General features: G+C 61.9%; 57 protein-coding genes and 3 pseudogenes (1 of these 60 only partly in view). 30 read left to right on the top strand and 30 right to left on the bottom strand.

The genetic code is table 11. From position 1 onward, the window contains the following. The first annotated feature begins 126 nt into the window (after positions 1 to 126). Complete coding sequence (locus tag AC13QO_RS15805; RefSeq protein WP_488541178.1) at positions 127 to 684, top strand: DUF2087 domain-containing protein; 558 nt, start codon at positions 127 to 129, stop codon at positions 682 to 684. A 51-nt stretch (positions 685 to 735) separates the two neighbouring features. On the opposite strand, the gene AC13QO_RS15800 is transcribed toward AC13QO_RS15805, so the two are convergent. Next, positions 736 to 930: a hypothetical protein gene (locus AC13QO_RS15800; protein ID WP_488541177.1), complete on the bottom strand. Its 195-nt coding sequence runs from the start codon at positions 928 to 930 to the stop codon at positions 736 to 738. Positions 931 to 1,063: 133 nt separating this feature from the next. Here AC13QO_RS15800 and AC13QO_RS15795 point away from each other — a divergent pair, with 133 nt between their 5' ends. The 5 genes from AC13QO_RS15795 (at position 1,064) to AC13QO_RS15775 (ending at position 4,460) form a co-directional block, all read left to right on the top strand. Beyond that, positions 1,064 to 2,065, top strand: coding sequence for an ABC transporter ATP-binding protein (locus tag AC13QO_RS15795; RefSeq protein ID WP_488541176.1), 1,002 nt, complete (start codon positions 1,064 to 1,066; stop codon positions 2,063 to 2,065). A 43-nt stretch (positions 2,066 to 2,108) separates the two neighbouring features. Continuing rightward, positions 2,109 to 2,909, top strand: a complete 801-nt coding sequence (locus AC13QO_RS15790) for an ABC transporter permease (protein ID WP_488541175.1) — start codon at positions 2,109 to 2,111, stop codon at positions 2,907 to 2,909. Positions 2,910 to 2,911: 2 nt separating this feature from the next. After that, positions 2,912 to 3,715, top strand: coding sequence for an ABC transporter permease (locus tag AC13QO_RS15785; protein ID WP_488541174.1), 804 nt, complete (start codon positions 2,912 to 2,914; stop codon positions 3,713 to 3,715). A gap of 83 nt (positions 3,716 to 3,798) precedes the next feature. Next, on the top strand, positions 3,799 to 4,053 hold the full coding sequence (locus tag AC13QO_RS15780; RefSeq protein ID WP_488541173.1) for a type II toxin-antitoxin system Phd/YefM family antitoxin: 255 nt from the start codon (positions 3,799 to 3,801) through the stop codon (positions 4,051 to 4,053). After that, the gene (locus AC13QO_RS15775) at positions 4,053 to 4,460 is read left to right on the top strand and encodes a PIN domain-containing protein (protein WP_488541172.1); all 408 of its coding nucleotides are present in this window, start codon (positions 4,053 to 4,055) and stop codon (positions 4,458 to 4,460) included. Before AC13QO_RS15780 ends, AC13QO_RS15775 begins: the two co-directional genes overlap by 1 nt. A gap of 60 nt (positions 4,461 to 4,520) precedes the next feature. Here AC13QO_RS15775 and AC13QO_RS15770 read toward each other — a convergent pair whose 3' ends face one another. Further along, complete coding sequence (locus AC13QO_RS15770) at positions 4,521 to 5,141, bottom strand: glutathione S-transferase family protein (RefSeq protein WP_285192988.1); 621 nt, start codon at positions 5,139 to 5,141, stop codon at positions 4,521 to 4,523. 275 nt (positions 5,142 to 5,416) lie between these two features. Continuing rightward, complete coding sequence (locus tag AC13QO_RS15765; protein ID WP_488541171.1) at positions 5,417 to 5,773, bottom strand: DUF4406 domain-containing protein; 357 nt, start codon at positions 5,771 to 5,773, stop codon at positions 5,417 to 5,419. A gap of 140 nt (positions 5,774 to 5,913) precedes the next feature. Here AC13QO_RS15765 and AC13QO_RS15760 point away from each other — a divergent pair, with 140 nt between their 5' ends. Further along, complete coding sequence (locus AC13QO_RS15760) at positions 5,914 to 6,669, top strand: DeoR/GlpR family DNA-binding transcription regulator (RefSeq protein WP_488541170.1); 756 nt, start codon at positions 5,914 to 5,916, stop codon at positions 6,667 to 6,669. Between the two features lie 59 nt (positions 6,670 to 6,728). Here the strand turns inward: AC13QO_RS15760 and AC13QO_RS15755 are convergent, their stop codons facing one another. After that, positions 6,729 to 7,736 carry an asparaginase gene (locus tag AC13QO_RS15755; protein WP_488541169.1) on the bottom strand — a complete coding sequence of 336 codons (1,008 nt, stop codon included), beginning with the start codon at positions 7,734 to 7,736 and terminating at the stop codon, positions 6,729 to 6,731. Between the two features lie 186 nt (positions 7,737 to 7,922). On the opposite strand from AC13QO_RS15755, the pseudogene AC13QO_RS15750 reads away from it, so the two are divergent. Continuing rightward, positions 7,923 to 8,393, top strand: a pseudogene (locus AC13QO_RS15750) (MFS transporter); the annotation flags it as partial. A gap of 2 nt (positions 8,394 to 8,395) precedes the next feature. On the opposite strand, the pseudogene AC13QO_RS15745 reads toward AC13QO_RS15750, so the two are convergent. The 6 genes and pseudogenes from AC13QO_RS15745 to AC13QO_RS15720 all read right to left on the bottom strand — a co-directional run. Then, positions 8,396 to 8,557: pseudogene (locus AC13QO_RS15745) on the bottom strand (MarR family transcriptional regulator); the annotation flags it as partial. A gap of 67 nt (positions 8,558 to 8,624) precedes the next feature. Further along, positions 8,625 to 9,404, bottom strand: a complete 780-nt coding sequence (locus AC13QO_RS15740) for a methyltransferase domain-containing protein (RefSeq protein WP_488541168.1) — start codon at positions 9,402 to 9,404, stop codon at positions 8,625 to 8,627. A gap of 161 nt (positions 9,405 to 9,565) precedes the next feature. Next, the gene (locus tag AC13QO_RS15735; protein WP_488541167.1) at positions 9,566 to 10,561 is read right to left on the bottom strand and encodes an NAD(P)H-quinone oxidoreductase; all 996 of its coding nucleotides are present in this window, start codon (positions 10,559 to 10,561) and stop codon (positions 9,566 to 9,568) included. A 77-nt stretch (positions 10,562 to 10,638) separates the two neighbouring features. Then, positions 10,639 to 12,495: pseudogene (locus AC13QO_RS15730) on the bottom strand (GGDEF domain-containing protein). 118 nt (positions 12,496 to 12,613) lie between these two features. Next, complete coding sequence (locus AC13QO_RS15725; RefSeq protein ID WP_488541166.1) at positions 12,614 to 12,856, bottom strand: ribbon-helix-helix domain-containing protein; 243 nt, start codon at positions 12,854 to 12,856, stop codon at positions 12,614 to 12,616. Between the two features lie 192 nt (positions 12,857 to 13,048). Next, complete coding sequence (locus AC13QO_RS15720) at positions 13,049 to 13,597, bottom strand: HdeD family acid-resistance protein (RefSeq protein ID WP_085777365.1); 549 nt, start codon at positions 13,595 to 13,597, stop codon at positions 13,049 to 13,051. A gap of 138 nt (positions 13,598 to 13,735) precedes the next feature. Between AC13QO_RS15720 and betI the strand changes: the two genes are divergently transcribed. The 3 genes from betI to betA all read left to right on the top strand — a co-directional run bounded on the left by betI (position 13,736) and on the right by betA (position 17,665). Beyond that, entirely contained in the window at positions 13,736 to 14,332 is a 597-nt protein-coding gene (gene betI, locus AC13QO_RS15715; protein ID WP_097601533.1) for a transcriptional regulator BetI, read from the top strand. A gap of 1 nt (position 14,333) precedes the next feature. Continuing rightward, positions 14,334 to 15,797, top strand: a complete 1,464-nt coding sequence (betB, locus tag AC13QO_RS15710; protein ID WP_488541165.1) for a betaine-aldehyde dehydrogenase — start codon at positions 14,334 to 14,336, stop codon at positions 15,795 to 15,797. A 218-nt stretch (positions 15,798 to 16,015) separates the two neighbouring features. Next, positions 16,016 to 17,665 (top strand): choline dehydrogenase, encoded by a 1,650-nt coding sequence (betA, locus tag AC13QO_RS15705; protein WP_488541164.1) that lies wholly within the window; start codon positions 16,016 to 16,018, stop codon positions 17,663 to 17,665. Between the two features lie 31 nt (positions 17,666 to 17,696). Here the strand turns inward: betA and AC13QO_RS15700 are convergent, their stop codons facing one another. The 3 genes from AC13QO_RS15700 to AC13QO_RS15690 form a co-directional block, all read right to left on the bottom strand. Next, entirely contained in the window at positions 17,697 to 18,167 is a 471-nt protein-coding gene (locus AC13QO_RS15700) for a DUF6644 family protein (protein WP_085777361.1), read from the bottom strand. Positions 18,168 to 18,176: 9 nt separating this feature from the next. Further along, positions 18,177 to 18,563 carry a DUF6152 family protein gene (locus AC13QO_RS15695; protein WP_488541163.1) on the bottom strand — a complete coding sequence of 129 codons (387 nt, stop codon included), beginning with the start codon at positions 18,561 to 18,563 and terminating at the stop codon, positions 18,177 to 18,179. Between the two features lie 115 nt (positions 18,564 to 18,678). Next, a complete protein-coding gene (locus tag AC13QO_RS15690) occupies positions 18,679 to 19,125 on the bottom strand; it encodes an RrF2 family transcriptional regulator (RefSeq protein WP_085777359.1) in 447 nt (148 codons plus the stop codon). A gap of 421 nt (positions 19,126 to 19,546) precedes the next feature. On the opposite strand from AC13QO_RS15690, the gene AC13QO_RS15685 reads away from it, so the two are divergent. The 3 genes from AC13QO_RS15685 (at position 19,547) to cysN (ending at position 22,870) form a co-directional block, all read left to right on the top strand. Continuing rightward, positions 19,547 to 20,287 carry a phosphoadenylyl-sulfate reductase gene (locus AC13QO_RS15685; protein WP_488541162.1) on the top strand — a complete coding sequence of 247 codons (741 nt, stop codon included), beginning with the start codon at positions 19,547 to 19,549 and terminating at the stop codon, positions 20,285 to 20,287. A 131-nt stretch (positions 20,288 to 20,418) separates the two neighbouring features. After that, entirely contained in the window at positions 20,419 to 21,372 is a 954-nt protein-coding gene (gene cysD / locus AC13QO_RS15680; RefSeq protein ID WP_064692172.1) for a sulfate adenylyltransferase subunit CysD, read from the top strand. 1 nt (position 21,373) lies between these two features. Next, positions 21,374 to 22,870 carry a sulfate adenylyltransferase subunit CysN gene (gene cysN, locus AC13QO_RS15675; RefSeq protein WP_097601520.1) on the top strand — a complete coding sequence of 499 codons (1,497 nt, stop codon included), beginning with the start codon at positions 21,374 to 21,376 and terminating at the stop codon, positions 22,868 to 22,870. A 93-nt stretch (positions 22,871 to 22,963) separates the two neighbouring features. Here the strand turns inward: cysN and AC13QO_RS15670 are convergent, their stop codons facing one another. Then, complete coding sequence (locus AC13QO_RS15670) at positions 22,964 to 23,344, bottom strand: response regulator (protein WP_097601519.1); 381 nt, start codon at positions 23,342 to 23,344, stop codon at positions 22,964 to 22,966. A 6-nt stretch (positions 23,345 to 23,350) separates the two neighbouring features. Beyond that, positions 23,351 to 24,328, bottom strand: coding sequence for a sensor histidine kinase (locus AC13QO_RS15665; protein ID WP_488541161.1), 978 nt, complete (start codon positions 24,326 to 24,328; stop codon positions 23,351 to 23,353). Between the two features lie 326 nt (positions 24,329 to 24,654). Here AC13QO_RS15665 and AC13QO_RS15660 point away from each other — a divergent pair, with 326 nt between their 5' ends. From AC13QO_RS15660 to AC13QO_RS15650, 3 genes are all read left to right on the top strand, one after another. Beyond that, on the top strand, positions 24,655 to 25,095 hold the full coding sequence (locus AC13QO_RS15660) for a hypothetical protein (protein ID WP_183703467.1): 441 nt from the start codon (positions 24,655 to 24,657) through the stop codon (positions 25,093 to 25,095). Between the two features lie 290 nt (positions 25,096 to 25,385). Beyond that, entirely contained in the window at positions 25,386 to 26,027 is a 642-nt protein-coding gene (locus AC13QO_RS15655; RefSeq protein ID WP_488541160.1) for a peroxiredoxin-like family protein, read from the top strand. A gap of 587 nt (positions 26,028 to 26,614) precedes the next feature. Next, a complete protein-coding gene (locus AC13QO_RS15650) occupies positions 26,615 to 28,450 on the top strand; it encodes a PBP1A family penicillin-binding protein (protein WP_488541159.1) in 1,836 nt (611 codons plus the stop codon). A 30-nt stretch (positions 28,451 to 28,480) separates the two neighbouring features. Here AC13QO_RS15650 and AC13QO_RS15645 read toward each other — a convergent pair whose 3' ends face one another. Then, entirely contained in the window at positions 28,481 to 29,347 is an 867-nt protein-coding gene (locus AC13QO_RS15645) for a LysR family transcriptional regulator (RefSeq protein ID WP_198175526.1), read from the bottom strand. 71 nt (positions 29,348 to 29,418) lie between these two features. On the opposite strand from AC13QO_RS15645, the gene AC13QO_RS15640 reads away from it, so the two are divergent. Together AC13QO_RS15640 and AC13QO_RS15635 are read left to right on the top strand one after the other, a co-directional pair. Next, the gene (locus AC13QO_RS15640; RefSeq protein ID WP_488541158.1) at positions 29,419 to 30,390 is read left to right on the top strand and encodes a quinone oxidoreductase family protein; all 972 of its coding nucleotides are present in this window, start codon (positions 29,419 to 29,421) and stop codon (positions 30,388 to 30,390) included. A 283-nt stretch (positions 30,391 to 30,673) separates the two neighbouring features. Continuing rightward, the gene (locus AC13QO_RS15635; protein WP_488541157.1) at positions 30,674 to 31,627 is read left to right on the top strand and encodes an NmrA/HSCARG family protein; all 954 of its coding nucleotides are present in this window, start codon (positions 30,674 to 30,676) and stop codon (positions 31,625 to 31,627) included. Between the two features lie 9 nt (positions 31,628 to 31,636). On the opposite strand, the gene AC13QO_RS15630 is transcribed toward AC13QO_RS15635, so the two are convergent. After that, positions 31,637 to 32,557, bottom strand: a complete 921-nt coding sequence (locus AC13QO_RS15630) for a LysR family transcriptional regulator (protein ID WP_221114593.1) — start codon at positions 32,555 to 32,557, stop codon at positions 31,637 to 31,639. Between the two features lie 101 nt (positions 32,558 to 32,658). After that, complete coding sequence (locus tag AC13QO_RS15625; protein ID WP_085777348.1) at positions 32,659 to 33,696, bottom strand: LacI family DNA-binding transcriptional regulator; 1,038 nt, start codon at positions 33,694 to 33,696, stop codon at positions 32,659 to 32,661. 454 nt (positions 33,697 to 34,150) lie between these two features. Here AC13QO_RS15625 and AC13QO_RS15620 point away from each other — a divergent pair, with 454 nt between their 5' ends. Further along, positions 34,151 to 35,653, top strand: coding sequence for a DegQ family serine endoprotease (locus AC13QO_RS15620; protein ID WP_488541156.1), 1,503 nt, complete (start codon positions 34,151 to 34,153; stop codon positions 35,651 to 35,653). Positions 35,654 to 36,169: 516 nt separating this feature from the next. After that, complete coding sequence (locus AC13QO_RS15615) at positions 36,170 to 36,370, top strand: hypothetical protein (RefSeq protein WP_488541155.1); 201 nt, start codon at positions 36,170 to 36,172, stop codon at positions 36,368 to 36,370. Positions 36,371 to 36,528: 158 nt separating this feature from the next. Here the strand turns inward: AC13QO_RS15615 and AC13QO_RS15610 are convergent, their stop codons facing one another. The 3 genes from AC13QO_RS15610 to AC13QO_RS15600 all read right to left on the bottom strand — a co-directional run bounded on the left by AC13QO_RS15610 (position 36,529) and on the right by AC13QO_RS15600 (position 38,231). After that, positions 36,529 to 36,714, bottom strand: a complete 186-nt coding sequence (locus AC13QO_RS15610) for a hypothetical protein (protein ID WP_082240273.1) — start codon at positions 36,712 to 36,714, stop codon at positions 36,529 to 36,531. 173 nt (positions 36,715 to 36,887) lie between these two features. Then, on the bottom strand, positions 36,888 to 37,316 hold the full coding sequence (locus tag AC13QO_RS15605; RefSeq protein ID WP_488541154.1) for a DUF1515 domain-containing protein: 429 nt from the start codon (positions 37,314 to 37,316) through the stop codon (positions 36,888 to 36,890). 12 nt (positions 37,317 to 37,328) lie between these two features. Further along, positions 37,329 to 38,231, bottom strand: coding sequence for a hypothetical protein (locus AC13QO_RS15600; protein WP_488541153.1), 903 nt, complete (start codon positions 38,229 to 38,231; stop codon positions 37,329 to 37,331). Positions 38,232 to 38,797: 566 nt separating this feature from the next. On the opposite strand from AC13QO_RS15600, the gene AC13QO_RS15595 reads away from it, so the two are divergent. Next, positions 38,798 to 39,649, top strand: a complete 852-nt coding sequence (locus tag AC13QO_RS15595; protein WP_488541152.1) for a dienelactone hydrolase family protein — start codon at positions 38,798 to 38,800, stop codon at positions 39,647 to 39,649. A 258-nt stretch (positions 39,650 to 39,907) separates the two neighbouring features. On the opposite strand, the gene AC13QO_RS15590 is transcribed toward AC13QO_RS15595, so the two are convergent. The 8 genes from AC13QO_RS15590 to AC13QO_RS15555 all read right to left on the bottom strand — a co-directional run bounded on the left by AC13QO_RS15590 (position 39,908) and on the right by AC13QO_RS15555 (position 45,618). Next, positions 39,908 to 40,450 (bottom strand): YidB family protein, encoded by a 543-nt coding sequence (locus AC13QO_RS15590; RefSeq protein ID WP_285192965.1) that lies wholly within the window; start codon positions 40,448 to 40,450, stop codon positions 39,908 to 39,910. Between the two features lie 142 nt (positions 40,451 to 40,592). Beyond that, on the bottom strand, positions 40,593 to 40,931 hold the full coding sequence (locus AC13QO_RS15585; protein ID WP_488541151.1) for a hypothetical protein: 339 nt from the start codon (positions 40,929 to 40,931) through the stop codon (positions 40,593 to 40,595). A 122-nt stretch (positions 40,932 to 41,053) separates the two neighbouring features. Then, complete coding sequence (gene aac(3), locus AC13QO_RS15580) at positions 41,054 to 41,866, bottom strand: aminoglycoside 3-N-acetyltransferase (RefSeq protein WP_285192964.1); 813 nt, start codon at positions 41,864 to 41,866, stop codon at positions 41,054 to 41,056. Positions 41,867 to 42,078: 212 nt separating this feature from the next. Then, positions 42,079 to 43,089: a DUF3618 domain-containing protein gene (locus tag AC13QO_RS15575; protein WP_285193136.1), complete on the bottom strand. Its 1,011-nt coding sequence runs from the start codon at positions 43,087 to 43,089 to the stop codon at positions 42,079 to 42,081. Next, positions 43,089 to 43,505 (bottom strand): phage holin family protein, encoded by a 417-nt coding sequence (locus AC13QO_RS15570; protein WP_285192963.1) that lies wholly within the window; start codon positions 43,503 to 43,505, stop codon positions 43,089 to 43,091. The genes AC13QO_RS15575 and AC13QO_RS15570 overlap by 1 nt, the downstream gene beginning before the upstream one ends. Further along, a complete protein-coding gene (locus AC13QO_RS15565; RefSeq protein ID WP_488541150.1) occupies positions 43,498 to 44,064 on the bottom strand; it encodes a nutrient deprivation-induced protein in 567 nt (188 codons plus the stop codon). Before AC13QO_RS15565 ends, AC13QO_RS15570 begins: the two co-directional genes overlap by 8 nt. 97 nt (positions 44,065 to 44,161) lie before the next feature. Further along, on the bottom strand, positions 44,162 to 45,301 hold the full coding sequence (locus AC13QO_RS15560) for a sialidase family protein (RefSeq protein WP_488541149.1): 1,140 nt from the start codon (positions 45,299 to 45,301) through the stop codon (positions 44,162 to 44,164). 14 nt (positions 45,302 to 45,315) lie between these two features. Continuing rightward, positions 45,316 to 45,618, bottom strand: a complete 303-nt coding sequence (locus AC13QO_RS15555; protein ID WP_085777335.1) for a hypothetical protein — start codon at positions 45,616 to 45,618, stop codon at positions 45,316 to 45,318. Between the two features lie 293 nt (positions 45,619 to 45,911). Here AC13QO_RS15555 and AC13QO_RS15550 point away from each other — a divergent pair, with 293 nt between their 5' ends. The 7 genes from AC13QO_RS15550 to AC13QO_RS15520 all read left to right on the top strand — a co-directional run bounded on the left by AC13QO_RS15550 (position 45,912) and on the right by AC13QO_RS15520 (position 49,825). After that, complete coding sequence (locus AC13QO_RS15550) at positions 45,912 to 46,241, top strand: ArsR/SmtB family transcription factor (protein WP_097601500.1); 330 nt, start codon at positions 45,912 to 45,914, stop codon at positions 46,239 to 46,241. Then, positions 46,238 to 46,702, top strand: coding sequence for an SRPBCC family protein (locus tag AC13QO_RS15545; protein WP_488541148.1), 465 nt, complete (start codon positions 46,238 to 46,240; stop codon positions 46,700 to 46,702). The genes AC13QO_RS15550 and AC13QO_RS15545 overlap by 4 nt, the downstream gene beginning before the upstream one ends. A gap of 41 nt (positions 46,703 to 46,743) precedes the next feature. Then, positions 46,744 to 47,160: a GFA family protein gene (locus AC13QO_RS15540; protein WP_210628765.1), complete on the top strand. Its 417-nt coding sequence runs from the start codon at positions 46,744 to 46,746 to the stop codon at positions 47,158 to 47,160. Between the two features lie 188 nt (positions 47,161 to 47,348). Then, positions 47,349 to 47,705, top strand: a complete 357-nt coding sequence (locus tag AC13QO_RS15535) for an ArsR/SmtB family transcription factor (RefSeq protein ID WP_488541147.1) — start codon at positions 47,349 to 47,351, stop codon at positions 47,703 to 47,705. Beyond that, complete coding sequence (locus AC13QO_RS15530; protein WP_285192957.1) at positions 47,674 to 48,156, top strand: SRPBCC family protein; 483 nt, start codon at positions 47,674 to 47,676, stop codon at positions 48,154 to 48,156. Before AC13QO_RS15535 ends, AC13QO_RS15530 begins: the two co-directional genes overlap by 32 nt. Continuing rightward, positions 48,149 to 48,769, top strand: coding sequence for a glutathione S-transferase family protein (locus AC13QO_RS15525; RefSeq protein ID WP_488541146.1), 621 nt, complete (start codon positions 48,149 to 48,151; stop codon positions 48,767 to 48,769). The genes AC13QO_RS15530 and AC13QO_RS15525 overlap by 8 nt, the downstream gene beginning before the upstream one ends. A gap of 198 nt (positions 48,770 to 48,967) precedes the next feature. After that, a complete protein-coding gene (locus AC13QO_RS15520) occupies positions 48,968 to 49,825 on the top strand; it encodes an alpha/beta hydrolase (RefSeq protein ID WP_488541145.1) in 858 nt (285 codons plus the stop codon). 104 nt (positions 49,826 to 49,929) lie between these two features. Here the strand turns inward: AC13QO_RS15520 and AC13QO_RS15515 are convergent, their stop codons facing one another. Beyond that, positions 49,930 to 50,280 (bottom strand): ethanolamine utilization protein, encoded by a 351-nt coding sequence (locus AC13QO_RS15515; RefSeq protein ID WP_488541144.1) that lies wholly within the window; start codon positions 50,278 to 50,280, stop codon positions 49,930 to 49,932. Between the two features lie 345 nt (positions 50,281 to 50,625). Between AC13QO_RS15515 and AC13QO_RS15510 the strand changes: the two genes are divergently transcribed. Further along, on the top strand, positions 50,626 to 54,224 hold the 5' portion of the coding sequence (locus AC13QO_RS15510; protein WP_488541143.1) for a Calx-beta domain-containing protein. 682 nt of this gene lie beyond the right edge of the window; 3,599 of the gene's 4,281 nt are visible here — the first part of the coding sequence; its start codon is at positions 50,626 to 50,628; its stop codon lies off the right edge, out of view.

Genomic DNA, 54,224 nt, shown 5'->3' with positions numbered 1-54,224 from the left:
AGGCATCGCCGTTCTTCGGAACACGCTAAACCTGACAATAACCGAGATATGGACATCGATCCCGTGCCATGTCGGAAGGGCGATCACCGGTAATCCATCCGGAACGGCACGACCAAAGGATAGGTCATGTCCAGAAAACTCATTCCTCTCCAGGTGAGCGATGCGTCCTCATTTGCCAAGTCGCTGCGCCTCCAGCTCTCCGCCCACGAAGGGCTTCCATCTCACCTCCAATTCTTGAACATGCTGGCACGGGCTGCCGGCTACGGCAATTTCCAGAGCCTGCGTGCAAAAGCCGGTCCCGCAGAGAGCGAGGGGCAGCTACCGGCATCGGCGCCTGCCGCCAATGTCGAGATCGACCGGAAGCATATCGATCGCGTTCAGCGCAGCTTCGACGAAGAGCTCCGCCTGGTGCGCTGGCCCTCGCGGCGCATGGATCAGATCACGGCGCTTTGGCTTCTGTGGTCGCAGATTCCCTCGACCACGGAGATGTCCGAGAAGGAGGTCAATGCTCTTCTTCGCGGCAGGCACCTGTTTGGAGATCACGCATTGCTGCGTCGGGAACTCTGCGAGCTCGGACTGATGAGCCGAACGCGCGACGGCAGCGTCTACCGGCGCGTCGAACGGCCGATGCCGATACACGCATCGGCAATCCTCAGTCAGCGTTCCGAACGCCAAGCGAGCTGATGCCAACCTCTGCGGAAGCGCCTGATCGAAGAGAGCCTTTGATCAGGCGCCTCATTCTTCTTGTGTATCATCATCGCCGCCCTGCCTCTTGCGGCGCGGACGGAGATTGCCGAAGCCCATATAGTGATCGGCATCCGAGGTGTTCCATCGGCCTGCGAGGAAGATGATCGCAATGGCCGCGGCAACGATGAGCAAGGCGTGAATCTTGTCCATGCCTTCAATGTAGCGCAGGCGGAGATCGGTCAAGGTCGTGGCGACACCACGCCGAAGTGATCGACGAAACGCAACTTCAGCTTGAACGAATCCCACTTCGCGCTAGCCTGCGTTCTCAAGCCCATCGCCGCCCGAGTCGGCTCGCTTCATATCCAAGGGAATAGACATGCCGGCTTTGATCGAAGCACGGGGCGTCAGCAAGCGCTTCCGGCAGCACAAGAGATTTCCGGGTCTCGTCGGCGCCTTCAAGACGCTGGTGACCAGCGAATATACCGAGGTTCAGGCCGTTTCCGATATCAGCTTCGATATTACGGCCGGCGAGGCCGTCGGCTATCTCGGCCCGAACGGCGCCGGCAAATCGACGATGATCAAGATGATGACCGGCATTCTGGTGCCGAGTTCAGGAACGCTTTCGGTGCTCGGCCGCACGCCGCATCTCTCCCGCATGGATAATGCGCGCGAGATCGGCGTCGTCTTCGGCCAGCGCAGTCAGCTGTGGTGGGATCTGCCGCTGATTGACAGCTTTACCCTGCACCAGCGCATCTATGATATCCCGGCCGCCCGCTATACGAACAATCTGCGCCAGTTCAGCGAACTGCTCGACCTCTCGCCCTTCCTCGACCGGGCGGTGCGCCAGCTCAGCCTCGGCCAGCGCATGCGCGCCGAAATCGTCATGTCGCTGCTGCACGATCCGAAGATTCTGTTTCTCGACGAACCGACGATCGGGCTCGATGTGGTTGCCAAGGATGCGGTGCGGCGCTTTCTCGCCGAGATCAACCGGGAATGCGGCGTCACGATCATCCTCACCACTCATGATCTGCAGGACATCGAGACGATCTGCCCGCGACTGATCATGGTCGATCACTCCAGGCTGATCTTCGACGGCGAATTGCGCAGCCTGCGCGCCTCCCTCGGCTCGGCCCGGCGGCTGACGCTGGAATTTGCCAGCGACCCGGGGTCATTGCGGCTCAGCACGGCGTCGCTCGTCAGCGATGAGGGCCTGCGCAAGGAATATCTGATCAAGCGCGAGGACGTGTCGCTGGTGAGTATCCTTTCGGAGGTCGGCAGCGACCGCGACCTCAAGGATGTAGCGCTGCACGAGCCCGACATCGAAGAGGTCATCCGCACCTTCTACCAGGGTCGCAACACCAGGGCCCGGGCCTCATGAGCACCTATCTCGCCTTCACCCGCAATGCCCAGGCGCCCACACCATGAGCGCTTATCTGGCCTTCACACGCAGCGCCTTCCACGCGCAGCTCGCCTACCGCAACGAGGTCTGGGCCAATATATTCGGCAAGCTGGCGCAGGTCGTCGCCCGCGTGGCCATCTGGCTCGCCGTTTATGCCGGCGTCGGCGCGACCGTGGTCGACGGCGTCTCGCTGCAGCAAATGGTGACCTATGCCCTGCTCGGCGGCGCTGTCATGGGCGCCACCCGCCCGGAAAGGGTCATCGGCGAGATCGGCCGGTCGCTCAAGACAGGCGATATCGCCGTCTGGCTACTGAAGCCGCTCTCCTATCCGCTCTACCTCTTCGCCAATGAATGCGGCAGCTTTTCCTACCGCCTGGCGACGCAGGTGATCCCGACCGTCGCCTTCACCGCCTCGTTTTACGGCATGCTGGCGCCGGCGAGCCTGTTTCACGGTCTGATGTTTATCGCCTTCTGGGCGCTATCTTTCGTGCTGATCTTCCTGATGTCGGCGCTGTTCGGGCTGATCGCCTTCTGGCTGATGACGAGCTTCTCGCTTGACTGGATTCTCGGCGCCCTGCTGCATCTGTTCTCCGGCCTGCTGGTGCCCTTCTGGTTCTTCCCCGAGCCCTTAGCGACGATCGCCCGCCACTTGCCCTTCGCCTGGGTCGTCTATTATCCCAATGCGGTCTATCTCGGCAGGCTTTCCGTCGCCGATACCTGGCTGCATCTCGGCCTCGGTCTCGGCTGGGCCGGACTGTTCCTTATGGGCGTGCTCTGGCTATGGCGCCTGGCCTCGCGCCGCATAACCGTGCAGGGAGGCTGATCGTGCTCTTCCATCACCTCCGCGTCATTCCGCTTCTGGTGCGCATGCATGTGCGCTCACAAATGGAATATCGCGGCGCCTTCTGGCTCGACCGGCTTGCGCAGATCCTTTCCTATGGCAGCGTCTTTGCCACCATCGGCATCCTGCTTGCCCGCTTCCAGACGCTCGGCGGCTGGACCTGGCCGGAGCTGGCGCTGCTCTTCAGCTTCCAGCTGCTCGCCTATTCGCTCGGTGCGGCGATGAGCTTCGTGCAGTTGCGCGATCTCGAAGAACTGGTACGGCTCGGCACCTATGACACGCTGCTCGTCAAGCCGTTCAGCCCCTGGGCCTATCTCGTCTTTTCGGGCCTCAATATCGGCTATGCCGGCCACATCATCCTGGCAGTGCCGCTGCTCTGCTGGGCCGTCCTGTCGGTCGACTTCATCTGCACGGCCCCGTCCCTGGCGTTCCTGCTTGCCGCGATCGCCAGTGCGACGCTGCTCACCGGTGCGATGATCACCATGATCGGCGCGACGGCACTGATGTGGGTACGCTCGAACCACCTGTTCTCGATCTTCTTCGGCTTCTGGGAACTGACGCGTTATCCGCTCAACATCTTTCCCGGCAGCATCCAGCTGACCCTGATCACCGCTGTCCCGCTGGCGCTGACCAGCTCAGTCCCGGTCGGCACGCTGCTCGGCAAACCGATCCCGATCCTCGGCGACTGGGCCGAGCCGGTGGCGCTCGCCGCCGGCCCGGTATGGGTGCTCATCGCCATCGCCCACTGGCGCTACGCCACCGGCAAATACCCGGGCGCCGGCGGCTGATGATCGGCCAGCCGAGAACACCCTCATTGACCTGCCGCCCTTCCGCTCTTATATAGCTAGACAGTCTAGCCAGGAGCAGTTTTATGGAATGGCAATTGCAGGACGCGAAGAACCAGTTCTCGAAAGTGGTGCAGAAGGCGCGAGACGAAGGACCGCAAGTGGTCACCTTGCGCGGTGAGCGCGCGGCTGTCGTATTGTCCGTCGGCGATTACGACGCCCTTCGCGCCGGCAGACCGACCCTGGTTGATGACCTATTGGGCGGTCCTGCCTGGGATGACGAGTTCGCCGATGCAGTCGAAGCGAGGGCCAAGAGCCCTAGCCGCGGCGTGACCTTCTGATGTATCTCGTGGATACAAATATCGTCTCTGAGGCGCGACGCGGCACGCCGCAGGCGGTTTCCTGGCTGCGCTCCGTCGATCCGCTGAGCATCCATCTGAGCGCGTTGACGCTCGGCGAGATCATGCGCGGCATTGCCCTCAAACAGAGGTCGGATCCGAAGGCCGCGACCCACTTAGCCGAGTGGCTGCGCAAGCTGCGCCACGACCATGGCAGCCGTATCCTTCCGGTGACCGATCAGATTGCCGTGGAATGGGGCCGCATCGCAGCAATCCGGCCGCGCGGCGACATTGATGGACTGATCGCTGCGACGGCGATCGTCCACGATCTCATCGTCGTCACCCGCAATGTCGGCGATTTCCGCGACACCGGTGTATCCGTAATCGACCCCTGGCAGACGTCAGCGTGAATGCAGGGGCGGCTACGACCGGCCCCGCATCACAGACGGGTTTTAACATCTCAGGGCGGATCAGCCCCGGTCATAGACCAGCGCCCGCTGGACGGCGGGGCGCTGCAGCATGCGGGCGTGATGGTCGCTGACCTTTGCGAAACGGGCGGGATCGACGCCGTCGGACGGCAGCCAGTCGGTCATGACGAAGAGATAGGGATCGGCAAGCGAATAGGTCTCGCCCATCACCCACGGGCCTTCGAACATCTTCTCTTCGATCAGCGTGAAGCAATCGGCCATATTCTGCGGCACCTTCGCCTTCATCGCCTCGAGCGCCGTCGGCTCGTCGGCCCAGCGGGAGCCGCGCGGGCGGTGGGCATGATTCACATGCACGGTCGAGCAGAGATAGCTGTTGAAGGATTGCAGCCGCGCCATTTCGAAGGCATCGCCGAGCGGCGCGAGCTTGGCGGCCGGGGCGCTTTCAGCGATGAAGCCGAGAATCGCCGGCGTTTCCGTCAGCACGCCGCGCTCGGTAACGAGCGCCGGCACCCGGCCCTTCGGATTGATCTTCAGATAGTCCGGCGAACGCTGCTCGCCGTCGCGGAAGTTGAGCTTTTTTGTTTCAAATGCAAGGCCGGATTCTTCGAGAGCAATCAGGCTTGCGAGCGCGCAGGTTCCGGACGCGTAATATAATGTCAGCATGGTTATCGACTCCCTTTCGGCACGTCTTATAGCGCGGGGATTGGTGCGCCGGAACCGGGGGAGATGGCGGTTGCCTAGGCTTTCGGGAACGGGACAATGAACGGCGTGCCGGGAGGCTGCCCCTCATCCGGCTGCCGCCACCTTCTCCCCGTTCTGACGGGGAGAAGGGGTATGCCGCACCCGCTTCCTCTATCTCAAGGTTGCGTTTGGCACGTCCCCTCCCCGTCAGAACGGGGAGAGGGCTAAGGTGAGGGCGCCCCACGGGACACCCTTACTCACCCGCAGCCCGGCACATCCTCCAGCCGATGCCAGACCGGGATGCCGCGTTCCCTGGCGATGCGAACGTCGTTGTCCGCGCCCTTCGATTCACCCGGCAAGCGCAGCACGCCCTCGCAGAGCTGCAGCAGCCGTCCGGCGACCGGGTGGAAGATCTGCTCGTAGAGCGCATCGCCGACCGATCTGCCGCCGGCAGCGTGCCAGATCGGCAGGGCCACCCATTCGCCGATCATCGGCACATGGCCGGCCTCGAACAAGGCATAAGAGGGTTCTTCCAGCCGCTTCAGGTTGGCGGTCATCTTTTCCGGGTCGTCGCCCGTCCCGGACCGATAAGGCCCGGCAATCAAAATCAACATGATCCACTCCATCGCTCCGCTTCTGTGCGAGCACTCCCGGCCTCATGCACGGGATTTCCTGAAAATGCACGATATTCCTTGAATGTCGAGTCATTTCGTGCAATATCATGCCATCTCGTGAATTTTCGTGCGGAGACACAATGCTGACGACGCAGCGCAAGACCCTGATTCTCGACATATTGCGCCGCGACGGCCAGGTGATCGCCAGGCGTGTCGCCGAGGATTTTTCGCTTTCGGAAGACACGATCCGGCGGGACCTCAGGGAAATGGCGGCGGAGGGACTCTTGAAACGCGTGCATGGCGGTGCGATGCCGCTGGCACCGGAGCTGCCGGATTTCACGGCGCGGCGCAGCGTCTCGTCCGAAATCAAAGCGCGGCTCGGAGCCGCGGCGGCGGCGATGGTCAAGCCGGGGCAGATGATCTTCCTCGACGGCGGCACGACGACCGCGGAAATTGCCAGGCACCTGCCACGCGACATGGCGCTGACGGTCGCCACCCACAGTCCGACGATCGCTGCCGAGCTCGAGCACCATCCCACGGTCGAGGTGATCCTTGCCGGCGGTCGGCTCTACAAACATTCGATGGTGGCGGTGGGGGCCGCGGCGATGGCGGCGATTTCGCAGCTGCGCCCCGATCTCTTCTTCATCGGCGTCACCGCCGCCCACCCCGTGCACGGGCTTTCCACCGGCGATTTCGAGGAAGCGGCGATCAAGCGGCATATCGCCCGCTGCTCGGCCGAAACGCATGTGCTGCTGACGGAGGAGAAGTTCGATCTCGTCTCGCCCTGCCCGGTGCTCGGCATCGCCGAGGTGGCGGGGCTGATCGTGCCGGCCGAGATTCCGGCCGAGCGGCTGAAGCCCTATCGCGATCTCAATGGCACGATCGCTGCAGCGTAATCCTGCGCAGAAAAGTCAGGGGCTCGATGGCATGCGAAAACCGTACGCAGTTTTCCGCATCATGCGGAGAAGACGGTGGTCGCGCTGATATCGCCGACATGGATGCCGTTCCAATTGCGCATCGCGGTTGCGGCAAAGCCCATCAGAGCGGCATGCACCGTCTCTTCCGTCTCGAAGAAGCGGGCGAGTGTGGCCGCCACCATGGCCTCGGCGGCGCGGGTGGCGCCATCCTCGCATTTGAGCGCGATGGCGATGCCCTTTTCCGGGACGGCGGCGCAGAAGACACCCTCGGCGCCCGTCTTGACGAAGATGCGGCCGGGAGCGATCTGCATCAGTTTGGTGCAGGCGCGGCCGGAGCCGGCGACATAGAAGGGCTCGGCCATGCAGGCCTCGATCAGGCGCCGGGATGCTTTTGCGCGCAAGGGCTCCAGACTGGTGCCGGTCGCCATCTTCGCAAAGCCGTGGGCCAAGGCGCGCAAAGGCACGGCATAGGTCGGGATGGAGCAGCCGTCGGTGCCGCAGCTCTCGGCGCCGAGCGCGGCTCCAGTCAGGCTTTCCATCACTGCTCGGATCTCGACCTGCAGCGGGTGCTCGTAGCCGACATAACCCTTTGGGTCGATATCGCGGTGGCAGCAGGCGCAGATGAAACCGGCGTGCTTCCCCGAGCAATTGTTGTGCAGCGCCGTCGGTGCGGCGAGCGTGCGGGCCTGATGGATCAGGACTTTCTGGTTCATCGACCAGTGGGCGCCGCATTCCAGCGCTTCGGCACTGCGGCCGGCACGCGACAGCATCGAGGCGGCAAGCGCCACATGTTCGTCCTCGCCATTATGCGAGGCGCAGGCGAGCGCCAGCTCCTTATCACTGAAGCCATAGGCATCGGCCGCACCGCTCTCGACGAGCGGCAGCGCCTGCATCGCCTTGCAGGCCGAGCGTGGGAAGACGGCGGCGTCGATGTCGCCGAGCGAGAAGACAAGCTTGCCGTCGCCATCGACGACCGCCACCGCGCCACGATGACGGCTTTCGACGAGCAGGCCGCGGGTAACTTCGACGGTGACGGGATTGGTCATGGGCTCTCATCCGAATGCTGGCGGGATGCGGCAGGCATAACGCGTCGGGGCGCGAAAGCCAACGGGGTGGCCTGTTTTGTGGCTGCGCGGGCTCCTGCTGACGGCGGCGCCGACGATGTTTGGCAGAGACTTTCCCTCACATTCCGTCATCCCAGGCCTCGACCAAGCCTCGACCCTGGGATCCATTGCACCTGCTTCTGCCTGTATTTCTTCTTAGCCCCCGGCAACGGCAGCGCCGGCCCTGCTGCCGATCCGGTGGGTTTCCTCGCTTCGCTGAAACGGATCTTCATGCCGAACGTGCTGATCCATGTCGTCATCATGTCGCTGCTCTTCGCGCTGCAGCGGCTCAACGGCATGCTTCTGCCGCTGATCATCACACGTGCGGCGGGCGGAAACGTCGCCGATGTCGGATTCATCGCCGGGCTGACGGCGCTTCTCGAAATGCCGTTCATGATGATGTGGGGCATGGCGCAGCGGCGCTTCCGCACCGCGCATGTGCTCGCCTTCGGCGCGCTCATCTACTGCGCCTATCTGCTGCTGCTCGGATTTGCTTCCGCGCCCTGGCACATCTATGCGCTGCTGCTCGTCAATGCCTGCGGGGCGGCGGCAATCCTCAGCGTCCCGATCACCTATCTGCAGGACCTGATCGCCGACCGGCTGTCGGCCATATAACCTTCGCGGGTGCGGATCGCAGCCAGGCCCTCGGCACGCGCGGCCAGGTCGCCGGCGTTTTCGAGCTCGTGGCGATAGCGCTTCAGCGTCTCGGTCTCGCGGGCGGAGATGACGGTGTCGAGCGCTCCTGCCCCAAGCTGATCGACGAGACAGGTGAAATTGAAAAGGCGCCTCGGCTTCGGGACGCCTTTTCACCACTGAATGATTTCCGGGTTCTCAGGCTACGTTGCGCTCTGGTTCCGGCTCCTGCTGGATGGCCTCCTGCTTGACGCCAAGATAGAGAACGGAGCCGCGGCCGATGCCATAGGTATCGCAGACGTCTGGCGTCAGGAAGTCGGTGACCGGAATCTGCTGGACCGCCAAACCGGCGCGCCGGATCACTTCGATGAAGCCGGACCTTGAGAAGATGCGCACATGGTCGTCCTGGCCGAAATGCGCCCAGCGGCCTTCCGGTGTCGTCACCTCGGGATTTTCATAGGTGTCTTCGATCGACAGGCAGATCGGCGCCATCAGGATAGCCACGCTGTCCTGCTTGAGAACACGCCTGATTTCTGCGGTGGCTCGCACCGGATCGTCGACATGTTCAAGCACATGAGAGCAAAGCACGAAGTCGAAGCTCTCATCGGCATATGGCAGGTTATGGATATCAGCCTTGTCGTCTGCCTCCGGCATGTGCATGTCGCAGCTGCGGTAGAAGACATGCGGGTGGCTCTTGAGCCAGAAGCTCAAGGCCCGGCCCGGCGCAATGTCCAGGAAGCGCACCGCCTTTGCCTGGTCGAGCTGCTGGAACACCGGCGTCAGAAACAGCGCGTAGAGCCTGTCGCGATCGGTCGAATGACAATTGGGGCAGCTATAGGCCTGATGATTGATCGTCTCGAATTCATCGATGCGATAGGGAAAGCCGTGCTCAACCGCCTTGTCGATGTAATAGCGCGGAAGCGGTACGAAATGCGGGATTCTGCTGCGGCAGATGGGGCAGGCGTGGAATAGAGCCATTGTATTCCTCGTAGGGACCGTACAATGCGCAAGCAACGCCACATCATGATGCGCAGTTTCGGGGCCGGGTTTCGATCAGACAACTGTTCAACGACCCCAGAGACTCACAGACAGCCAAGGTCAGCTTCACCTTGCCCACGAATGCTGGCCCGAAGCTGACCTCAAACGGTGAGCGTGACCTTGCCGACATGGCTGCCCTCTTCCAGCAGCCGGTGCGCCTCGACGACATCCTCGAAGGCGAACACCTTGTGAATGACTGGGGCGATCGTGCCCGCTTCGAGCAGCGGCCAGACCTCCGAGAGCAGATCGTCGCGGATGGCTCGTTTTTCCTCGGCCGTGCGCGGGCGCATCGTGGAGCCGGTGACCGTCAAACGCTTGACCATGATCGGCGAGAGATTGACCTTTTCGGCGACGGCCCCGCCCAGGAAGGCGATGATCGACAGGCAGCCGTCCTTTGCCAGCGAGGCGATGTTGCGCTCGAAATAGGCGGCGCCGATCATATCGAGGATGACATCGACGCCGTGACCAGTCTCGGCCTTGATCACCGCGGCGAAATCCTCGTCCCTATAGTTGATGGCGCGTTTGGCGCCGAGCCTTTCGCAGGCCTCGCATTTTTCCTTTGAGCCTGCCGTGGCGTAGACCTCGGCGCCGAAGGCGCGGGCAAGCTGGATCGCCGTCGTGCCGATACCGCTCGTGCCGCCATGGATCAGCACGCTTTCGCCTTCGGTCAGCCCGGCCATCTGGAAGAGATTGGCCCAGACCGTGAAGAAGGTTTCGGGAAGCGCCGCAGCCTTCACGGCGTCGTATCCCCTGGGAAAGGGCAGGATCTGACCTGCCGGCAGCAGGCAATATTCGGCATAGGCGCCGCCATTGGCGAGGCCGCAGACCTTGTCGCCGACGGCATGGCCCCTGACGCCGGGCCCGACGGCGACGATTTCACCGGATAGTTCCAGGCCGAGGATCGGGCTCGCATCCTTGGGCGGGGGATAGCTGCCCTGACGCTGGGCAATATCGGGACGGTTGACGCCGATCGCCTCGGCGCGCACGAGGACCTCGCCTTCGCCGGCCTTCGGCAGCGGACGCTTGCCGATCACCATCACATCAGGCCCGCCGAAGGACTTGAGATCGACGAAACGCATTTCCTGAGGCAGTGACATGGCGCGGCCCTCCTGATCCCGGAGGTTCGGAATAGATCAGCCCGGCCGGCTTGGGAAGGCTAGAAGCGGCAAGGGCGTCAATTCGCCTCGCCCAGGAAATGGAAGGCGAGGCCCTCCTCGCTCTCCTTGGCGGCCGACTTGATGACGGCAATTTCGGCGCTGACGCGATTGATATCGTCGATGACGAGGCCTTCCGGCAGCTCGAGAACGCCGATCGAGCAGCGCATCAGCGGGAACAGGGCCTCGGCGCCGGTGCGGTCGTGGCCGAGGATGCGCCCGGCGGCGCGGTGCTCGTGGGAATAAAGATCGAGCACATCGTCGTGGAAATCGCTGATCAGCCGGTCGAGGATCTCGGTCAGCTCCTCCTTGGTCCAGCCGACGACGCCGATGAAGAAATCGTCGCCGCCGACATGACCGAGGAATGGCGTTCGGCGAAGAAATAGCGGCGCATCAGCGCGGCAAACAGCGAGATCGCGTGGTCACCGAGATGGAAGCCGTAAGCGTCGTTGAAAGGCTTGAAATTGTCGAAGTCGCAATAGCAGAAATGCCGGACCTCATCGCCGTCGCGGCCGGACTGGCGCATGAAATCACGGATGGCGTGGTTGCCCGGCAGGCCAGTCAGAGGGTTCTGGTCCTGGGCAGTCTTCAGCTGTTTCTCATTGATGACCTTGATCAACGATGCGGCGGAAACGACCCCGGCATAACGCATATTGTCGGTCAGGATCAGACAGTTGCTGCCTTCCATATTGGCGAAGATCGCCATCAGCTGCTCGGCATCGGTGTCGAGGCCGACGATCGGCGCCATCTCGACGAAATGCGAAATCGAGCGCTCGTACATCTTGTTCTTCAGGAGATCGCGGCCGAAGGGCTGATAAATATATTCCTTGAGGTGATGCTCATGGATAATGCCGCGCGGCTCGTCATTAGCGTTGAGGACGGGAAAGAAGGCCTGGCGCGGATTGCGGCGGAAAAGTTCGAAGACGCTGTCGATGCTGTCGTTTTCGTAGACCGTCGGCAAGAGCTCGATCTGCTTGCGGATGAGGATTTCGTCGAGCGACTGGCTGCCGCGCTTGCTCTTCCCGAGCTCCTGCAGATGCGGAAAGGATGGGGCCAGCTCCGACATATGCGTCGTCGGCCGGGAAATGAACCAGCCCTGGACGAGATCGACACCATATTCGCGGCAGGCGATGAATTCGGCTTCGGTCTCGATGCCTTCGGCGATGACGCGCGTTCCGAGCACGTGGGCGATGTTGACGATGCTCTTCAGCAGATGGCGCTTGCGCGGGCTGCGGTCGATCTCAGCTACGAAATGGCGGTCAATCTTCAGATAATCCACGGCATGATCGCAAAGCAGTTTCATCTCGCCGTGACCGACGCCGAAATCGTCGATCGCCAGCTTAAAGCCGGCCTTGCGCAGCGTGGAAACCAGGGCGGCGAATTCCGGCACGCTGGTATTATCGAAACGTTCGGAGAATTCGAAACAGATGGAGGACGGCGGAATATTCGCGGTTCGCAAATGTTGCAGGAGGCTCTCGACCAGGCGCTCGCCATCGCGGATCAGCCGGACGTCGAGATTGAGGAACAGGGTCGAGGTGGAGAAATTCGACAACGTCGCGAATTTGGCGAGCGCACGACTGGCGACCATCTGTTCGAGCTGCAGCAGCTGGCCGGTCCGATGCGCCTCGTCGAGAATGTCGGCCGGGGTGTCGTAGCCGATGCGTTCCTGGCCGCGCATAAGGGACTCGTAACCGAAAACCGTACCGGTGCCGGCTTCGACGATCGGCTGGAAGGCGTTCTCGATCACGAGCTTGGCAAGGGTTACCATCTGATCGCTCGCATAACGGCGGAGCATGCCCGGCTCGACGGTGCCAGCCAAAGATATTGCAGTGTTCATTGTGGGCCGATCTCCACTGCGACTTGTTCTTCTTGCTCAGAACCTGCCGCAGAAGGATCAACGAACCCTTTCGCCGTTATGAAAGTTTTGTGAAAGACGCGGATCCCCGCCACGCGTCTCGCGTGAATTCGAATTCCCGAGCGCAATCAGGCGCTTGTTCAGGCGGAGCGACGGCGCTGCGCCTCGTGATCGGCGAACATGTCGGCGACGCATCTGCCGCCGGAGGCGACGCTCTCGTCGTCGAGGAGATCTGCCTTTATTTCGCCGAGCTTGCGGGCGGCATCCCAGAGGCGAAGCGCCTCACGGACGACCTCACTGCTCGAGGCGTAGCCACCCGTATCGACGGCGGCACGGATGCCCGCTGCCTGTTGCGGAGAGAGGGAAACGGTGACCATCGGCATGAACTTCCTCCCTTTTTCTTCAGGCAGAACCCTGCCGTTGGGGGACGCATGACCATTTTCAGCATTCCCGGCGGTTCAAGCCGGCGCCTTGGTGCGTTCGCACATAAACCATCCGGCATACCGGACGGTCCTAATCCCTAAAGTCTAATCCCCCGCCATTCCCTTGTCAAAAAAGAAAAGGTCCATCGCGGTTCAACTGCGCAAGCCAAGGCCAACGGCGATCATCGTCCACCCCTGGACCATCAGGTCGAAGGCTAGAAAAAGGCCAAGGATCCAGAGGCTGTTGACCGGCCAGCCCAGTGCGATGACAAAGCCGGCCAGCGCCGTCATGACGCCGCTTGCAGCGATCCAGCGCCAGCCCTTGAGCGGTCGCATGCGCATCCCGACCCAGAGACGGAATATGCCGGCCACCAACAGCGCAATGGCAAGAAACAGCGTCAAGGCGGCCGAGGTGAAGATGGGATTGACGAAGGCGCAGATACCGGCAAGCACGTAAAGCACGCCGCTCAAAGCCCAGAAGAGCACCTGATCCCAGCGGCGCAACTGAAAAGCGTGGACGAGATAGATGACGCCGCCCGCCAGCATGAGCATGCCGACGTAAAAGACCGAAGCGACGGTCGCCATCAACAGATTGCTAAGGGCGATGAGGCCGCAGATAAGAAGCAGAACCCCGAGGCCGAGGAACCATACCCATTTCGACCGCAGCGAGGATTCCGGCATTTCATTGAAGACGCTGGTCATAGCACACCTCCTGATCATTTGAATATGTTGCCTCAGCTCTTCCGGAAAAGATGTGAGCCAAATCAATTCGCCGAAGATTTTTGTTGATTGATCAGTCAATCAAAAATATCATGGCGGGGTTTTCAGAGGGTTGTCGTTTTGCCGAAAGTCGGAATGGAGCCGGTGCGCCGCAAGGCGCTTGTCGATGCGGCGCTGCGGGTGATCGGCGATCACGGCTCGCTTGCCGTCACCATGTCCGACATCGCCCGCCAGGCCGGCGTCTCGCCTGCCCTCGCCCATCATTATTTCGGCAGCAAGGAGCAATTGCTGATCGAGACGATCCGCTCGCTCCTGAGACAGTTGCGCAGCGATACGGTGGCAGCACTCAAGGCAGCGAAGACGCCGCGCGAACGGCTTTCGGCGGTGATCCGTGTCAGCTTCCACGCCGACCAGTTCGCGCCGGAGACGATTGCCGCCTGGCTTGCCTTTTACGCCGAAGCGCAGCGTTCCGAGGAGACGCGGCGCTTTCTGGTGATCTATGCCAGGCGGCTGCGCTCCAACCTGCTTGCCGATCTAAGGGCGCTGCTGCCGGCCGACGCCGCAGAACGCATCGCCGAGGGCGCAGCGGCGATGATCGACGGGCTCTATATCAGGCAGAGTCTGAAATCGGCACCGATCGGCATCGAAGCCTCGATCGCGCTGACGGAGGATTATCTGAACGCGCTTCTATCCACCACTTCCGCCAAGGACAAATGACATGAAAGCCCAGCCGAAAGCCTCGCACTTCATCGACGGCGAATATGTCGAGGATACCGACGGCACTGTCATCGAGAGCCTCTACCCTGCCACCGGCGAGGTGATCGCCCGGCTGCATGCAGCAACGCCTGCGATCGTCGAGAAGGCGATTGCGGCGGCCAAGCGCGCCCAGCCGGAATGGGCGGCGATGAGCCCGATGGCACGCGGCCGCATCTTGAAGCGCGCGGCTGAGATCATGCGCCAACGCAACCGCGAGCTTTCCGAGCTGGAAACGCTCGATACCGGCAAGCCAATCCAGGAAACGATCGTTGCCGACCCGACCTCGGGCGCTGATGCCTTCGAATTCTTCGGCGGCGTCGCGCCGGCCGGCCTCAACGGCGCCCACATTCCGCTGGGGCAGGATTTTGCCTATACCAAGCGCGTTCCCCTCGGCGTCTGCGTCGGCATCGGCGCCTGGAACTATCCACAGCAAATCGCCTGCTGGAAAGCTGCCCCGGCGCTTGTTTGCGGTAATGCCATGGTGTTCAAGCCCTCCGAAAACACGCCGCTCGGCGCCTTGAAGATTGCCGAAATCCTGCATGAGGCGGGGCTGCCGAAGGGCCTCTTCAACGTCATCCAGGGTGACCGCGACACCGGGCCGCTGCTCGTCAATCATCCCGACGTCGCCAAAGTGTCGCTGACCGGCTCGGTGCCGACCGGACGCAGGGTCGCGGCGGCAGCCGCCGGCAACCTCAAGCACGTCACCATGGAGCTCGGCGGCAAGTCGCCGCTCATCGTCTTCGACGACGCCGACCTCGATTCGGCGGTCGGCGGGGCGATGCTCGGCAATTTCTATTCCACAGGCCAGGTCTGCTCGAACGGCACGCGCGTCTTCGTGCAGAAGGGCATCAAGGCTGAATTCCTCAAGCGGCTGAAGGCGCGCACTGAGGCGATGCTGATCGGTGATCCGTTGGACGAGGCGACGCAGATCGGCCCGATGGTCTCCTGGGCGCAGCGCGAGAAGGTGATCGCCTATATCGAGAAGGGCAAGGCCGAGGGCGCGACGCTTGTTGCCGGGGGCGGCATTCCGAACAATGTCTCGGGCGAAGGCTATTACGTGCAGCCGACCGTCTTTGCCGATGTCACCGACGATATGACCATCGCCCGCGAGGAGATCTTCGGGCCGGTCATGTCGGTGCTCGATTTCGACGGTGAGGAAGAGGTAATCGCACGCGCCAATGCCAGCGAATTCGGCCTCTCCGGCGGCGTCTTCACCGCCGACCTCACCCGCGCCCACCGCGTCGTCGACCGGCTGGAGGCCGGCACGCTGTGGATCAACACCTATAATCTCTGCCCGGTGGAAATCCCCTTCGGCGGCTCGAAACAATCGGGCTTCGGCCGTGAGAATTCTCTGGCGGCGCTGGAGCATTATTCCGAGCTGAAGACGGTTTACGTCGGCATGGGGCCGGTGGCGGCGCCTTATTGAGGAATATTTGCCTCCGCCCCTGCCCCTCACCCTAACCCTCTCCCCGTAAGAACGGGGAGAGGGGACGTGCCAAACGCAGCGTCAAGGTTGAGCGAAGCCGGTGCGGCATATCCCCTTCTCCCCGCGGGCGGGGAGAAGGTGCTGGCAGGCGGATGAGGGGCAGGCTCCAGGAAAAACAAGAAGCAGCCGGATGATGGCAGCTCGAGGGAAACAAATAGATGCAAGCAGATTTCGTCATCATCGGTTCGGGCTCGGCCGGGTCCGCCCTCGCCTACCGTCTCTCCGAAGACGGCAAGAACAGCGTTCTCGTCATCGAGGCCGGCGGCAGCGATTTCGGGCCGTTCATCCAGATGCCGGCAGCCCTTGCCTGGCCGATGAGCATGAAGCGCTACAACTGGGGTTATCTTTCCGAGCCGGAGCCGAACCTCAACAACCGGCGCATCACCGCGCCGCGCGGCAAGGTGATCGGCGGCTCCTCCTCGATCAACGGTATGGTCTATGTGCGCGGCCATGCCGAAGACTTTAACCGCTGGGAGGAACTTGGCGCCAGCGGCTGGGCCTATGCCGACGTTCTCCCCTATTTCAAGCGCATGGAACATTCGCATGGCGGCGAGGATGGCTGGCGCGGCACGGACGGGCCGCTGCACGTGCAGCGCGGCGGCTTCACCAATCCGCTCTTCCGGGCCTTCGTCGAGGCCGGCAAACAGGCGGGCTTCGAGACGACGGAGGATTACAACGGCAGCAAGCAGGAAGGCTTCGGCCTGATGGAGCAGACCATCTTTGCCGGCCGCCGCTGGTCTGCCGCCAACGCCTATCTGAAGCCGGCGCTGAAGCGCCACAATGTCGGGATCGTCTATGGCCTGGCGAGCAAGATCGTCATCGAGAACGGGCGGGCGACCGGCGTGGAGATCGAACGCGGCGGCAGGACAGAGGTGGTGAAGGCCAACCGCGAGGTGATCGTCTCCGCCTCCTCCTTCAATTCGCCGAAGCTCCTGATGCTGTCCGGCATCGGCCCGGGCGAGCATCTGAAGGAAATGGGCATCGAGGTGAAGGCCGACCGTCCTGGTGTCGGCGCCAACCTGCAGGACCATATGGAATTCTATTTCCAGCAGGTCAGCACCAAGCCCGTGTCGCTCTATTCCTGGCTGCCCTGGTTCTGGCAGGGAGTGGCGGGCGCGCAATGGCTGCTCTCCAAGGGTGGGCTCGGCGCTTCCAACCAGTTCGAGGCCTGCGCCTTCCTGCGCTCGGCACCCGGGCTGAAGCAGCCGGATATCCAATATCACTTCCTGCCGGTGGCGATCAGCTATGACGGCAAGGCGGCGGCCAAGAGCCACGGCTTCCAGGTGCATGTCGGCTACAATCTGTCGAAATCGCGCGGCAGCGTGACGCTGCGCTCACCCGATCCCAAGGCCGATCCGGTGCTGCGCTTCAACTATATGAGCCATCCGGAGGACTGGGAGAAATTCCGCCACTGCGTGCGTCTGACCCGCGAGATCTTCGGGCAGAAGGCCTTCGACACCTATCGCGGCCCGGAGATCCAGCCGGGCGAAGGGGTGCAGAGCGACGATGAGATCGATGCCTTCCTGCGCGAACATCTGGAAAGCGCCTATCACCCCTGCGGCACCTGCAAGATGGGCGCCAAGGACGATCCGATGGCGGTGGTCGATCCGCAGACGCGGGTGATCGGCGTCGACGGCTTGCGGGTCGCCGACAGCTCGATCTTCCCGCACGTCACCTACGGCAACCTGAACGGCCCGTCGATCATGACCGGCGAGAAGGCGGCAGACCACATCCTAGGCAAGCAGCCGCTGGCGCGCTCAAACCAGGAGCCGTGGGTCAACCCACGGGCGGCGATCAGCGATCGATAGTCAGTGGTGGTCTTCTTCAGGAGCGATCGCATCAGAGAAATCCAATCCAGCGCCCTGCCACGAGGGCGGCAATCCATGTTGCCGCTGACAGAGCCGCTGAAACTCTGACGGCAGGGCTCAGAATGCCGGCCGTGATTGCAGTTCGCCAGCCCTGCCCCGCATGCACGGCGAGCACATTGAGCAACGCGAAGGCAATCAGTCCGACTTTGGCGAGGAAAGCGGGATTGGCGGCATATTCGACCGCTCGCACGCTGAAGAGGCAGAAGCCGGTCAGAAGAGCCGCGGCGAGGCCGATGCCGGCAGCGCGCGAGAGGAACGGGGCGAGGATTTCCACCGGCACCTTTTGGAACAAGCCGCCGAGTCTGAGATCAAGCGGCAGAATCGCGCCGACGAGCAGGCCGATCGACAGGATATGGGCGGCGTTGACGAACATATAGAGCAACGCTGAGCGGCGGAGCGCGACCGCAAGCGCCGTGGCCGACAGCCATTCGAGAGCGTCCATATCGGCCGGTCAGTTCGTCCGGATGCGATCGGGATAGATATCGTAGCGCTTCTCGCCGATGGTGATGCGCACCGCCTTCATCCGCTTTTCCTTCGGGTCCTGCGAACGGTTGCCGAGCGCGATCACCTGGTCGCCCGGCTTTGCGACCCCCTCGACGAATCCGGAGCGTTCGGTCTGGCGCGGATTGCCGAGTTCGACCCGCCAGACGCCGTTATCGGCGGTGGCGACATCAAGGGTGGGATGCGGCCCGCCCATCGATATTTTCTCGATCGTGCCGCGAAGCTCGATCTGATCAGCCTCGGCCCACGACCAGCCGTGATGGGCGGCAGCGCTCGTCGCAAGGGCAGCCGACAGACCGACGGCAGCCAGGAGACGCTTTGTCGGAAATGCAAACATTGGATCTTCTCCTACCCGAATGAACAGGCAGGTGGTGCACCGCAGCGGCGAGAAAAGGCATTTCACCAAATGTTGAAGCAGAAGCCTCCCGCCGGCTTCCTCAAACCCAGGAGGCTCAGGCGAGCAGGCGGGTGATTTCGGCGCCTTGCCTCGGCTCGACGGCATCGGCGATGGTCGTCGAGAACAGTACCTTGCGCGTGGCGTCGGCCACCTTGGCGAAGACGTGGCGGATTTCGCAGTTCTGCTCGCCGTCGCAATCGTCGCACCGGCGGTAGGCGGTGATCGACAGGCACGGAAGGGGTGCGATCGGACCGTCGATGATGCGCAGGATTTCGCCGAAGGTGATGGTGTGGGCGGGCTTGAGCAGGAGATAGCCACCCTGCTTGCCCCGGCGGCTGACGACGATGCCGTGATGTTTGAGGTCGAGCAGGATCTGTTCGAGGAACTTCTTCGGGATCTTCTGCTGCGCGGCGATATCGGAAATCATAACGGGTTCGTCGGCACCGGCATCCGCCAGAACCGTCAGCGCCCGCAGCGCATATTTCGCCTTTTGCGTAATCATCTCAGACCGTCAACACACACAGGCGGCGCGCATCCCGCGCCGCTTCACACGTATATTCGTCTCTATGGCACAACCAGCATGAACGGAATTTGAACGCGCCGGCAGAACGCCTTGAGGGACAAGCATTTTTGGCCTTGTTTTTCACGCTTGGCCAAGCCCTCGCAAACTACGCCAAATCAGGGCCTTCCGCACCTTTTTCAGCATCACTTCAGATTTCGGATTGACAGGCTGCGTGTAACTCTACTAATTTTATAGACATTCAAGCTGCCAGTGCCGATTTCCATCCGCGGGCGGCTGCTTTTCTGCATCGCGGCAGCTTCGGAGAGATATTTGCTCCGGTGGCCGCAGCTTTCGAAATCCCTTTTTCTGTCCGATCCAGGCTTGAACTGCGATACTCCGGTCAACTAAGGACAGGATTCTCATGACTGCTATCAATCCGAATGCAGAAGCCGAGGCGCTGAACGACAAGCTGGCAGGCCTCGACCTTGCCGGACGTCTGTCGCTGGTGGCAAGCCTTGGCGGTCGCGTGGTGTTCACCACCTCGCTCGGGATCGAGGACCAGGTGATCACCGCCGAAATCGGCACGCACCGCCTGCCGATCGACATTGCGACGCTGGAAACCGGCCGCCTGTTTGCCGAGACGCTTGATCTGATTATCGAGACGGAAGCCCAGTACGACATCCATATCCAGCGCTTCGGGCCTGAGAAGGCCGATATCGACGCCTATGCTGCGCAATACGGCCTCAATGGTTTCTACGACAGCGTCGAGGCCAGGCATGCCTGTTGCGGCGTGCGCAAGCTGAAACCGCTTGCGCGTGCGCTCGAAGGGGCGACGATCTGGATCACCGGTCTGCGCCGCGGGCAATCGGCCAACCGCGCCGAGACGCCCTTTGCCGAATATGACGCCGAACGGCACCTCCTGAAGGTCAATCCGCTGGCCGATTGGGACATCGAGGCGATCAAGGCCTTCGTTTCCGAAAACGGCGTGCCGGTCAATCCGCTGCATGCGCGCGGCTACCCCTCGATCGGCTGCGAGCCCTGCACGAGGGCGATCAAGCCCGGCGAGCCGGAACGCGCCGGCCGCTGGTGGTGGGAGCAGGACGAGAAGCGCGAATGCGGCCTGCATGTCGCCGAAGAGGCCGCGGCGATCGCCGCACAATAACCATCTTCACGGCTTTTCGGATCAGGGCGCGGCGATCGCCGCAGCCTGGGGGGAAGCGAGCTTCGCCGGGAAGAGCCACAATCGAGAAAAGCTTGCGGTCAGCCGCAAGGACCGACAGTCTGGAGTAAGACATGCCCGATAGCCGTCCGGATACGGAACTCAGCAATCCCCAGAGCGCCAAGGCGCCGCTCGACCCGCATCTGAAGGCGCTGGAAAACGAATCCATCCACATCTTCCGCGAAGTCGCAGCCGAATTCGAGCGTCCCGTCATGCTCTATTCGATCGGCAAGGATTCCTCGGTGCTGCTGCACCTGGCGCGCAAGGCTTTCTATCCCGGCCGCGTGCCCTTCCCGCTCTTACATGTGAACACCGGCTGGAAGTTCCGCGAGATGATCGCCTTCCGCGACGAGACCGCGAAGAAGTACGATCTCGATCTCATCGAGCATATCAATCCGCGAGGCGCGGCCGAAAACATCACGCCCTTCACTCACGGCTCGGCGGCCTTCACCGACATCATGAAGACCGAAAGCCTGCGCCAGGCGCTCGATGCCGGCCAGTTCGACGCCGCTTTCGGCGGCGCCCGGCGCGACGAGGAGGCAAGCCGCGCCAAGGAGCGCATCTATTCCTTCCGCACTCCGGACCATCGCTGGGATCCGCGCAACCAGCGACCGGAACTCTGGAACATCTACAACGGCATGATCCGCAAGGGCGAGAGCGTGCGCGCCTTCCCGCTGTCGAACTGGACCGAGGTCGATATCTGGCGCTACATCCAGGCCGAGGACATCCCGCTCGTGCCGCTCTACTACGCCCGCAAGCGCAAGTTCGTCGAGCGCGACGGCATGATCATCCTTGCCGAGGATCCGCGCCTCGAGCTGCTGCCCGGCGAAGTGCGCCAGGAGGGCATGATCCGCTTCCGCACGCTCGGCGACTTCCCGCTGACCGGCGCCATCCGTTCCGAGGCGAGCACGCTCGAAGAGGTGATCGCCGAACTCGAAATCGCAACGGTGTCCGAACGTCAGGGCCGCGCCATCGACCGCGACCAGTCCGGCTCCATGGAAAAGAAGAAGCGTGAAGGATATTTCTGAGATGACCGCAGCCAACACCGCCGTCTCGGCCGCAACCGTCGCCAGCCTGCCCGCAGCCGAGCCGCAGAAGGCTCAACGCGACTCGCGCCCGCTGCGCCTGATTACCTGCGGCAGCGTCGATGACGGCAAGTCGACCCTGATCGGCCGCCTGCTCTGGGACACCAAGGCCGTCAAGGAAGACCAGGCCGCCACGCTGCAGCGCGATTCCACCGGTAAGCAGAACGACCTCGGCCTGCCCGACTTCGCGCTCTTGCTCGACGGCTTGCAGGCCGAACGCGAACAGGGCATCACCATCGATGTCGCCTATCGCTATTTCTCGACCGACAAGCGCTCCTTCATCGTCGCCGACACGCCCGGTCACGAGCAATATACCCGCAACATGGCGACCGGCGCATCGACGGCCGATCTCGCCATCCTGCTCGTCGATGCGCGTCTCGGCATCCTCGAACAGACGCGCCGCCACGCGACGATCGCCTCGCTGCTCGGCATCAGGCAGTTCGTGCTTGCCGTCAACAAGATCGACCTGACGGGCTATGACCGCGCCGGCTTCGAGAAGATCAGCCACGAATTCCGCGAATTCGCTCTGTCGCTCGGCGTCAAGCAGATCACCGCCATTCCGATGTCGGCGCTGAAGGGCGAAAATGTCGTCTATTCCGGCCAGGGCGCCATGCCCTGGTACACTGGCCCGACGCTGGTGGAGACGTTGGAGCTTGCCACCGTGCGCTCGTCGCAGACGGTCGGCTTCCGCCTGTCGGTGCAGCGTGTGTCGCGTCCGGGCGAAAGCTTCCGCGGCTATCAGGGCACGGTTGCCGGCGGCTCGGTCAAACCGGGCGACAGCGTCATGATCCTGCCGTCGGGCATGGTCGCCAACGTCTCCAAGATCGTCACCTTCGATCTCGTGCGCAACGCCGCCGTTGCCGGCGACGCGATAACGCTGGTGCTCGACCGCCAGGTCGACGTGGCACGCGGCGACATGATCGTTTCGATCGACGCCCAGCCGCAGGTCGGCCTGGCCTTCGACGCGCAGATCGTCGCGCTGCAGCCCGAAGGCATCGAGCCCGGCAAACGCTACTGGCTGAAGAGCGGCAGCCGCCGCCAGCGCGTCCAGGTGCAGCCGCTCAGCCAGCTCGAATTGAAGACCGGCACCTGGAACCCCGCCCAGCGGCTCTACATGAACGCCATCGGCAAGGTCCGGCTTGCCTTTGACGAAGCGGCGATCTTCGATCCTTACGAGCAGAACCGCCAGTCCGGCTCCTTCATCCTGATCGATCCGGAGACCAACAACACGGTCGCCGGCGGCATGGTGACCGGCAAACGCACCGAACTCGGCGGCCTGCACAATGGCGAAGCCCGCGTCATCCTCTCGCTGCCGGCCGACTTGGCCGAGCAGATTATGGCCAGCGAACTCTTCGCCAGCCGCAGCCATGAGGCCGAGGTCCGGCGGATGACGGCAGCCGAGGCGGCCGAGTTGTGGTCGAGCGCCGCAAGCGATATTTGATCATGGATCAAGGGGCCAGCCAGACTGGCCTCTTTTCCAACACGCGGACTCCCCAAGCAGACCTCCGCTGAGAGGTTGCAGCCCTGAGAACAGTCACTTGACCGCCCTGCGAACGGTTTCGATGAGAAGACCGAAATCAGTGGGCTTTTCCAGGATGACCGCGCCCGCGAGGACTGGGTCAGATGCAAGTTCATGGGCAGGACTTGCTGTCGCCAGAACGATCGGGACATTCAACTGGCGAAGCTTCGCAGCTACCGCGGTCACTCTTGCCTCGCCGAGATGAACGTCAAGGACAGCAACGTCAGGTCGATCCTGCTCCAGCAGATCGAGAGCGCGCTCGTTCGATGACACCGGGCCAAGCACCTGCAATCCGGCAGCGGTCAGTTTACGTCGGAGTTCATCGGCGATGAAGAACTCGTCCTCGACGACGAGGACCTTGGTCGCGCCTGCCCTCGTGTCGACAATATCGCTCACATGACCTCACATCGGGAATTTGATCGTCGCAGTGAAACCACTGGGAGGATAGTTAAGTTCCACGCTTCCACCCATATGGGCGGCGAGGCCTTCGATTAGTTCGGTCCCGTAGCCCTGGCGTACAGACTCATGAATAGGCGGCCCTGCTTCCTCGCGCCACTGGCATACGAGCCACGTCCGGTCCCGCGGCCCGGCTTCCATTTCCCACGTCACCCGTATCTTTCCGCCGGGCACCGAGGCAGCACCATGCTTCAACGCGTTCGTGCCGAGCTCGTGCAGGATCATGCTGACCGGGAGAACCTTTGAACTTCCAAATTCTACGGACGGTCCAGAGCATTCGAGCCGTTCCCAAACCGTCGCACCGACCGCGCCTCGCAGCAATGCTTCGAACTCAGTGAGCCCGCCAATGGCAGCAACTTCCTGAGCTCGAAAGGTGATATCGAGCCTTCCAAGCAGCGCTTCCTTGAAGCTTGCCACAGCCGGATCGTCGGTCCTGGTGTTGTTCACGACCGACTGAACGACGGCCGACAGGTTCCTCAGCCGATGCCGCATCTCGGCCACGATGAAGTCCATCTCGGCATCGTGGCGCCGGCGCTCCGTCACGTCGTCGAAGATGACCAGGATGTTGGGACTGTTGTTATCCGGATGAACGAGGCGGCGGGCATCGACAAGGAATGTACGCTGGCCGATCGTCGTGAATTCATGCTTCACTTCGAAGCCAATGACGGCGGCCGCCCGTGGGATCACCGAGGCTATGAGCTGCCGAAGCTCCGGAATATCCCATTGCCCATTTCCAAGCCGGAAGAAGTTCTGCGAGAGGATGTCGTCCCGCTCGACTTCGAAAGTCTTGATGAACGCATTGTTTGCGGTCGTGACACAGAAATTCTGATCCAGCACGACAACGGGCTGGGTCATCGTGTCGACGATGCCCTGGGCCTGTACGTGCCCGGTCTTCATCAGGCGATACAAATCTTCCAGCAACATCGATGGCATTCCCTCCTCACCGTACGCTTAACGAGCCGACAATATGAAGGCCCCCACAGCCCCTGCGTCTAAAGTAATCTTTTCTGCATGGCTGGCAATGTCCGCCAGGTGGCGGCCCGGTCAAGCCCCGTGACAGCGTCATGGGCGGCCACCGGCTGCCCTGCCACCGAGACTATGTTTGCCATCCGTTGGCCGCTTTCTCCCGGTCGGATTCTGGCCGCGTGCTTGGAACTAATGACGGGCGAGACTGTTTCAGCTGTGACTTTGGCATGACGTTGACACGCCCTTCTGGCTGGGTAAGCCTCGATTTTGAGGAGACTTGCATCATGAAGAATTCCTCCACAATTCGTTCAGTCGCGGCTGCGGTTATCGCGGCGGCGGGAGTAAGCTTCGCCGGCTCCGCGCATGCCGACAGCGGTACGATCAGCTTCTCGGTCTACAAGGCTGCCTTCTTTGTGGGTGGCACTGGAGGCGAAGGCACGCTGACCTTCCATGGTCGCCGCTATCCCATCACTGTCGGCGGCATCTCGGGTGGCCTCGCCTTCGGGGCTTCTAAGACCAATTTTCATGGTACCGTTCGCCATATCCGCCGCGCTCAAGATGTGACGGGGGTCTACGGTGCGGCGGGTGGTGGCGGCGCTGTCGGAAAAGGTGCCCAGATGATCGTCATGACCAATGAGAAGGGCGCCCAACTCGAACTCTCGGGCAAGCAGGTAGGCCTGCAAGTCAACGCCGATCTCAGCGGTATTGCCATCACGGTAAAGTAAGGGCCGTCCCGAAGTGGTCGCGATGCGCAGAGTTGCTAGAGGCTTGCGGCCGGTCAGTGTGCGATAATTCACAGATTGGCCGCTAAAAAATCAGTGTTTGCAGAAAACGGACTTTTTCAATTCACGATTCGCTGTTTACCGCTTGCCCGCGGGCTCATGCGAGCACATTCTTATAATTGGATCCTGGCGGTGCGGTAAGACGAGAGGTCAGGCCTGCAACGCTCAATTTCGACCTCGCAGTACTTCACGTGGCGCCTTTGCTCGACTGATCCCGAGCGAGGAGGTTATCCATGTCCACGCCCTATGTCGACCACCCGCTACAACCGGGCGACCGGGTCCCGAACGTTGAGTTTGATGCCATCTCGCACGAGGGGAAAATCGCACTTGATGATTTTCGTGGCCGCAGCCCGTTGTTGATCGGTTTGTTTCGAGGCCTGCATTGCCCGTTCTGCCGGCGCCACGTCGCCGCCATGTCATATCTCAACCCGGTACTGCGTGAGAAAGGCGTCCAATCCCTGGCTGTTGTAAACACCCCGGTCGAACGCGCGCGACTCTATTTCCGTTACCATCCGATACCCGATCTTCTTGCTGCTTCCGACCCGGTACGGGCTTCGCACCAAGCCTTCGGCTTGCGCGAGGTCGGGATCGATACGCTCATGGCGATACGGATCGATCTTCCGGGCGAGTTGCCCGAGCCTATGGGCGTGAGGGCAATGGACGAATTTCTCAACGAGAAGGAAGGATATCAAATGACGGAAGCCGATCAGCAGATGATGACCGCCGACCATGGGCAGCTTGTCGGTCAGTTCCTCATCGACCGGGAGGGCATCGTACGGTGGAGCTTCACTGAAGCTCTGGAGCCCGGGCTACAAACATTCAAGGCACCGAATTCCCAGGAATTGATGTCGGTAGCTTCTCAAGTCGCACCTTGAGAGGAAAACTCGCTCGACGCCCACCGCCCGGGTGGTGAGTTCCGGAACTGCTGCGACCTTTTGCGGTAGAACACTCCGCATCACGCGGATATATAGATCATGCTGCGTTGGCTTTTTAGCGGTACCCGATGCCCAATTCTCCCGATTCCTCAGGTGAAAGCGTTAGCAGCTCGATCTCGGGTCGCAATCAGACAGCAGATCCGGCGGCGCAAGCGGCCTCGGATCCACCAGACATTACCAAAGTCGACGACCCGCAACCGCCCGACGGATCCTTCGGCCAAACCAGACAGGCCGCGAGCAATCTATTCCGGGCGCTGCGTCACGATTTGCGGGCAAGCGCCGCCTTGGCGAAGAGCAGGACGGCCGCTTCGGTTTTGAGGCGGAAGCTCAGGAGGTCGATGCGGCGGGCAGCCACATCGGCTCCAACCCAGTGGATGACCACCGCTCTGGCCAGAACCCTCCGCAGGATTCGCGATCGGCGCACCAATCCGGCTGAAAGCAGCCAGCCCCGGTCCCTTCTGGCGGGCTGGCGGAAATACGCTCTCGGGTCGATCCTTCTTGTCTGCCTCCTCGTCGGAAGCGTGCTGGTGTGGGCATTGAAAGACGTGCCCTGGAGCGAGATCCGGGATGGAACGTTGAAGCCGGTCGTGGTGCTGGAAACCGCCGACGGCGCGCCATTGGTGAGACAGGGGCCTTATCAAGGGCCCTATGCGCGATACGACCAGTTTCCACCCCATCTGATCGATGCCGTGCTGTCGATCGAGGACCGCCGGTTCATGGATCATTTCGGCGTCGACCCCAGGGGCATCGGCAGGGCGTTTCTGCGGAACTTGGAGGCCGGCTCGGTGGTGGAGGGCGGCAGCACCATCACCCAGCAACTCATCAAGCTGCAATATCTCGACAGCGACCGGACGATAAAACGAAAGATTCAGGAGCTTGTCATCGCCGTCTGGCTGGAGTGGAAGCTCGGCAAGCATGAAATCCTGACACGCTATCTCAACAGCGTCTATCTTGGCGCCGGTGCGACCGGCATGCCCGCCGCCGCGCGCATCTATTTCAACAAGGATATCGGCGCCCTCAATCTGCCGGAGTCGGCGATGCTGGCGGGGCTGCTGCGAGCGCCCAGCCAATGGAACCCGATCGATAATTTCGAAGGCGCCCGGCAGCGCACCCTGGTCGTTCTCGACGCGATGACGGCCAATGGCAAGATCACCGCGCCACAGGCGACCGAGGCCAAGACGAGCTTTGCCAAGCTGCATCCAACGACGCCGACGCCGCGCTCCGGGAGCTGGTTTGCAGACTGGATTTCGCCGCAGGCGAGCGAAATCGCCGGCTCCTCGCCAGGGTCGACGACGGTGCGCACGACGCTGGTGCCGCAGTTACAGCAGATCGCCGAGAGGATCGTGAAACGGTCTTTGGACGGCGAAGGAAAATCCGTAGGAGCATCGCAGGCTGCGCTGGTTGCGATGACACCGGACGGCGCTGTCGTTGCGATGGTTGGCGGGCGCGACTACAAGGCGAGCCAGTTCAACCGCGCCGTCACTGCGATGCGCCAGCCGGGCTCCACCTTCAAGCTGTTCGTCTACTACGCAGCATTGAAGGCTGGGCTCACCTTGTCCGACCAGATTCTGGACGCACCAATTGAAATCGACGGCTGGTCGCCGGAAAATTCCGGCGGCAACTATAGTGGGTGGGTGACGCTCGCCGAGGCGTTCGCGCGATCGCTCAATGCCGCGTCGGTATCGCTTGCCCAAGAGGTCGGTCTGGACAATGTGATTGCCGCGGCGCGCGAACTCGGCATCGATGCGCCACTGGCCAATACGCCGTCATTGGCGCTCGGTACCTCCGAAGTCAATCTGCTCAATCTCACCAGCGCCTATGCCTCCGTCCGGCTCGGCAGGGCACCTGTCATGCCCTGGGGTATCATCGATTTCCAAGCGGCAGGGCAGCCAAAGGCCTTTCGCGTTGGCGCCCAATCGAAGCCGAATGTCGATCTTTCGCCTTACCAGTCCGACCTCCTCGGGCTCCTGCAACTGGTGGTCGAGCGCGGCACTGGACGTGGTGCAGATCCCGGCACCTTTGCGGCCGGCAAGACCGGCACCAGCCAGAACAATCGTGATGCCTGGTTCGTCGGCTTCACGGACGCCCTCGTCGTTGGCGTCTGGGTTGGTAATGATGATGACGCGCCGATGAAGGGGGTGACGGGCGGCGCCCTGCCCGCCCATATTTGGCGGGACTTCATCCGCGAGGCGACGATCGAGCCGACGCTCAACGGAGTGCGGTCGAGCGAAGTGGTCGTCGACGGTCAAGCCGCCCCGCAGTCCTGCAACATCACCGCCTGCTCGCGCAGCTACCGCTCCTTTCGCCCATCCGATTGTACCTATCAGCCCTATTCGGGCGGCCGACGGCTTTGCGAAAAGTGATCTGGTTCGGCAGAGATCCAACCGCAGGGACTACCGGCCAAAAGCGTTTTTCAGCGCATCGACGACGACGCGGACGGAGGGAACGTCCTTGATATCGGCATGGACCACCAGCCAGACCTCTCTCGTCAACGGCTGTTCGGTCCCGATGCGCTGGAGACCGCTGGACTCCGCGACGGCGAAATCGGGGAGCATGACGACACCTGCACCAAGGCTTGCAGTTGCAGCCTGGAACTCCAAAACGGACGATCTCACAGCGATCGGCCGGCCGGCGGCCAGTTCGACCAGCCGCAATTGCTGCGGTGAGGCATTCATGGTTTCGTCGTAACCGATGAAGGTCCAGTCCGACGGCGGAACCGCTTCGAGATAGGCCTTCGATGCGTAGAGATGAAAGCTTGTCTCGCCGAGCTTGGCGATCGCGTAATCTCCGTCCTGCGGACGCGACATTCGCACGGCCACATCCGCCTCCCGCCTGTTGAGGGAGGCGAGGCGCTTTTCTCCGACAAGCGTGATCTCAACGCCGGGATGGTCTCGCCTGACGGCTGCGATGGGTTTTGCAAGCAGCATGCTCGATAGCGCGGGAGGGGCACTGATCCTGACATGGCCGCGCAATTCCGTGGCGCTGCTGCGACCGAGTTGCTCGATGGCTGCTGTCTGGACGGCGACGAGAGCGGCGTATCTCGCAACCTGCTCTCCGTCCGACGTCATGATGATGCGGCGTCCGCGGCGATCTACGAGTTTGCGTCCGAGACTGGATTCGAGCGACGAAACGCGGCGACTGACGGTGGCATGTTCGACGCCGAGTTGTCTTGCTGCACCAAGCAAGGTTCCCGATTGCGCGAGCGCCAGGAAATGCCGAAGGTCGTCCCAATCGAGTTCTGTGAAATCTCTCCCAACCATTGTGCAGCAATAGGGAATTTTCACCCATCACGCCACCGCTTATTTTATCCGAAATAAGGAGAGCACGAGCGATGACCGACCAGATCATATGGCTGAACGCGGCCGGCGACATCAATCAGTTCCATGTCGAGCAGCGCCAGTGTGACAGCCCCCGCGATGGCGAGATCAGAATCCGTCACGAGGCGATCGGAACGAACTTTCTAGACATTTATCACCGGAAAGGTATCTACCCGATGCCGTCCTACCCCGCGGTGATCGGCGCCGAAGCGGCTGGAATCGTCGAGGCTGTCGGTCCGGGCGTCTCGACTTTCGAAAGAGGTGATCGCGTCGCCTATGCCGGGCCTCCGGTCGGCGCCTATCGCTCCGCGCGCAACATCGCCGCTGAAAGGGCGATCAAGCTGCCGGATGCCGTTTCGGCAAAAACGGCGGCGAGTTCGCTCCTCAAAGGCATGACCGCCTACATGCTGTTGAAGAAGACCTATGATGTGCGTGCAGGAAACCACGTTCTGATCCATGCGGCTGCCGGCGGGCTCGGCAGCATCCTCGTTCGCTGGGCCAAGTCGCTCGGAGCCACGGTGATCGGAACGGTCGGTTCCTCCGAAAAGGCAGCGCTCGCCAGATCTTGTGGAGCCGATCACCTGATCGTCGGGCGCGGCGCCGATTTCGTCGCGGAAGTGAAGCGGCTGACGAACGGGCTCGGCGTCGACGTCGCCTATGACGGGATCGGCGGGGATACGCTTCTCAAAAGCATACACTCTGTCCGCCCATTCGGCATGGCTGTCACCATCGGTCAGGCCGCCGGCGCCATTTCCCCGGTGCCTGTCGAGGAACTTCGCCCGGGCAAGGCGCTCTGCCATCCGAGCATCATGGCCTGGTGCGCTGACGTCGGACAATATCGCGAGGCTGCTCTCGCTGCGATCGGGGCGATGGAATCGGGGATCGTTTCGCAGATCGGCGCCGAATACCGTTTGGCCGATGTTGCGAAGGCGCAGGAAGAGATGGAATCCGGGCGCGCGGCGGGCAGTATCCTGCTGATACCCTGATTGCTTCGAGAAAGAACACCGGCAGAGATCATGGATCGCCAGCGCTTCCGCGCGGCGGCCTTCGACGGTCTGATCCGGTCGGGCGATCCGCGGCGACAGGCTGGACGCGTCTATCCACAAAATGGCATTATCTTATCCATTCCGGCCATCTTCAGCGGGAAAACCTATTTCGATAGAGTGCCGCCATCGAGGTGGGCGATCGGCAATGGACTGGCCCGCGCCCTGCCTCGCAAAGACGCCGGCCTGTCTGGTCGGCGTCGAATGACGGGAAAGGATGAAAGACATGTCTACAGCCAACAAGCCACTGATCGCAGTCACGGGTGCAACGAGCAAACAGGGGCGGAGCGTCGTTGCGACGCTTCTTGAAAGCCAGCGTTTCCGCGTCCGTGCTCTCACTCGAAGAAAGAATTCGCCCGAAGCCCTGCGTCTCGAAAAACTCGGCGCGGAAATTGCCGCCGTGCCCCTCGAACTCGGCCTTCAGAAGGAATTCGCTGCGGCATTCAAGGGCGCGGATGGCGCGTTTCTGATGACGCCGCCGATCGCTCCGCCGCAGACGACCGAAGCACCTCTCGGCCGGCAACTGGCGGACGCTGCCGTGGAGGCCGGCGTAGGACACATCGTCTTCAGCACGCTGGAGAATGTCGACAAGATCACCGGTGGGACGAAATATGCGCCGCATTTCACCGACAAGGCGCGCGTTGCAGATTACATACGGGGCCTGCCGATTTCTCATTCCTTCGTCATGCTGGCATTCTTCTACACAAACCTTATCGAGTATTATGCGCCGCGGATGGAAGGCGACACCCTGCTCTTGCCGATTTACCTTCCGGAAGATTTCCGGGCGCCTTTCGTCGATCCGCTGACGGCGACGGGGCCTGTTGTCCTGGAGATTTTCTCAAATCCTGAGCGCCACAACGGCAAAACGCTGCCGATCGTCGGCGATATCATTTCTCCGAGGGAGATGGTCGAAACCTTCCGACGCGTCACCGGCCTCAAGGCCGAGTATCGAAATGCTTTCACCAGGGATGGCCTTCTGCGCTATTTCCCGGAATTTGCCGCCAACGAATTTCTGGTTCGAGAGCTTCTCGGAATGGTCGAATATGCGGTCGAATATGGCTATTTCGGCAAGGAACACGATCTCGAATGGAGCCGCCGGCTCAATCCAGAGACGCTCAACTGGGAGCAGTTTCTGCGGACGACGGGATGGCGCGGCGACAAGCGGTCTTTCGGAAGTTGAATTAGAGGCTTACGACGGCCGGATTCCCGGCAGCTTGGCAATCTCGGCGGCAAGAAAGTCGACCAGCAGCCGAACGCGGGCAATGGCTGCACGCTCCGGAACAATCAGCAAGCTCAGCGGAACCGGCGAAGGCCGATAGTCGCCAAGCACCACTTCAAGCCGGCCGTCGTCCAGCAGATCTTGAACCAGCCAGAGATGTGTAGGACCGATGCCGCGTCCGGCGGCAAGAGCTTCGCGCGCCGCAAGCCCGTGATCGACACGCAGCCGACCGCCGACCGGGATCATGAATCTGGCGCCATCGGGGGCGGAAAGAACGAGCTGGTTGCTGCCTGCCACATTGGACATCACGATGGTTTCGTAGCGTGACAGATCGGCCGGACGCTCCGGCCGCCCCCGGGCGGACAAATAGGCCGGAGCGCCAACCAGCAGCCGCTGGCTCTCTCCGACCGCATGAAGTTTCATCGAGCTGTCGGCGAGAGGTCCAAGGCGAAGCGCCACGTCAACGCCTTCGCGAACCAGGTCGATGCGTTCGTCCGTCAGGTTGAGGTCGATGCGGATGTCCGGATGCCTGTCTTGGAAGTCGAAGATCATACGCGTGACATGCATCACACCGAGCGCTGCCGTACAGGAAAGCCGAACAGCCCCCGCCGGAGCCTGACGGGCATCTCTGGCTTCCTCAGCGGCCTGTTCGACCAGGCGCAGGATCTGAAGGCAGGTGGTGTAATAGCGACTGCCCTCCTCCGTCAGGGTGACGCGGCGGGTGGTGCGGCTGAGCAGCGGCACGCCGACAGCCTCCTCGAGTTCATTGAGGTGCCGCGTCACGGTGGATTGGCCGAGGCCCAGCTCCTTTGCGACCATTGACAGGTTGCCGCGCTCAGCGACCCGCACGAAGGTGCGCATCCTGTCGAAGGACAATCCGGTCTTATCCATTCTTAAGCACAGTGGTGGCCATCCGCACCATATACGGAATAATCCTGACTGTGCACAGACCTCAAGGCGCCCCCACTTCCATTATGGCGGCACGTGCCAGATTATCGCGTCGAACCGCGCGGCACGATGGAAAAGCCGCAATTGACCCTGTCTTCCCGGGGCGGCTCATCATGAATGGCATGCAGCAGCATGTCGGCGACGCGGTAGCCGATGTCCTGGCGCGGGATGTGCACCGTCGTCAGCGACGGCTCGATGAAGGGCGAAAATTCCAGGTCGTTGAAGCCACAAATGCCGACATCCTCCGGCACGCGGATGCCGCGCGCCTTGCATTCGATCAGCACGCCGAAGGCTAGTTCGTCGCTCTGGGCAAAGACGGCATCGACATTGGCCACGCGCTCGAGCAGGCGGGAAAACAGCTCTCTGCCGAGGCCGATACGGCTCGGCGCATCGCCGCCAATGATGAGATCCTCGTGGAAAAGGCCGGCTTCCCGCATCACCGCCTCGTAACCCTCAATGCGCCGGCGCGAGCGGACATCGGCGCCGCGACCGATCAAGGCGATCCGACTATAGCCCCTCGACAACAGGAACCGGGTGGGCTCGGCGCCCGCCATATAATGATCGAGGCCGACGACCAGGCTTTGTGGCTCCTGACTAAGATCGGTGACATGGGCGATGGGACAGGGGGCGCTCGCCAGCAGCGGCAGAAGATCGCCGTAGTACTCGGCGCCGGCGATGATGACGCCGGCCGGCTTCTGGGTCAGGATGGATTTCAGCAGGCCGGCTTCACCCTCGCCATGGTGCAGCGTGCTCGAATATTGCACGGTGAACTCCGTGCCGCGGAAACAATCCTCGATACCGATCATCAGGGCGGCGAAGCCGTACTGGTGCAAGGCGGGGGTGATGACGCCGACAATGCCGTTGTGGCGGCCGGCCAGCGCCCGGGCGGCAAGATTGGGGATATAGCCCATCTCCTCGACCGTGCGCAGAATTTCCTCGCGCAGATCCTCCGAGACGATTTCCGGATTGCGCAATGCACGCGAAATGGTGATCGGGCTCACGCCCACCTTCTTCGCCACGTCGCTCAGCTTCACATGCATCCCGCGCTCGGCTTTCCGCCCCCGCTCAACCGAATTCTTCATCGCCCCTCATATACCGTGGGCCAGACGCGCCTGCGGCCGATTCCCCGGTCATGACTTCCTGACGAAGAAATATTTTAGAGTCCACTAACTTTTATAGCCGCAACGGGTTCCGGAGATCCGACTTTGCCGAAGCGAGCGGGACCGCCTTTATCAGGCGAGACGGCCGGCAGTTGGCGGGGAACGCGGCGGCTGGCGCGCGCATCGGCGACGGATGTTAAACTTCAGTAATGTCTTACAAATCGGCAATATCAACATGATCAATATTTAATTTGTAAAGCCATCCGGCGTGATCATATTTAATCCCGAGCGCGAATTCTTCCCCCCTCCGCGATCGTCGCCTCCCGGCGATCCGCGCCGGCGAACGGAGGAATTGGCGCACCTCATCCGACGCCAGGTCCCAGACATGGAACTACGACGCCGTCACAAGCCAACGTTCTCGCAAGGGATAACCACCATGTCACATATTCTCAGCAAACATCGCACAGCAGCACTTGTCGGGGCCGCCATCATCGCCGGCGCGGCATGCCTTCCCTTCGCCGTCAATTCGCCCAGCGCCTTTGCAGCACCATCGGACACGGGCGGTATTCTCGCCCCGAGCGGCTCCTTCGCCTCCGTCGTCGACGCCGACAAGCCTGCCGTCGTCACCATCACCACGACGATGAAGACGACGGATGTCAGCGCCGAGCAGGAATCGCCGATGGACGAGCAGTTCCGCCAGTTCTTCGAGGATCAGGGCATTCCCCTGCCGCGCCCGGCGCCGCAACAGCGCGGCTCCCAGCATGCGATGGCGCTCGGCTCCGGCTTCATCGTCAGCCCGGACGGCCTGATCGTCACCAACAACCATGTCATCGACAATGCGCTCGACATCAAGGTGACGCTCGACGACGGCACCGACCTGCCCGCCAAGCTGATCGGCGCCGATCCGAAATCCGATGTCGCCGTGCTGAAGGTCGAGGCAGGCAAGCCGCTGCAGACCGTCGCCTGGGGCGATTCCGACAGGCTGAAGCTCGGCGATCAGATCCTGGCGATCGGCAACCCCTTCGGCATCGGCACGACGGTAACGGCAGGCATCGTCTCGGCCCGCGGCCGCGACCTCCATAGCGGGCCGTATGACGATTTCATCCAGATCGATGCGCCGATCAACCACGGCAATTCCGGCGGTCCGCTCGTCGATCGCGAGGGCAAGGTCGTCGGCATCAACACCGCCATCTACTCGCCGAACGGCGGCAGCGTCGGGGTCGGTTTCGCCATTCCCTCCGACGAGGCCAAGGCGATCGTCGCGAAGCTCGAGAAGGATGGTTCGATCAATCACGGCTATCTCGGCGTGCAGATCCAACCGGTCACGAAAGATGTCGCCGACGCCGTCGGCCTCGACAAGACAGGCGGCGCGCTGGTGGCTGCCGTCTCCGCCGATACGCCGGCTGCCCATGCCGGCCTGAAGCCCGGCGACATCGTCACCTCGGTCGGCGGCGAGACCGTCAAGACGCCGAAGGACCTGTCGCGTCTCGTCGCCGATCTTTCGCCGGGCACGCAGAAATCGCTCGGCGTCTGGCGCGACGGCAAGACCATCGATCTCAACGTCACCGTCGGCGCCAATGCGGATGGCCGGAAGCAGGCTGCGGCGACAAGCCCGGAAGCGCAGGGCCGCGCCTCCGGCCAGCCGAGCCTCGGCATCGGCCTTGCCGACCTGACGCCCGATGTGCGTCAGCAGCTCAACCTGCCGCGCTCCGTCAGCGGCGCGGTGGTCGCCAGCGTCAATCCAGATAAATCGGCCGCCGCCGCCGGCATCCAGTCGGGCGACGTCATCGTCTCGGTCAACGACCGGCCGGTGCACAATGCCCGCGACGTCAAGGCCGCAATCGCCGAAGCCGGCAAGGCCGGCCGCAAATCCGTGCTGCTGCTCGTCGAACGCGACGGGAATAAAACCTTCGTCGCCGTACCCTTCAACGCGGCCTGAGGCAATCCCAGGGAAGAGCCCCGCGAAAGCTGGCTCAATTCGCTGACAAAGTCTCTTCCGTCATGCTCGGCCTTGTGCCGAGCATCTGACCACCTTAAATGTTCCGGTATAAAATCTTTTATTTTCAATGGCTTACTTTGACGTGCGCAGATCCTCGGCACAAGGCCGAGGATGACGTCAGGATCTATGGCTATCCGGCTGCGGCACAGAGCTGCGGCCGGCCCTTGAAGCATATGGTAAATGGCGGCATTTCCCCTCGAAAACAGACACTGAAACAGGCTGTTGCGCCATTGCCTGACAAGGCCGCCGGCTGCCAATCAACCGCCGCTGGACGAATTAACCCTACTGCCTTACCTTAATATCAGCATCAACTTGAATACATCCCGCCCTGTGACATCGTATTTTCATGATCACTAATTTGTTCCGGCATGGCGCGCCGGAACGGTGACTCGCTTTTCCCGAGAGGGACCGGCTTCGTGCATCGAGCAGCGCCGCAACATTGAACGGAGGGTATGCATGAATAATGTGGTGGAATTTCGCGCCAAATGCCCGGACGACGAAAGCCTGGCCGACTGCCGGGAGGCGCTTGAACCGCAGGTGATGAAGATCGTCGCCGAGGCCGTCGGCAGGGGCTATCCAGCGGCCGAAGCGGCCATGGTGGTCGCCGATATCGCCGACGACTATATCCTGATGCTGTCGCGCGAGCTGCGGAAATAATGGCGCGGCGTGCGCAGATCCGCACGCCGACAAGGCGGAAATGAGGGAATCAGTGGACCGCGCAGCGCCTGCCGGGGTAGCAGGGGTACAGGAGACGAGACCGGCCACGCGGCCCGGCGATCCTAACGCCGGATAATGCCGGAAGTTCCGGCCCGGCGTTATCGCCATTTCGGCTGGGGCGGCGGCGCATTGGCCCGGATCTCATGCAGCGGTGCGTGAGACCCGAGTAGCTTTTTCAGCTTCTTCTCCTCCGCCGGGCCAATCCCAAACTTGCGGCAATGCTCGGCAACGTCATGCTCCCGAGGCCCCGGAACGCGAACTTGGCGGTTGCTCATGCTCTTCATGTTCGTTTCCTCCTTGAAGGGGATAACAAACAACCGGCATTTTTGTTCGTTAGAAAAGTCTAATTTTAGTAAGGGGCGAAATACGGCAATATATCAGCGGAGCTGACGCCGTTATGCTGCGTTTGACTTGCCAGCATTCGCCGTCAGTCGATTGCCAACCGCAAGGATGGCGCTCAACTGATCTTCAGCCAATGCCTGAGTGCCGCCACAGCCCCGTCGCTGGCATAGGCAATGACCCCACCCGTCGTCAGCCCGGCGAAGGCAATCAGCCCTGAGATGCCATAGCCGATCGACTTCATCCGTTTCCACTCTTCGAGCGCCGGGCCGACCGTCTCCTGGTTCTTGTCGACGGTATCCTTGAGCGTCAGCATCTCGGCGCGGATCTGCACGTCCGCTCCGCCTGTCATCGCCACTCTCGTATCGAGATGGGCGATCTGCCTTGCCTGTTCGTCGAGCCGCTTGTGGATCACGGCACGGCCCTCATGGGCATTGGCTTTTTCGTCGCTCATCTCCTGGCGCAGCAGCGCGACGCTTTCCTCGATGCCGGTCAGCCTTCCCTCGACGCGCCCGAGCGCGCGCAGGATATCGTCATTGGATGTCATGGCGGGGCCACCTCAAGAATTGAATTTCAGCTTTTCGGACTGGGCAATGCCGCTCGAAATCCGGTCGATCATGATCGGCTGCGGGTGGATGAAGGAGACCGGCGAAAGCTCCCCGACAGACGGCGCCGGACGCACCACTGACCCCACAGGCATGACGACGGCGCTCACGCCTTGATAGGTGATGACGTTGCCGGCGATGCTGGCCACGACCTGCGTGCTCAAGCGCGCCAAGCCATCCGGGCCGGAATAGATGTGCAGCGTCTGCTCGGGCCTGAAGATGCTCGCATCCGCGACGACAATCTGGTTATAGGTGGCAACGCCGTCAGTCCCGGCCTGCGCGGTCAATGTCGTGCTCGCAAGCTCCAGCATGCCGGGCCAGACACCGCCTCTGGAGGGGGAGACCCAGGCTGCGTAAGTATCGATTGCCGCGTCGCAGCAAGCCGATGTCTGCGCAAGAATATCATCGCGAAGCCGCCATTTGCCGGAAGCGTCCGTTCCATCCGACGGCCAGCTGTTGTTGGTTCCATAGACCTGATACTCGGCCCTGAGGCCGAGATCGTTGCAGGTGATCGTCCCGGTCGCCGGCGAAGTGCCGCCGGCGAAACTATAGGTGAAGGTGTTGGCGTCGACGACCGATATTACATAGCTTCCATTGTAAGCGGTCGGCGTTGCTCCCGAGATACTGACGGTCTGGCCTGTCGCAAGTCCGTTGAGGCCGCTTGCGATGGTCGCCGTGGCGACCGTGCCGACCGAGGTCAGCGTGATGTTGCGTGTGACGGTCGTCCGTCCGAGCGGCGGGAAGGCAACGATTCTGGCGCCAGAATATTCGCGGTGATCAAGGACTTTCGACCGCAGAAATTCACTCCAATGCCGATTCGAAATCTGCGAAGACGAATTGTTCAAACGTCGGTCCAAAACGCCCCTCCACCCTCCGTCATCCCAGGCCTTGAGCCTGGGATCCATGCCCGCCCCTGGTGGAGCCCAGCGTGGATCCTCGGGTCAAGCCCGAGGAGGACAGAGCAAGGGGTGGGCATGGTGCCACACCCACAGTGGTGTTCGATGACGCCGGCCGGAAAGCCCTGGCGAATGACGCACGCCATCGAAGCGTCGCCGGCCTTCGCCGTCGACATCACCTTTGGATTCAAATCTCGCAGCTTGGATTTACGGTAGGAATTAAATGATCCGCCGGGGGGTGATCAAGGACTTTCGAGCGTAGAAATTCACTTGGATGTCGATTCGAAATCAGTGGAGGCGAACCGGTCAACCGTTGGTCCAAAACGCCCCTCCACCCTCCGTCATTCCAGGGCTTGTCCCTGGGATTCACGCCGATGCTGGTGGAGGCCAAGGTGGATCCTCGGGTCAAGCCCGAGGAAGACGAAACAAGGGTGAACGCTGCGCCAAACCCCGCGGTGGTGCGATACCATCCAACGTGAGCGAGGAATATACTATCAACAGGCTGCCGATCACAGAAGGAGGAGTCTGTGAACACCACCGTCTCAGGACTTCTTCTTTGCCTCGCCACTTTTATCGGCGTGCACCTGTCCGCGAACCCGGCCGATGCCGAGGAACCGGTGCGGTTCGAAAGCGCCCCCGTCAAGCTCAGCCCGTTTCGCATCCGCAAGGCCCTCGAACAGGGAGAAATTCTCTCCCAACCGCAGGGCACGCCGTTGCTCGGCTATCTATCCCGCCCTGCCGGCGACGGCCCCTTCCCGGCGGTGGTCATCCTGCATGGCTGCGATCACCTGCGTTTGAGCGTCAAGGAGCTTTGGCCGAAACGGCTGGTGAGATGGGGCTATGTCGTGCTTGTCGTCGACAGCTTCACCACCCGCAAGCTCGCCGACACCTGTCGAAGCGCTCTGCCCGAGCGCGTCTTCGATGCCTATGGCGCTTTGGACTTTTTATCGAAATCAGGCTTCGTCGATATCCGGCGCGTCGCCTTGATGGGCTTTGCGGCCGGCGGCACCGCGGCGCTGGACGCCACGAAGACCGACGGCAACGAGCAGCTTATGGAGCGCAAGTTCAGGGCGGCGGTTGCCTATTATCCCGCCTGTGACGCCGATCGCGGCGACCCGACAGTACCGACCCTGATCATGACTGGCGAGAGAGATAATTGGAGCCGGGCCGAACGATGCCAGAAGAGGCTTGCCCGCCTCAGCGACAATGCCCCGCCCGTCGAGCTCAATGTCTACAAGGGCATCTATCACAATTTCGATGCGCCGGAGTTCATGGTGGGACGGAGAGTGCTGGGTCATATCGAAAAATACGACGCCGACGCCGCGGCGAAGTCCATGCGCAGCGTTTACGCCTTTCTACGCAAGTACCTGGCAAACTAAGCCTGCCTGATCTCAGGAGGATCGATCGCGGCGCAGCTCCCCCCAACCTCCGCCATTCCAGGGCCTTGGAGCCTGGATGCCTCCCGCCGGTTGCCCGGCATTTACCGGCACCCCAACCTCCGTCATCCGAGGCCTTGAGCCTGGGATCCATGTCCGCTGCCGACGTGGATCCTCGGGTCAAGCCCGAGGAGGACGGAGTGTGAGGCGATCTCTGCGGCAAATCAATCCAGGGCGATATTTACGCTCCGAACTGAACGCCTAAACCTCACTCGGCCGCCCTGACGTTGCCTGGCTCGCCGAGGACGTGAACGCCTCTTCGGCGCTCGGCACTTTCCCCTCCGGCGTCAGATCGTCGACGGCCTTCGGAAGATCGCGGCTCAGCCGCCCGAGGATCTCCTGATGCGAGAGGCCGGTATTCCTGGCGATCTCGTCCAGGACATCCGGGCCGAGGGCTGTGGCAAGTTCGCCGTCATTGATGTCGGCATTCTGGCCGCGGCGCACCCAGGATTCCATCTTGTCGCCCTGGCCGTTCTGCTGAAAGGTCTTCAGGAGGTCGCCGAGGCCGCCGCTGACGATGCTGCCGGACGTCAATCCACCGAGAAGGCCGCCCAAGCCGCCCAAACCACCCCCGGAACCGGCCAGTCCGCCGAGAATGCCGCCGAGCCCGCCTGATGGCTGGCCTCCGGCGCCTGCCTGCTGCGGGTTCTGGAGGCCCCGCAGGAGCTCCCGGATCTTGTCCCTGTTCTGGTAACCGGCAACGGCAAGAACGGCGAGAAGCGCCTTCATTTGACCGCTCATCATGATGAAATCCTCCTGTGGTGCTCCGTGGGTTCAAGCCAGTCGGAGCGCTGTATGGGCGCAATGTTCACAAAGTTGGAAAGCTCCCCGCCGGCGGGCGCAAGATCCCGTGCCGGCGGCATTGTTCGACTGTCTCAAGGCCGCATCAGATTTCCGGGCAACCGCGCCGGTTGGCGAAGATCATCCGATCCGGCCCGCGGCGGGTCATGCCCTCGACGACGATGCTGCGCGGCGACATGCGCACGACTCGGGCCCGGCGCAGGCCTTCGCTGCGGGCGATGTCGAGCGCATCGTCAGGATCGCAGCGTCGCGGTCCCCGGCGGTCGTAGCGGTCGTAATCGCGATCACGGTCACGGTCGTAGACGCCGACGCCGCCGGGGCCGATGCGCAGCTCCATATCCTGGGCGGCGGCAATCGTCGGTGCGATCGTCAGGCCGGTCATGGAGGCCAGGCCGATCAACACGAACTGAAGAGACTTATGCATGGATTCCTCCCATGGCCTTGTTTGCTTATCGCCATACCAACATCGCCATCGGGATTTTGTTCCGTGAGGCCGGAGGAGCCTGCGGGGAGAAAGCAAGGGCCTGCACGACAGCGCGGAGCCGCTCAGCGTGCTCGGGCGTGATGCTCCAGCCAGGCGACTGCGAAGCTGCAGATCGAGGCCGCATCGACCAGCACCGATGGCGCGTCTCCGACTGGACCCTGTGTGCCCTGCCCGCTGGCGAGAAAGGCGCTGACGATCCGGGCGAAGTAATCGCTTTCGAGGCCAGGCACGACCGGGTCGCCGGTATCGAATTCCTCGAGCATGCGCCATACCACGCCTGCTGGCGTGGCAAAGGGCACCTCGTAGCGGCGCAGGCGCTTGTTCGGGATTTCAGCCAGATGCTCGGCATGGTGGAGAAGGGTCATCGTGTCGAGCGGGGCTCCGGCTATGAGGACCTTGCCGCCGGCCGCCACGAGTTTGGCGAGCGGCGAGCCATCGCCATAGCCGTAATCGAGCGGATGATCGGCGGTGAGCCAGTCGGCCCTGACGCCGATCGCCGCGACCGAGGCGCCCGGATTGCCGCTGCGCCGCGCCCCTGGCGTGGTTCGAAGGAATTCCGGGAAGATGCCGTTATCGCGGATCGCCCGGGAACTGATGGGATCGAAAGGCGCAATATGGTCGCGCCATTCGAAAGGAACGCGGCCGTTCTCGTCGAGCAGTTCGTCATAGGCGCCGTTCCAGTCCGCATAGGCGACGATGGTGCCCGACGGGCCGACGACATCGCGCAGCGCATCGATGAACATGTCGGGACCGTTGAGCAACCGCCCCAGTCTGCTCATGGCGGCATGCACCATGACCATGTCGCCGGCGCGAAGTCCGAGCTTTTCCAGATCCTTGCTGAGCGAGAGACGGGTGTGAAAGTGCGGAGCGGTCATCGGCCAACGATCAGCAGGACACGACCCGGAGTCAATGCTCCCGGGCGGACCTCAGGGCACCATCGCTCGCGATACCCTGCTGCCGCTCACGCGCCTCCTGCCTCCGCGCCCGCGGCGGGCTTCCGTTTGGTGCACCGCTTTCAAGGACATGAACCTGGTGGTCATCGATGACGGTCCGTGGAAGCCTCCCTGCGGCCGCCGGTATGGATCTTCTACCGCCGATCGGTGCCCCCTGGGCCATCCTTGCGATCTATGAAAGCTTCGGCTTCATCCACCACGCGTTCCTTGATGGCATCGTGAGCATCGGACGCAACGTCCACGGCCTTGTGATAGACTTCCGACGCTACCTCTTTGCCTTGCGAGACGACGTCCTGGGCCTGATGACTGAGGCTATCTCTCGTGCTATCTGCGGCTTCGCCGACCAACTCATCCTCGGTATCGGTATGGGGCAGCGCCGCGCCGATCGCTGCACCGACCGCGAAAGCCAGGGCACCGCCGACGAGCGGCTGGTCGCGGAAATGGGTGAGGATCGACTCGTTGAGTCTGCTCGTTTGCTCCTGAAGACTGGTCGCCGCCGAAGAGGATCGGCTCGACAGCGAGCTCGCCGCGTCAGACGCACGGGCGCTGAGGTCGCTCGCGGCGCTTTTCGCCTGCTCCCATTTCTCCGCCGCCCAGCCGGTTGCCGCGTCGAGCATTGCACCAGTCTCGTCGGCGATCTGATTGATCTGCTTTCCGCTGGCGTCGGCGAAGCCACGATAGGTCTTGCCCGCCTCGTCCATGAAATGGCCGGCACGACCTCCTGTTTCGTCAGTCAACGCTTTCAACCTCTTGCCGGATTCATCGGCAAAATGGCTGTAACGGGCTCCGTTTTCCATTGCCGGCGGGCCAATCCGGCGAACCCGTCCAGTCGCCGGGTAAAGCGGGTATTCAGGATCCTTGCTCCAGGTCGCCGTGTCGCCTGATGAAGGACTGCCTTTTGCCATGAGCCAGGCGAGGCTCACGCCCATCAGCGCGACCGGCAGAGGGTTCGCCTTGAGGGCGTGGCCAAGATTGCTGACATACTCTGCGCCGCCGCTTCCCTTGGCATATGCGATGACCTCATCGATGAGTTGGCCCGGCGACATCCGTTCCTGAATCGCGTCAATCCGATCTCCTATGCGGCGGCGGTCTTGGTCGATCTCCCACTGAAGCTCGGCCGATGTTTTTTCCGTTGAATTTTCCATCAGATTTTGTCCTTCACAACATCGACGTCGCGGCGAAGCGAAGTCGCAGTACGATCCAGTTTCATGTTGTTGGCGCGAAGCGCGGCGAGGCCCCGGGCGACCAAGCCCCAAGCGATCCCGGCAATGATGATGCCGACGATCAGAGAGGCGAGCGCACTGGCAGTGGTTTGGGTAAAACCCTGTGTCACGAGGAAGGCCGCGAGCCCGCCGACAAGGGCACTCAGCAAGACGCCGACTGCCCCGATCGCCAGGACCACTCCGAATAGGAGAACCTCCACGCCGCTGAGCGCCTGCGAAAATTTTTCCGAGGCTTCCGTCTTGGCAAGGTCGATTTCCTTGCGGAGCAGGCCCGTGACATCACCCAAGAGGCCACCGACGAGCTCGGAGAGGGGTGTGTTCTCTGAAGTTTTAGCCATTGTTCTCACCTCCGGTCGTTGCGGCGCCGGGGCGCAGGCCAATCGACGGTTCGCGCGGCGCGGCAGCTGTTTGCCTTTTCGCGGAGGCTGTCAGGAAGCGGCTTGCCGCCAGGCCCGCAAGTGCGGCGATCCCGAGAAAGGCGAGCGGTTGCTTGCGCCCGAAATCCTCGGCCATGGTGGCGATTTGGCCGATGTCCTTGCCTTCCATCCGCCGAGCGACGGTCTGCACGCTCCGCCCGATTTGCCTGGCGTATCGCCCGACCTCAGCCTGACCGGAGCTTTCCATTTCGGCGCCAGCTTTCTCAAGTGCCGTTGCAACGCCGCCAACCTGGCGAGCAGCGAAGCTGGTGCGTTCGGAAATGACTTCCTTGGCTTTCTCGACGGCCGTGTCGGCGCCTTCCTTGATCGCTTCCTTGGCCGCGGAAATGTCTTCGCTCACCTTCGCTTCCAGATCGGAAACGGACGTGCGCGTTCCCGGCGAAGAACCAAAGGCTGGGGATGAGGACGGTGTCTGCGCCGTTGCGCTTCTTCCTGCCGGATCTGTGAAATCGTTTTGCATGTCTAACCTCCCATGTCGTGGCGGCGACTGCCGCAGCCCCGAACCACGGGTGCCCCGCTTTGTTCCGCAAATGCCAAACGTTCCGCTTCGGCATGGCTCAGATCTGCGACTGCAATGAAGCAGCGCCGTCCTCGGCTCCTTCTTGATCTTTGGCAGGCGTGACAATGGACGCTGCGACGTAACGCTCCTCCCTGTCGCCATCGTTGAAGTAGTAGACGGCGAGCAGGGATCCCTCCCCGCGTTTTACCATTCTGGGATAACCGAGATCAGCCGTGCCGCCGTCGCTGCGGATGACCTTCTCGGCGCCCCATGTCTGGCCGTCATCGAAACTCATGCGCATCCGGATACCAAATGGCGGATCACGATAGCCGTAGACGAGCAGCAGCATGCCTTCGATGCGTCCGAGCGCTGGCGGGTTGCCATTGCTGCCGGTGTCGCCGACAATGCAGCCTTTCCGTGTCCAGGTCTTCCCTTCGTCGTCGGAGGTGAAGGCTTCTATCCAACCCTTGCCACCACCCCTCCCCATGCAGCGCGTCAAGGTCAGCATGGCGCCACCGGCAAGCGCCACCGATGCCGGCATGATCGAATAGCCCTCAGGTTCCGGGCCGACAAAGCCTTGAAGGACGAAGCTGCGCCCGCCGTCGGCAGTGCGCGCGCAGAACACCCTGCCTTCCGAACCGTCCTCTTTGGAGGTGCTGAGCATGAAGAGCGCATGTTCCCTGCCAAGAGGCACGATATCGGTGCGCGCCGAGGTCGGAAGGTGCAAACCGGTGAAACGATACGGACCCTGCCATGTCAGGCATCGATCCCGGCTGACATAGAACCAGCTGACCGCGTCGCCCTCTACATCGGTTCTGGCGCACATGACGATCGTCTCGGGATCGAGAAAGTCTATGGGTTCATCCAGACGGGCGAGGTCATCACGAACCGACAGATGCGGACGGATCTTGAGATCGGCGTTCAGGTGCTCATCGGCCGAAAGCGAGAGCCCACCGGGCACCCGGCCGCAGAACGGCTCGTCCATCCATGTCAGTCCGCCGTCGAGGCTGCGTGCCTGCCAGGGTACGAATGGATAATCACGGTCCAGTTCGTGAAATTCCCCCTTCGCTCCGAGTTTGCCGCGCGCGAAGACGACAACGATTTCCTCACCCCAGGACCAGAGGCCATAATTTGCCGGCCAGCCTGCGAACTCGCCCTGTCTCCTGTAGATTTCAATATGGCGGAATTGCATGTTCATTGGGGCTTCCGCTGTCATAGCGTCTCGACTGGAAGTGCCCGCACGAGCAGTTCATCCTGGCCGAGCAGCCGTTCGAGTTCGCGACGGTATTGGCGCCACCACGCCCGATCGAGACTGCCCACCATGACTTCGATCACGATGACGGTATCTTCTTCAGTGCCCTCGTCATTGGACCAAAGCCCTTTTGCGGGGGAATTGAGATAGGCCGTCACACCGCCATGGCGCTCCGTCATCTCGCGCTGAATTGTCGCGATAATGTCTCCGATGTCGATCGTCGCTTGCGGCGCTGCCGGAATAAACAACTGAATCAAATGCATGTGGAATTCTCCTCGTCTCGCAAACTTCGCAGATCTGACGAGGTTCCAGCCCGGCTCTAAATCTGGTGCGATGTCATGGTGTCGGCTCCGCGCCGAAATCGCCGAGATCCGTCGGACGACAAGGAAAGCGGCAGCAGGCGGTGGTCGCCTTCGTGCAAGGTGCTCCGGGCCGCGGTGGCGAGCCCGACGCAAGGTGCCGTCATAGGGCTGATCAAGCATCCCTTTTCAGTTCATCCCGAAGACAGATACCAATTAGTCTTGACTCATCAATTAGTCACGACTATTGTGTTTACATGATCGAGACCACCCCAATTACCACCGTCATGCGCGCCCTTGCCGATCCTACCCGGCGGGCGGTGTTCGAGCAGATCGTCCTCTCCAAGGAGATCACCGTCGTCGAACTGACACGGGCGAGCACCGTCACTCAGGGCGCCGTCTCGCAGCACCTCAAGGCGCTGAAGCAGGCGGGCCTCGTCGCCGAGCGCCCCGAGGGCCGCAATGTCTATTACCGCGCCGAGCCCGAAGGCCTTGCGCCGCTTGTGGACTGGATGAGCCATTACGGCACCTTCTGGCGCGAACGTTTTGCCGATCTCAGAACCTTGCTGAAGGAAATCGATCCATGACCGACACCGCATTGAAGTCCGACACGCAGGAGATCGTCGTCGACGAAGTGTTCCCGCACGCGCCGGAAACCATCTGGAAAACGCTGACGTCAGCCGAGCTGATGGGCCGCTGGCTGATGATGCCGGCGGGCTTCGAGCCGGTCGAAGGCAAGCGCTTCACCTACCAGACGACGCCGGCCGGTGCCTGGGACGGCACCATTCACTGTGAGGTGCTGGAGGTGAAGCCGAATGAGCGTCTCTCCTATGCCTGGAAAGGCGGACATGCCGAAAATGCCGGCTACGGCTCGCCGCTCGATACCGTCGTCACCTTCCTTCTCTCCAGGACGGAAAACGGCACACGGCTGCGCCTCATTCATTCCGGCTTCCTGCTTCCGAGGAATGAAACCGCCTTCCAGAAGATGGGCGAAGGCTGGAAGAAGGTCGTGAAGAATATCGGCGCCCTCGCCGGCAGCGAGGACTGATCCGGCAGCAGCCACATCACAAATTTGTTCAGGAGAAAGCAATGAGCAAGCCTTATACCGGCGGCTGCGCCTGCGGCGCCATCCATTACGAGATTTCGGCCGAGCCGATTGCGATGAACGACTGCCAGTGCCGCGACTGCCAGCGGACGAGCGGCACCGGCCACGGATCCTATCTGACCTTCCCAAGCCGGCAGGCGGTGAAGCTTGAAGGAGAGGCCAGCCACTGGCAGATGGTCGCCGACAACGGCAATGTCAAAACGCGCGGCTTCTGCCCGGCCTGCGGCGCGCCTGTTTACCTGACCTTCTCATACATGCCCGATTTCTTCACGATCCACGCCGCCAGCCTCGACGAGCCCGAGCGATATCAGCCGCAAATGGCAACCTACACCGTGCGCGGACTCGCCTGGGATCGGGTCGACCCTGACGTGGCGAAATTCGAAAAGATGCCGCCGATGTGAGGCTGGCGCAGCGCCCGCAAAATGGTCTCTCGGGTGCTCGGTCGCGAGCGGGGAAGGTCCCGCTCACGACATCGTCGCTTAGCCACCGGGGTCGAGTTTTTTCGTGCGTTGCCGATCCAGCATAAATTGTCTTTGACATTTCTCCGCATAGAATATAACCATATGGCTATATAGCTGATTGGTGATGCATGGACGACAGGCTTGATGCGATTTTTTCCGCCCTCTCCGATCCTACGCGGAGAGCAATTCTCGCGCGGCTTGCCAATGGCAAGGCGACCGTCGCCGAGCTCGCCGATCCCTTCGCGTTGTCTCAACCCGCCATCTCAAAGCATCTCAAGGTCCTGGAACAGGCCGGGTTGATCCGCTCCGGCCGGGAAGCGAATTCGCGTCCCCGCATCCTGGAGCCGGCAGCCTTGAAGACAATTGCGGATTGGATCGCCGATTACAGGCGCTTCTGGGATGAAAGCTTTGATCGTCTCGATGACTATCTGTCCAAGGTACAAGGAAACGAAAATGGCCAAACCCGAGACCGAAACAGACAATAGCCGTGACTTGGTTCTCGTGCGAAGGTTCGATGCTCCATGCGATCTCGTTTTTGGGGCATGGACCGACCCGAAAGCCCTGGTGCAATGGTGTGGCCCTCACGGCTTCACGGCGGTCGGCGACAGGCTGGAAGCCTGGCCAGGCGGCAGACACCGCGCCTGTCTGATTGCCCCGGATGGAGAAGAGCATTGGGTCGGCGGAAGATATCTGGAGGTCGAGCCGCCGCACAGGCTTGTCTTCACCCATGCCTGGGAGACCGCAACCGGCGAAACCAGCCCCGAAACGATCGTCACCATCACCTTCAGGGAAAGCGACGGCGGCACGGAAATGACTTTTCGGCAGAGCGGATTTGCCAGCGCATCCTCGCTTGAGGGTCATGAATCCGGTTGGTCTCAAAGTTTCGAACGATTGAACTCTTTTCTGGGAACCGCCGAAGGGCAAAATCATGGGTAAGGCGGCGATGAAGCTCTACTATTGCGAGACGCTCAATCCGCGAAAGGCATGCGCCGCCGCGCGTTTTCTTCAAGCCGACGTCGAGTTCGTCAGGGTTGACCTGGCGAGCGGAGAACAGCGAACCGCGGAATTCCTGGCGCTGAACCCGAACGGGAAAGTCCCGGTGCTGCAGGAGGAGGCCGGGACCTTATGGGAAGCGAACGCCATCATGTGCAGGCTGTCCGACACAGTCGCGTCGGATTTCTGGCCGCATGACCATCGGCAGATCGACGTGCTGCGCTGGTTGAGCTGGGATGCCAGCCATTTCACCCTGCATGGAGCAACGCTGTGGTTTGAAAGTTTGATCAAGCCGTTGTTCGGCGGGAAGCCTGACGTCGCCGTGATCGAAGACGCGAAGACGAGTTTTCGGCTCCATGCCCGGGTGCTCGACGATCATTTGGCCGAGAACAGCGTCGCCGTCGGGAAGACACTGACCGTTGCCGATTTCGCACTGGCAGCTGCGCTTCCTTATGCAACCGCTGCCGACATACCACTCGCCGAATTCCGGCATATCCAGAAGTGGTACGCACGGCTTGAAGAACTGGATGCTTGGCAAAACCCTTTTCCAGCCTGAGAGGCACGCGCCAAGGGCTATTGCGGTTTGATAGGTGTTATCGCCGAAGCCCCGCTGAGGACATCTTCGTCTCTCGACCTCTTCTCCGCAGCAACGATTCGTGCCTATATTGCCGCTATGCCGAGCACACCACGCCGTAATAGGCCGCGTTGCTGCAAAGCGTCCTGGGCATTGCCAAACCGGCGGGTACATTCTGTCGTGAGCACCACAAAGTACTTGCTGATCTTGCCGCTGATGGCGGTCATCGCCTACATGGCGATCGTGGCTCTGGTCTATTTTTCGCAGGCAAGACTGCTTTATCCCGGAGCCGGCGCCACACCTGCTCCGGACCACCCGAGTTGGGGCGAGTCGGTCCACGTCAAGACGCCCGACGGCGAGATGCTTCAGGGATTGTACAGCCAGGGCGACAGCGACAAGCCCTGCGTGCTCCTGTTTTTCGGAAACGGTGACCGCGTCGACAATTACGCGTTTCTCGCTCGGGCGCTGGCCGCGCACGGGATCGGCTTGCTGGCGATTTCCTATCGCGGCTATCCCGGATCGACCGGCTCACCCAGCGAACAGGGGCTGCTGACCGACGGCATCGCCGCATTCGACTGGCTTTCGGCACACGCCGGAAGCGAGATCGTCGTGCTCGGCCGGTCACTTGGCACCGGCGTCGCCGTGAACACCGCCGCGAAGAGGCCGGCCGCCGGGGTCATTCTTGTATCGCCGTACCTGTCGGTTCTGTCGGTTGCGCAGGCGCGCTATCCGTTCCTGCCGGCTGAAATTCTTCTCAAGGATCCGTTTCGCTCGGACCTCAACATAGGCAAGGTCAGACAACCGAAGTTGTTCCTCCACGGCAGGCTTGATGACAGCATCCCACTGTCTTCAGGGCAGGCGCTGTACGAGATCGCACTCGAACCCAAGCGAATGGTGATCTATGACAGTGCGGGTCACAACGACATCTTCAGCGATAGCCTGGTCGGCGACGTGGTCCGTTTCGTGGAAGCGCTGAACGGAAGCGGTCCCAGATCCCGTCAGGAACAGGAGCCGGTTCCCGGCGTGATCGAGCGATAGATGGCTTGACTGTGTGATCAGCAGACAGTTAGCGCTTTTGGCGTCACGCACCGCCACCACATAATCGTTTCGCTTTTTCAGATTGAGGGCCACGCATGCGCGGCCTACGCATGCGCCGGCAGCCAATGCGGATAGGTGACATAGGCGGTGAGCGCGCCCTCCTCATGCGAGCGGATCGTCACGGTCTCGCCCTTCGGCATGTAGACGATCTCGCCCCGCCCGGCGCTGACCGTCCCCGCCTCTGTCGAAACCGAAAGCCGCCCTTCCAGGACGATCATGACATCGTCGACCGCCATCGTCTCGGTCAGGCTCTGACCTGGCGCGTAACGTCCGTAACCGATGGTGATCGGCCCGCCATGCCGCTCATCGACGAGATTGCCGACGCGGATATCTGCCTCCTGCCCCGGGGAACGCTCCAGCGAAGCGTCGGCGATCGTGAATTTCTGCATCTTCATCGTCATCCTCCATGCCGCCGGCTTAGGTAACGCGGAAATCTCCTGCGCCAAGTCCGCAGCGTGGCGCGAGCCACGAAAGCCCCGGCTTCATCGGCGCATAGAGTGGCAAAAGCCGCGTCGTCCGCACCCATTAGCCAGCCTGCAACTGAGCTCCAGTGCACCAAGGGCGTGTGAAGAATGACAGAGTTCTACCAACAAAGAGCTAATTGGAAAGTCCAAAGGATCGGAGCATAGTCCGCGCAGTGGAGTTCAGCGCGCGTGGGGAAAGGCGGGACACTGGACTCCCGCAGCCACGCCTCGACGACTTAGCAGACAACATTGACAGGTTGATGCGGAGGTAGCGTGATGGCGCAGGGCGTTGTTTCTCTCAGCGGGACTCTGACTCAGAATCAGACCTTGGCGGCAAACGTCACCGATGTTGACGGGTTACCGTCAGGGACGGTCATTACTTATCAGTGGCAGCAGAGCAGCGATAACGGTGCCACATGGAGCAACATAACAGGTGCAGCCACAGCCGCCCTGACCTTGCAGCAGACTCAAGTCGGAAAGCGGGTGCGGGCAACCGCTGCTTACACCGATGCTTTGGGTAACCAAGAACTGGTTGCCAGCACCACCAATACCGCCGTCGCCAACGTGAGCGACATAGGCGTAGTCGCGATCACCGGTACACCCGTACAAGGCCAAGCCCTGACCGCCGCGGTCTTGGATCTGGATGGGCTCGCCAATGTATCGATCAGCTATCGCTGGCAGCAACTGATCGGAAACACCTGGAGCAACATCGCAAACGCCACCGGCTCGACTTGGACGCTTCAGGCAGCGCAGGTCGGCAGGCAGGTCCGCGTCCAGGTAACCTATACCGATCAGTCGGGAGGAACCGAAAACAATCGAACCAGCCTGGCCACATCCCCGATCGTCGCGAGCAATCCTGCCGGCAACGATCTTGGCGTCGTCTCCATCATCGGGGCCGCAAACCAAAATCGCACGATCGCGGCTGGTGTTACCGATGTCGACGGGCTCCCGGCCGGGACCATCGTCGCTTACCAATGGCAGCAAAGCAGCGATGGCGGCGGCACGTGGGGCACCATTGCCGGCGCCACTGCGAAAACCCTCAGCCTGCAGCAAGCACTGGTTGGGAAGCAGGTTCGAGCGACCGCCACCTACACCGATGCCCTTGGTAACAACGAGACGGTCGCAAGCGATCCGACGACGGCAGTCGCCAACGTGAACGACGCAGGCGTGGCGACGATCACCGGTACGCCCGTTCAGGGCCAGGCTCTGACCGCGGCCGTTACCGACCTCGATGGGCTCGCCAACGTGTCGATCACCTATCGCTGGCAGCAGCTGATCGGGACGACCTGGACCGACATCGCCGGAGCCACCGGTCCGAGCTGGACACTCCAGGCAGCGCAGGTGGGCAGGCAAGTCCGTGTGAGGACCACTTACACCGATCAGCTGGGTGGTGTCGAAACCAACCGGGCGAGCGCGCCGACCGCAGCGATTGTCAGTGCCAACAACCACCCGGGTGTGCTTGGCATCAGCGGGACCGCGACGCAGGGTCAGGTGTTGACGGCCGCCGTCACCGACACGGACGGTGTGCCGGGATCGGTGAGCTATCAATGGCAGCAGAGCAGCAACGGCACCACCTGGAGCAATATCGGCGGAGCGACTGCCAATACGCTGACCCTGCAGCAGGCCCAGGTCGGCAATTTCGTGCGGGCAACAGCCAGTTACATCGACAACCTGGGCAACAGCGAGAATGTCACCAGCCCGGCGACGTCCTCGGCAGTCGCCAATGTCAACGATCCCGGCGTGATCTCGATCACTGGCATAGCGAGCCAGGGCCAGACCCTGACCGCCAGCCTCAGTGACATCGATGGCCTGCCGGCAAGCGTCACCTATCTGTGGCAGAGCAGCGACAACGGCAGTACGTGGAGTGACATCGCCGGCGGGCAAAGCCTGACCCTCGGCAGCAGTCTCGTCGGCAAGCGCGTGCGGGTCAATGCCACTTATACCGACCTGCGTGGCACTGGCGAGACCGTCGTGAGCGCGGCGACTGCGCCGATTACCTCGGTAAGTTCCAGCCCCGTCAGCCTCTTCACCACCCAGACACCGGCCCAGCCCAACTTCACCGACGGGCCGGGAGTGGACTGGGAAGTCGGGATGCGCTTCGTCAGCAGCAATACCGGTTCGATCCAGGCGGTCCGCTATTACAAGTCTCCCAGCGAGACCGGCACGCATGTCGGCCGCATCTGGTCGGCTACCGGCCAGCAGTTGGCAAGCGTCACCTTCACCAATGAGACAGCCTCAGGCTGGCAGCAGCAGACCTTGGCAAGCCCGCTGGTCATCAATGCGGGCACCACCTATGTCGTCTCGGTCAATGCCAACAGCTACTATTCGCTGACCTCGAACGGCTTCGCCAATCCGATCAGCAATGGCGGGTTGACCGCCCCGGTCGGCGCCGGTGTCTACAACGAAACCATCGGCACGTTTCCAGCCCTCGTCTACCAGAACGAAAACTACTTCCGCGACGTCGTCTTCTCTGCTGGATCAAGCGTTGCCTTGCGGGACAACGCCACCATCTACGTCAGTGAAACAGCGGGCGCTGCAACAATCACCGTCGTTCGCACAGGCAGTACGAGCGGACAGCTGACACTGGAGTACACGACCAACGAGATCGGCGGAGCCGGAGCGGCACAGGCTGGAGCGGACTATACGTTGCCGACCTTCAATGGCCGAGCCAATACCGGGCAAGTTGTTTTCGAGGACGGCGAGAGCAGCAAGACGTTTGCCATCCCAATCGTCAATGATCCTGATGCCGAAGGGACCGAGACATTTTCTGTCGGCATCCAGAATCCCGGGCCTGGTGGCTCCCTGGCAGCGCCGCGGACTGTTCTGGTCTCCATCGTCGACAACGATTCCGCACCCACCATCTCCCTGAACAATCCGGTCATCACCTTGTCGGAGGCCGCCGCCGCCGCCACCATCACGGTTCAGCGCAGTGGAAACATCGACGCCACGGCCACCGTCGCATATGCAACGAGCAATGGCAGCGCGATCGCGGGCTCCGATTATACGACAACAACGGGCGTGCTCACCTTTGCCGCAGGGCAAGCGATCCAGACCATTTCTGTTCCGCTGCTCAACAACACGACGGCCGAGAGCAACGAAAGCTTCACTTTAACCTTGAGCAACCCGACAGGTGCTGTCCTGGGGAGCCAAACGACTGCGACCGTCAACATCCTGGACGACGACAGCAACCTCGGCAATCTGGTCCGACAGACCGTCGTGTCCGGCTTGACCGAGCCAACGGCCTTGGATTGGACCCCCGATGGCCGCTATATGGTTGTCGCGCAACAGAATGGCATTGTGCGGGTGGTGGACAACGGCACGCTGAGATCGACGCCGTTTGTCGATTTGTCCAGCCAGGTCAACTATACGCCCGGAGATCGCGGGATGCTGGGGCTGGCAATTCATCCGAACTTCGCGGCAAATCCTTACGTCTATCTGCTCTACACCTACGATCCGCCGGAAACCGCGAATGGAACCGGCCTGGCGGGACCGGATACCAAAGGGAACCGTCCTTCGCGCCTCGTTCGGCTTACGGTCAACCCCAACACGATGATTGCCGATCCGGCCAGCATGGTCGTGCTGGCCGGTACCAACAGCACCTGGGCATACACCAGCCGTCCGGATCTCGACAGTACCGGCGCTGTGAACATACCGCCGTCCGGCATCGTCAACGGCACCACCATCACCGCCCCTGCAAGCCAGATCGAGGTGGGAACACAGGACAACGATCCAGATCGCGCCGGAATCCAGAACCAGAATATTCGGGACTATCTGGCGACGGACAGTGACTCCCATTCCAATGGAGCACTCCATTTCGGGCCCGACGGCATGCTGTACTTCAGCAACGGAGACGGCACCTCATACAATTTCATGGA

Source organism: Rhizobium sp. CNPSo 3670, from assembly GCF_057784555.1.
This window is presented reverse-complemented; position numbering and strand designations above follow the sequence as displayed.

What these genes read in the sequence shown, in the direction of transcription:
- AC13QO_RS15805 (WP_488541178.1), top strand. Translation starts at nt 127, where the DNA reads ATGTCCAGAAAACTCATTCCTCTCCAGGTGAGCGATGCGTCCTCATTT.
- AC13QO_RS15795 (WP_488541176.1), top strand. Translation starts at nt 1,064, where the DNA reads ATGCCGGCTTTGATCGAAGCACGGGGCGTCAGCAAGCGCTTCCGGCAG.
- AC13QO_RS15790 (WP_488541175.1), top strand. Translation starts at nt 2,109, where the DNA reads ATGAGCGCTTATCTGGCCTTCACACGCAGCGCCTTCCACGCGCAGCTC.
- AC13QO_RS15780 (WP_488541173.1), top strand. Translation starts at nt 3,799, where the DNA reads ATGGAATGGCAATTGCAGGACGCGAAGAACCAGTTCTCGAAAGTGGTG.
- AC13QO_RS15775 (WP_488541172.1), top strand. Translation starts at nt 4,053, where the DNA reads ATGTATCTCGTGGATACAAATATCGTCTCTGAGGCGCGACGCGGCACG.
- AC13QO_RS15770 (WP_285192988.1), bottom strand. Translation starts at nt 5,141, where the DNA reads ATGCTGACATTATATTACGCGTCCGGAACCTGCGCGCTCGCAAGCCTG.
- AC13QO_RS15765 (WP_488541171.1), bottom strand. Translation starts at nt 5,773, where the DNA reads ATGTTGATTTTGATTGCCGGGCCTTATCGGTCCGGGACGGGCGACGAC.
- AC13QO_RS15760 (WP_488541170.1), top strand. Translation starts at nt 5,914, where the DNA reads ATGCTGACGACGCAGCGCAAGACCCTGATTCTCGACATATTGCGCCGC.
- AC13QO_RS15755 (WP_488541169.1), bottom strand. Translation starts at nt 7,736, where the DNA reads ATGACCAATCCCGTCACCGTCGAAGTTACCCGCGGCCTGCTCGTCGAA.
- AC13QO_RS15740 (WP_488541168.1), bottom strand. Translation starts at nt 9,404, where the DNA reads ATGGCTCTATTCCACGCCTGCCCCATCTGCCGCAGCAGAATCCCGCAT.
- AC13QO_RS15735 (WP_488541167.1), bottom strand. Translation starts at nt 10,561, where the DNA reads ATGTCACTGCCTCAGGAAATGCGTTTCGTCGATCTCAAGTCCTTCGGC.
- AC13QO_RS15725 (WP_488541166.1), bottom strand. Translation starts at nt 12,856, where the DNA reads ATGCCGATGGTCACCGTTTCCCTCTCTCCGCAACAGGCAGCGGGCATC.
- AC13QO_RS15720 (WP_085777365.1), bottom strand. Translation starts at nt 13,597, where the DNA reads ATGACCAGCGTCTTCAATGAAATGCCGGAATCCTCGCTGCGGTCGAAA.
- betB (WP_488541165.1), top strand. Translation starts at nt 14,334, where the DNA reads ATGAAAGCCCAGCCGAAAGCCTCGCACTTCATCGACGGCGAATATGTC.
- betA (WP_488541164.1), top strand. Translation starts at nt 16,016, where the DNA reads ATGCAAGCAGATTTCGTCATCATCGGTTCGGGCTCGGCCGGGTCCGCC.
- AC13QO_RS15700 (WP_085777361.1), bottom strand. Translation starts at nt 18,167, where the DNA reads ATGGACGCTCTCGAATGGCTGTCGGCCACGGCGCTTGCGGTCGCGCTC.
- AC13QO_RS15695 (WP_488541163.1), bottom strand. Translation starts at nt 18,563, where the DNA reads ATGTTTGCATTTCCGACAAAGCGTCTCCTGGCTGCCGTCGGTCTGTCG.
- AC13QO_RS15690 (WP_085777359.1), bottom strand. Translation starts at nt 19,125, where the DNA reads ATGATTACGCAAAAGGCGAAATATGCGCTGCGGGCGCTGACGGTTCTG.
- AC13QO_RS15685 (WP_488541162.1), top strand. Translation starts at nt 19,547, where the DNA reads ATGACTGCTATCAATCCGAATGCAGAAGCCGAGGCGCTGAACGACAAG.
- cysD (WP_064692172.1), top strand. Translation starts at nt 20,419, where the DNA reads ATGCCCGATAGCCGTCCGGATACGGAACTCAGCAATCCCCAGAGCGCC.
- cysN (WP_097601520.1), top strand. Translation starts at nt 21,374, where the DNA reads ATGACCGCAGCCAACACCGCCGTCTCGGCCGCAACCGTCGCCAGCCTG.
- AC13QO_RS15665 (WP_488541161.1), bottom strand. Translation starts at nt 24,328, where the DNA reads ATGTTGCTGGAAGATTTGTATCGCCTGATGAAGACCGGGCACGTACAG.
- AC13QO_RS15660 (WP_183703467.1), top strand. Translation starts at nt 24,655, where the DNA reads ATGAAGAATTCCTCCACAATTCGTTCAGTCGCGGCTGCGGTTATCGCG.
- AC13QO_RS15655 (WP_488541160.1), top strand. Translation starts at nt 25,386, where the DNA reads ATGTCCACGCCCTATGTCGACCACCCGCTACAACCGGGCGACCGGGTC.
- AC13QO_RS15645 (WP_198175526.1), bottom strand. Translation starts at nt 29,347, where the DNA reads ATGGTTGGGAGAGATTTCACAGAACTCGATTGGGACGACCTTCGGCAT.
- AC13QO_RS15640 (WP_488541158.1), top strand. Translation starts at nt 29,419, where the DNA reads ATGACCGACCAGATCATATGGCTGAACGCGGCCGGCGACATCAATCAG.
- AC13QO_RS15635 (WP_488541157.1), top strand. Translation starts at nt 30,674, where the DNA reads ATGTCTACAGCCAACAAGCCACTGATCGCAGTCACGGGTGCAACGAGC.
- AC13QO_RS15630 (WP_221114593.1), bottom strand. Translation starts at nt 32,557, where the DNA reads ATGGATAAGACCGGATTGTCCTTCGACAGGATGCGCACCTTCGTGCGG.
- AC13QO_RS15625 (WP_085777348.1), bottom strand. Translation starts at nt 33,696, where the DNA reads ATGAAGAATTCGGTTGAGCGGGGGCGGAAAGCCGAGCGCGGGATGCAT.
- AC13QO_RS15620 (WP_488541156.1), top strand. Translation starts at nt 34,151, where the DNA reads ATGTCACATATTCTCAGCAAACATCGCACAGCAGCACTTGTCGGGGCC.
- AC13QO_RS15615 (WP_488541155.1), top strand. Translation starts at nt 36,170, where the DNA reads ATGAATAATGTGGTGGAATTTCGCGCCAAATGCCCGGACGACGAAAGC.
- AC13QO_RS15610 (WP_082240273.1), bottom strand. Translation starts at nt 36,714, where the DNA reads ATGAAGAGCATGAGCAACCGCCAAGTTCGCGTTCCGGGGCCTCGGGAG.
- AC13QO_RS15605 (WP_488541154.1), bottom strand. Translation starts at nt 37,316, where the DNA reads ATGACATCCAATGACGATATCCTGCGCGCGCTCGGGCGCGTCGAGGGA.
- AC13QO_RS15590 (WP_285192965.1), bottom strand. Translation starts at nt 40,450, where the DNA reads ATGATGAGCGGTCAAATGAAGGCGCTTCTCGCCGTTCTTGCCGTTGCC.
- AC13QO_RS15585 (WP_488541151.1), bottom strand. Translation starts at nt 40,931, where the DNA reads ATGCATAAGTCTCTTCAGTTCGTGTTGATCGGCCTGGCCTCCATGACC.
- AC13QO_RS15575 (WP_285193136.1), bottom strand. Translation starts at nt 43,089, where the DNA reads ATGGAAAATTCAACGGAAAAAACATCGGCCGAGCTTCAGTGGGAGATC.
- AC13QO_RS15570 (WP_285192963.1), bottom strand. Translation starts at nt 43,505, where the DNA reads ATGGCTAAAACTTCAGAGAACACACCCCTCTCCGAGCTCGTCGGTGGC.
- AC13QO_RS15565 (WP_488541150.1), bottom strand. Translation starts at nt 44,064, where the DNA reads ATGCAAAACGATTTCACAGATCCGGCAGGAAGAAGCGCAACGGCGCAG.
- AC13QO_RS15560 (WP_488541149.1), bottom strand. Translation starts at nt 45,301, where the DNA reads ATGAACATGCAATTCCGCCATATTGAAATCTACAGGAGACAGGGCGAG.
- AC13QO_RS15555 (WP_085777335.1), bottom strand. Translation starts at nt 45,618, where the DNA reads ATGCATTTGATTCAGTTGTTTATTCCGGCAGCGCCGCAAGCGACGATC.
- AC13QO_RS15550 (WP_097601500.1), top strand. Translation starts at nt 45,912, where the DNA reads ATGATCGAGACCACCCCAATTACCACCGTCATGCGCGCCCTTGCCGAT.
- AC13QO_RS15545 (WP_488541148.1), top strand. Translation starts at nt 46,238, where the DNA reads ATGACCGACACCGCATTGAAGTCCGACACGCAGGAGATCGTCGTCGAC.
- AC13QO_RS15540 (WP_210628765.1), top strand. Translation starts at nt 46,744, where the DNA reads ATGAGCAAGCCTTATACCGGCGGCTGCGCCTGCGGCGCCATCCATTAC.
- AC13QO_RS15535 (WP_488541147.1), top strand. Translation starts at nt 47,349, where the DNA reads ATGGACGACAGGCTTGATGCGATTTTTTCCGCCCTCTCCGATCCTACG.
- AC13QO_RS15530 (WP_285192957.1), top strand. Translation starts at nt 47,674, where the DNA reads ATGGCCAAACCCGAGACCGAAACAGACAATAGCCGTGACTTGGTTCTC.
- AC13QO_RS15525 (WP_488541146.1), top strand. Translation starts at nt 48,149, where the DNA reads ATGGGTAAGGCGGCGATGAAGCTCTACTATTGCGAGACGCTCAATCCG.
- AC13QO_RS15515 (WP_488541144.1), bottom strand. Translation starts at nt 50,280, where the DNA reads ATGAAGATGCAGAAATTCACGATCGCCGACGCTTCGCTGGAGCGTTCC.